60 protein-coding genes, 2 tRNA genes, 1 pseudogene and 3 riboswitches are annotated in these 55,029 nt (G+C 39.8%); of the genes and pseudogenes, 54 read left to right on the forward strand and 9 right to left on the reverse strand.

Annotation, left to right across the window (positions count from 1 at the left end; translation table 11 throughout):
• Nucleotides 1–183 precede the first annotated feature (183 nt).
• The 18 genes from V4T18_RS14505 (at nucleotide 184) to thiW (ending at nucleotide 13,577) form a co-directional block, all read left to right on the forward strand.
• The gene (locus V4T18_RS14505) at nucleotides 184–564 is read left to right on the forward strand and encodes a PH domain-containing protein (protein ID WP_332650508.1); all 381 of its coding nucleotides are present in this window, start codon (nucleotides 184–186) and stop codon (nucleotides 562–564) included.
• Between the two features lie 54 nt (nucleotides 565–618).
• Nucleotides 619–718: riboswitch (guanidine-I (ykkC/yxkD leader) on the forward strand.
• 56 nt (nucleotides 719–774) lie between these two features.
• On the forward strand, nucleotides 775–1,110 hold the full coding sequence (locus tag V4T18_RS14510; RefSeq protein ID WP_332650510.1) for a DMT family transporter: 336 nt from the start codon (nucleotides 775–777) through the stop codon (nucleotides 1,108–1,110).
• 1 nt (nucleotide 1,111) lies between these two features.
• The gene (locus tag V4T18_RS14515; protein ID WP_332650512.1) at nucleotides 1,112–1,426 is read left to right on the forward strand and encodes a DMT family transporter; all 315 of its coding nucleotides are present in this window, start codon (nucleotides 1,112–1,114) and stop codon (nucleotides 1,424–1,426) included.
• Between the two features lie 168 nt (nucleotides 1,427–1,594).
• The gene (locus tag V4T18_RS14520; RefSeq protein ID WP_332650514.1) at nucleotides 1,595–3,019 is read left to right on the forward strand and encodes an aminotransferase class I/II-fold pyridoxal phosphate-dependent enzyme; all 1,425 of its coding nucleotides are present in this window, start codon (nucleotides 1,595–1,597) and stop codon (nucleotides 3,017–3,019) included.
• Between the two features lie 17 nt (nucleotides 3,020–3,036).
• Nucleotides 3,037–3,666: a dTMP kinase gene (gene tmk / locus V4T18_RS14525; protein ID WP_332650516.1), complete on the forward strand. Its 630-nt coding sequence runs from the start codon at nucleotides 3,037–3,039 to the stop codon at nucleotides 3,664–3,666.
• A 70-nt stretch (nucleotides 3,667–3,736) separates the two neighbouring features.
• On the forward strand, nucleotides 3,737–4,066 hold the full coding sequence (locus V4T18_RS14530; protein ID WP_332650518.1) for a cyclic-di-AMP receptor: 330 nt from the start codon (nucleotides 3,737–3,739) through the stop codon (nucleotides 4,064–4,066).
• An 18-nt stretch (nucleotides 4,067–4,084) separates the two neighbouring features.
• Nucleotides 4,085–4,522, forward strand: coding sequence for a YaaR family protein (locus V4T18_RS14535; protein ID WP_332650521.1), 438 nt, complete (start codon nucleotides 4,085–4,087; stop codon nucleotides 4,520–4,522).
• A 225-nt stretch (nucleotides 4,523–4,747) separates the two neighbouring features.
• On the forward strand, nucleotides 4,748–5,752 hold the full coding sequence (holB, locus tag V4T18_RS14540; RefSeq protein ID WP_332650523.1) for a DNA polymerase III subunit delta': 1,005 nt from the start codon (nucleotides 4,748–4,750) through the stop codon (nucleotides 5,750–5,752).
• The gene (locus V4T18_RS14545; RefSeq protein ID WP_332650526.1) at nucleotides 5,745–6,560 is read left to right on the forward strand and encodes a PSP1 domain-containing protein; all 816 of its coding nucleotides are present in this window, start codon (nucleotides 5,745–5,747) and stop codon (nucleotides 6,558–6,560) included. Before holB ends, V4T18_RS14545 begins: the two co-directional genes overlap by 8 nt.
• 25 nt (nucleotides 6,561–6,585) lie before the next feature.
• Nucleotides 6,586–6,948, forward strand: coding sequence for a DNA replication initiation control protein YabA (yabA, locus tag V4T18_RS14550; protein WP_332650528.1), 363 nt, complete (start codon nucleotides 6,586–6,588; stop codon nucleotides 6,946–6,948).
• Nucleotides 6,949–7,107: 159 nt separating this feature from the next.
• Nucleotides 7,108–7,851, forward strand: coding sequence for a tRNA1(Val) (adenine(37)-N6)-methyltransferase (locus V4T18_RS14555; protein ID WP_332650530.1), 744 nt, complete (start codon nucleotides 7,108–7,110; stop codon nucleotides 7,849–7,851).
• Nucleotides 7,838–8,113, forward strand: a complete 276-nt coding sequence (locus V4T18_RS14560) for a GIY-YIG nuclease family protein (RefSeq protein WP_332650532.1) — start codon at nucleotides 7,838–7,840, stop codon at nucleotides 8,111–8,113. The genes V4T18_RS14555 and V4T18_RS14560 overlap by 14 nt, the downstream gene beginning before the upstream one ends.
• Nucleotides 8,094–8,972, forward strand: a complete 879-nt coding sequence (gene rsmI / locus V4T18_RS14565; protein WP_332650534.1) for a 16S rRNA (cytidine(1402)-2'-O)-methyltransferase — start codon at nucleotides 8,094–8,096, stop codon at nucleotides 8,970–8,972. The genes V4T18_RS14560 and rsmI overlap by 20 nt, the downstream gene beginning before the upstream one ends.
• Nucleotides 8,973–9,061: 89 nt before the next feature.
• Nucleotides 9,062–9,149: riboswitch (TPP riboswitch) on the forward strand.
• Between the two features lie 401 nt (nucleotides 9,150–9,550).
• A riboswitch (TPP riboswitch) is annotated at nucleotides 9,551–9,638 on the forward strand.
• 184 nt (nucleotides 9,639–9,822) lie between these two features.
• A complete protein-coding gene (gene tenA / locus V4T18_RS14570) occupies nucleotides 9,823–10,509 on the forward strand; it encodes a thiaminase II (protein WP_332650535.1) in 687 nt (228 codons plus the stop codon).
• A gap of 24 nt (nucleotides 10,510–10,533) precedes the next feature.
• Nucleotides 10,534–11,271: an ABC transporter ATP-binding protein gene (locus V4T18_RS14575; protein WP_332650537.1), complete on the forward strand. Its 738-nt coding sequence runs from the start codon at nucleotides 10,534–10,536 to the stop codon at nucleotides 11,269–11,271.
• Nucleotides 11,258–12,028 (forward strand): ABC transporter permease, encoded by a 771-nt coding sequence (locus tag V4T18_RS14580; RefSeq protein ID WP_332650538.1) that lies wholly within the window; start codon nucleotides 11,258–11,260, stop codon nucleotides 12,026–12,028. Before V4T18_RS14575 ends, V4T18_RS14580 begins: the two co-directional genes overlap by 14 nt.
• Nucleotides 12,029–12,042: 14 nt before the next feature.
• Nucleotides 12,043–13,047 (forward strand): ABC transporter substrate-binding protein, encoded by a 1,005-nt coding sequence (locus tag V4T18_RS14585; RefSeq protein ID WP_332650540.1) that lies wholly within the window; start codon nucleotides 12,043–12,045, stop codon nucleotides 13,045–13,047.
• A 23-nt stretch (nucleotides 13,048–13,070) separates the two neighbouring features.
• Entirely contained in the window at nucleotides 13,071–13,577 is a 507-nt protein-coding gene (gene thiW / locus V4T18_RS14590) for an energy coupling factor transporter S component ThiW (protein ID WP_332650542.1), read from the forward strand.
• A gap of 123 nt (nucleotides 13,578–13,700) precedes the next feature.
• On the opposite strand, the gene V4T18_RS14595 is transcribed toward thiW, so the two are convergent.
• Nucleotides 13,701–13,985, reverse strand: coding sequence for an AbrB/MazE/SpoVT family DNA-binding domain-containing protein (locus V4T18_RS14595; protein ID WP_332650619.1), 285 nt, complete (start codon nucleotides 13,983–13,985; stop codon nucleotides 13,701–13,703).
• A gap of 337 nt (nucleotides 13,986–14,322) precedes the next feature.
• Here V4T18_RS14595 and metG point away from each other — a divergent pair, with 337 nt between their 5' ends.
• The 19 genes from metG to mfd all read left to right on the forward strand — a co-directional run bounded on the left by metG (nucleotide 14,323) and on the right by mfd (nucleotide 33,442).
• Nucleotides 14,323–16,287, forward strand: coding sequence for a methionine--tRNA ligase (metG, locus tag V4T18_RS14600; protein WP_332650544.1), 1,965 nt, complete (start codon nucleotides 14,323–14,325; stop codon nucleotides 16,285–16,287).
• A 263-nt stretch (nucleotides 16,288–16,550) separates the two neighbouring features.
• Nucleotides 16,551–17,327, forward strand: coding sequence for a TatD family hydrolase (locus V4T18_RS14605; protein ID WP_332650547.1), 777 nt, complete (start codon nucleotides 16,551–16,553; stop codon nucleotides 17,325–17,327).
• Nucleotides 17,328–17,461: 134 nt separating this feature from the next.
• Entirely contained in the window at nucleotides 17,462–18,667 is a 1,206-nt protein-coding gene (locus tag V4T18_RS14610) for a ubiquitin-like domain-containing protein (RefSeq protein WP_332650549.1), read from the forward strand.
• 181 nt (nucleotides 18,668–18,848) lie between these two features.
• Nucleotides 18,849–19,412 carry a ribonuclease M5 gene (gene rnmV, locus V4T18_RS14615; protein WP_332650551.1) on the forward strand — a complete coding sequence of 188 codons (564 nt, stop codon included), beginning with the start codon at nucleotides 18,849–18,851 and terminating at the stop codon, nucleotides 19,410–19,412.
• The gene (gene rsmA / locus V4T18_RS14620) at nucleotides 19,405–20,289 is read left to right on the forward strand and encodes a 16S rRNA (adenine(1518)-N(6)/adenine(1519)-N(6))-dimethyltransferase RsmA (protein ID WP_332650553.1); all 885 of its coding nucleotides are present in this window, start codon (nucleotides 19,405–19,407) and stop codon (nucleotides 20,287–20,289) included. The genes rnmV and rsmA overlap by 8 nt, the downstream gene beginning before the upstream one ends.
• Before the next feature lie 151 nt (nucleotides 20,290–20,440).
• The gene (gene veg, locus V4T18_RS14625) at nucleotides 20,441–20,698 is read left to right on the forward strand and encodes a biofilm formation stimulator Veg (RefSeq protein WP_332650555.1); all 258 of its coding nucleotides are present in this window, start codon (nucleotides 20,441–20,443) and stop codon (nucleotides 20,696–20,698) included.
• A gap of 111 nt (nucleotides 20,699–20,809) precedes the next feature.
• A complete protein-coding gene (locus V4T18_RS14630; RefSeq protein ID WP_332650557.1) occupies nucleotides 20,810–21,388 on the forward strand; it encodes a DNA-3-methyladenine glycosylase I in 579 nt (192 codons plus the stop codon).
• A 91-nt stretch (nucleotides 21,389–21,479) separates the two neighbouring features.
• On the forward strand, nucleotides 21,480–21,668 hold the full coding sequence (locus V4T18_RS14635) for a small, acid-soluble spore protein, alpha/beta type (RefSeq protein WP_332650559.1): 189 nt from the start codon (nucleotides 21,480–21,482) through the stop codon (nucleotides 21,666–21,668).
• Between the two features lie 278 nt (nucleotides 21,669–21,946).
• Nucleotides 21,947–22,813 carry a 4-(cytidine 5'-diphospho)-2-C-methyl-D-erythritol kinase gene (gene ispE, locus V4T18_RS14640; protein ID WP_332650560.1) on the forward strand — a complete coding sequence of 289 codons (867 nt, stop codon included), beginning with the start codon at nucleotides 21,947–21,949 and terminating at the stop codon, nucleotides 22,811–22,813.
• Nucleotides 22,814–22,918: 105 nt separating this feature from the next.
• Nucleotides 22,919–23,743 (forward strand): pur operon repressor, encoded by an 825-nt coding sequence (purR, locus tag V4T18_RS14645; RefSeq protein ID WP_332650561.1) that lies wholly within the window; start codon nucleotides 22,919–22,921, stop codon nucleotides 23,741–23,743.
• Nucleotides 23,744–23,747: 4 nt separating this feature from the next.
• Nucleotides 23,748–24,122, forward strand: a complete 375-nt coding sequence (locus V4T18_RS14650; RefSeq protein ID WP_332650563.1) for a RidA family protein — start codon at nucleotides 23,748–23,750, stop codon at nucleotides 24,120–24,122.
• 360 nt (nucleotides 24,123–24,482) lie between these two features.
• Entirely contained in the window at nucleotides 24,483–24,773 is a 291-nt protein-coding gene (gene spoVG / locus V4T18_RS14655; RefSeq protein ID WP_332650564.1) for a septation regulator SpoVG, read from the forward strand.
• Nucleotides 24,774–24,989: 216 nt separating this feature from the next.
• Entirely contained in the window at nucleotides 24,990–26,360 is a 1,371-nt protein-coding gene (glmU, locus tag V4T18_RS14660; RefSeq protein ID WP_332650566.1) for a bifunctional UDP-N-acetylglucosamine diphosphorylase/glucosamine-1-phosphate N-acetyltransferase GlmU, read from the forward strand.
• A 27-nt stretch (nucleotides 26,361–26,387) separates the two neighbouring features.
• Nucleotides 26,388–27,347, forward strand: coding sequence for a ribose-phosphate diphosphokinase (locus tag V4T18_RS14665; protein ID WP_332650568.1), 960 nt, complete (start codon nucleotides 26,388–26,390; stop codon nucleotides 27,345–27,347).
• A gap of 283 nt (nucleotides 27,348–27,630) precedes the next feature.
• The gene (locus V4T18_RS14670; protein WP_332650570.1) at nucleotides 27,631–28,041 is read left to right on the forward strand and encodes a hypothetical protein; all 411 of its coding nucleotides are present in this window, start codon (nucleotides 27,631–27,633) and stop codon (nucleotides 28,039–28,041) included.
• A 148-nt stretch (nucleotides 28,042–28,189) separates the two neighbouring features.
• Nucleotides 28,190–28,828 carry a 50S ribosomal protein L25/general stress protein Ctc gene (locus V4T18_RS14675; RefSeq protein ID WP_332650572.1) on the forward strand — a complete coding sequence of 213 codons (639 nt, stop codon included), beginning with the start codon at nucleotides 28,190–28,192 and terminating at the stop codon, nucleotides 28,826–28,828.
• Nucleotides 28,829–29,005: 177 nt separating this feature from the next.
• The gene (gene pth, locus V4T18_RS14680; protein WP_332650573.1) at nucleotides 29,006–29,569 is read left to right on the forward strand and encodes an aminoacyl-tRNA hydrolase; all 564 of its coding nucleotides are present in this window, start codon (nucleotides 29,006–29,008) and stop codon (nucleotides 29,567–29,569) included.
• A gap of 59 nt (nucleotides 29,570–29,628) precedes the next feature.
• Nucleotides 29,629–29,856, forward strand: coding sequence for an anti-sigma-F factor Fin (locus tag V4T18_RS14685; protein ID WP_332650575.1), 228 nt, complete (start codon nucleotides 29,629–29,631; stop codon nucleotides 29,854–29,856).
• Nucleotides 29,857–29,935: 79 nt separating this feature from the next.
• Nucleotides 29,936–33,442 carry a transcription-repair coupling factor gene (mfd, locus tag V4T18_RS14690; RefSeq protein WP_332650578.1) on the forward strand — a complete coding sequence of 1,169 codons (3,507 nt, stop codon included), beginning with the start codon at nucleotides 29,936–29,938 and terminating at the stop codon, nucleotides 33,440–33,442.
• Nucleotides 33,443–33,477: 35 nt separating this feature from the next.
• On the opposite strand, the gene V4T18_RS14695 is transcribed toward mfd, so the two are convergent.
• A complete protein-coding gene (locus tag V4T18_RS14695) occupies nucleotides 33,478–33,807 on the reverse strand; it encodes a hypothetical protein (RefSeq protein ID WP_332650580.1) in 330 nt (109 codons plus the stop codon).
• Nucleotides 33,808–33,993: 186 nt separating this feature from the next.
• On the opposite strand from V4T18_RS14695, the gene spoVT reads away from it, so the two are divergent.
• The 8 genes from spoVT (at nucleotide 33,994) to V4T18_RS14735 (ending at nucleotide 40,125) form a co-directional block, all read left to right on the forward strand.
• Complete coding sequence (spoVT, locus tag V4T18_RS14700) at nucleotides 33,994–34,530, forward strand: stage V sporulation protein T (RefSeq protein ID WP_332650581.1); 537 nt, start codon at nucleotides 33,994–33,996, stop codon at nucleotides 34,528–34,530.
• 94 nt (nucleotides 34,531–34,624) lie between these two features.
• Nucleotides 34,625–36,217 carry a putative polysaccharide biosynthesis protein gene (locus V4T18_RS14705; protein ID WP_332650582.1) on the forward strand — a complete coding sequence of 531 codons (1,593 nt, stop codon included), beginning with the start codon at nucleotides 34,625–34,627 and terminating at the stop codon, nucleotides 36,215–36,217.
• Nucleotides 36,218–36,225: 8 nt separating this feature from the next.
• Nucleotides 36,226–37,689 (forward strand): nucleoside triphosphate pyrophosphohydrolase, encoded by a 1,464-nt coding sequence (mazG, locus tag V4T18_RS14710; RefSeq protein ID WP_332650584.1) that lies wholly within the window; start codon nucleotides 36,226–36,228, stop codon nucleotides 37,687–37,689.
• 2 nt (nucleotides 37,690–37,691) lie between these two features.
• On the forward strand, nucleotides 37,692–37,982 hold the full coding sequence (locus V4T18_RS14715) for an RNA-binding S4 domain-containing protein (RefSeq protein WP_332650586.1): 291 nt from the start codon (nucleotides 37,692–37,694) through the stop codon (nucleotides 37,980–37,982).
• Nucleotides 37,983–38,265: 283 nt separating this feature from the next.
• Entirely contained in the window at nucleotides 38,266–38,562 is a 297-nt protein-coding gene (gene yabP, locus V4T18_RS14720; RefSeq protein ID WP_442916948.1) for a sporulation protein YabP, read from the forward strand.
• Nucleotides 38,559–39,020: a spore cortex biosynthesis protein YabQ gene (gene yabQ, locus V4T18_RS14725; RefSeq protein WP_332650588.1), complete on the forward strand. Its 462-nt coding sequence runs from the start codon at nucleotides 38,559–38,561 to the stop codon at nucleotides 39,018–39,020. The genes yabP and yabQ overlap by 4 nt, the downstream gene beginning before the upstream one ends.
• Before the next feature lie 48 nt (nucleotides 39,021–39,068).
• Complete coding sequence (locus tag V4T18_RS14730) at nucleotides 39,069–39,488, forward strand: FtsB family cell division protein (RefSeq protein ID WP_332650590.1); 420 nt, start codon at nucleotides 39,069–39,071, stop codon at nucleotides 39,486–39,488.
• Nucleotides 39,489–39,699: 211 nt separating this feature from the next.
• Nucleotides 39,700–40,125 carry a S1 domain-containing RNA-binding protein gene (locus V4T18_RS14735; RefSeq protein ID WP_332650591.1) on the forward strand — a complete coding sequence of 142 codons (426 nt, stop codon included), beginning with the start codon at nucleotides 39,700–39,702 and terminating at the stop codon, nucleotides 40,123–40,125.
• 88 nt (nucleotides 40,126–40,213) lie between these two features.
• Here V4T18_RS14735 and V4T18_RS14740 read toward each other — a convergent pair whose 3' ends face one another.
• Nucleotides 40,214–40,414 carry a hypothetical protein gene (locus V4T18_RS14740; RefSeq protein WP_332650593.1) on the reverse strand — a complete coding sequence of 67 codons (201 nt, stop codon included), beginning with the start codon at nucleotides 40,412–40,414 and terminating at the stop codon, nucleotides 40,214–40,216.
• Nucleotides 40,415–40,653: 239 nt separating this feature from the next.
• Here V4T18_RS14740 and V4T18_RS14745 point away from each other — a divergent pair.
• Together V4T18_RS14745 and V4T18_RS14750 are read left to right on the forward strand one after the other, a co-directional pair.
• Nucleotides 40,654–40,773: pseudogene (locus tag V4T18_RS14745) on the forward strand (polysaccharide deacetylase family protein); the annotation flags it as partial.
• Between the two features lie 200 nt (nucleotides 40,774–40,973).
• The gene (locus V4T18_RS14750; RefSeq protein ID WP_332650595.1) at nucleotides 40,974–41,132 is read left to right on the forward strand and encodes a hypothetical protein; all 159 of its coding nucleotides are present in this window, start codon (nucleotides 40,974–40,976) and stop codon (nucleotides 41,130–41,132) included.
• A gap of 73 nt (nucleotides 41,133–41,205) precedes the next feature.
• Here V4T18_RS14750 and V4T18_RS14755 read toward each other — a convergent pair.
• Together V4T18_RS14755 and V4T18_RS14760 are read right to left on the reverse strand one after the other, a co-directional pair.
• Nucleotides 41,206–41,277 (reverse strand) — tRNA-Glu (locus V4T18_RS14755).
• Between the two features lie 2 nt (nucleotides 41,278–41,279).
• A tRNA-Met gene (locus V4T18_RS14760) sits at nucleotides 41,280–41,356 on the reverse strand.
• A gap of 257 nt (nucleotides 41,357–41,613) precedes the next feature.
• Here V4T18_RS14760 and V4T18_RS14765 point away from each other — a divergent pair.
• The 7 genes from V4T18_RS14765 (at nucleotide 41,614) to V4T18_RS14795 (ending at nucleotide 51,079) form a co-directional block, all read left to right on the forward strand.
• Nucleotides 41,614–43,983, forward strand: coding sequence for a SpoIIE family protein phosphatase (locus V4T18_RS14765; protein WP_332650596.1), 2,370 nt, complete (start codon nucleotides 41,614–41,616; stop codon nucleotides 43,981–43,983).
• Nucleotides 43,984–44,138: 155 nt separating this feature from the next.
• Nucleotides 44,139–45,539 carry a tRNA lysidine(34) synthetase TilS gene (gene tilS, locus V4T18_RS14770; RefSeq protein ID WP_332650599.1) on the forward strand — a complete coding sequence of 467 codons (1,401 nt, stop codon included), beginning with the start codon at nucleotides 44,139–44,141 and terminating at the stop codon, nucleotides 45,537–45,539.
• 31 nt (nucleotides 45,540–45,570) lie between these two features.
• Nucleotides 45,571–46,113 (forward strand): hypoxanthine phosphoribosyltransferase, encoded by a 543-nt coding sequence (gene hpt / locus V4T18_RS14775; protein WP_332650601.1) that lies wholly within the window; start codon nucleotides 45,571–45,573, stop codon nucleotides 46,111–46,113.
• A 135-nt stretch (nucleotides 46,114–46,248) separates the two neighbouring features.
• The gene (ftsH, locus tag V4T18_RS14780; protein WP_332650603.1) at nucleotides 46,249–48,270 is read left to right on the forward strand and encodes an ATP-dependent zinc metalloprotease FtsH; all 2,022 of its coding nucleotides are present in this window, start codon (nucleotides 46,249–46,251) and stop codon (nucleotides 48,268–48,270) included.
• Nucleotides 48,271–48,462: 192 nt separating this feature from the next.
• Nucleotides 48,463–49,230 (forward strand): type III pantothenate kinase, encoded by a 768-nt coding sequence (locus tag V4T18_RS14785; RefSeq protein ID WP_332650606.1) that lies wholly within the window; start codon nucleotides 48,463–48,465, stop codon nucleotides 49,228–49,230.
• 18 nt (nucleotides 49,231–49,248) lie between these two features.
• Nucleotides 49,249–50,136: an Hsp33 family molecular chaperone HslO gene (hslO, locus tag V4T18_RS14790; RefSeq protein WP_332650609.1), complete on the forward strand. Its 888-nt coding sequence runs from the start codon at nucleotides 49,249–49,251 to the stop codon at nucleotides 50,134–50,136.
• On the forward strand, nucleotides 50,114–51,079 hold the full coding sequence (locus V4T18_RS14795) for a peptidyl-prolyl cis-trans isomerase (protein WP_332650611.1): 966 nt from the start codon (nucleotides 50,114–50,116) through the stop codon (nucleotides 51,077–51,079). Before hslO ends, V4T18_RS14795 begins: the two co-directional genes overlap by 23 nt.
• Before the next feature lie 188 nt (nucleotides 51,080–51,267).
• Here V4T18_RS14795 and V4T18_RS14800 read toward each other — a convergent pair whose 3' ends face one another.
• From V4T18_RS14800 to V4T18_RS14815, 4 genes are all read right to left on the reverse strand, one after another.
• Nucleotides 51,268–51,600 (reverse strand): hypothetical protein, encoded by a 333-nt coding sequence (locus V4T18_RS14800; RefSeq protein ID WP_332650613.1) that lies wholly within the window; start codon nucleotides 51,598–51,600, stop codon nucleotides 51,268–51,270.
• Nucleotides 51,601–51,603: 3 nt separating this feature from the next.
• A complete protein-coding gene (locus V4T18_RS14805; RefSeq protein WP_332650615.1) occupies nucleotides 51,604–53,493 on the reverse strand; it encodes a DUF6792 domain-containing protein in 1,890 nt (629 codons plus the stop codon).
• A gap of 18 nt (nucleotides 53,494–53,511) precedes the next feature.
• Nucleotides 53,512–54,183, reverse strand: coding sequence for a hypothetical protein (locus V4T18_RS14810; protein WP_332650617.1), 672 nt, complete (start codon nucleotides 54,181–54,183; stop codon nucleotides 53,512–53,514).
• Nucleotides 54,184–54,622: 439 nt separating this feature from the next.
• On the reverse strand, nucleotides 54,623–54,913 hold the full coding sequence (locus V4T18_RS14815) for a DUF6792 domain-containing protein (protein ID WP_332650618.1): 291 nt from the start codon (nucleotides 54,911–54,913) through the stop codon (nucleotides 54,623–54,625).
• Between the last annotated feature and the right edge of the window lie 116 nt (nucleotides 54,914–55,029).

A 55,029-nucleotide genomic window follows, 5' to 3' on the forward strand; every position in this document is an offset into this window, starting at 1 on the left:
GTTAAGCTCTTTAGCGCCGATGGTAGTTGGGGGCTTCCCCCTGTGAGAGTAGGACGTCGCTAGGCACAAACAAAAGTTTGAGAATTTTCTCAGGCTTTTTTCTTTTTAACTAAACAGCTTGAAAACTAATGATGAATGATAGGAGTTAGAATTATGATATTTCCATCGAAAAGAGATTGGTGGTTGGGTATTCTAATTTGGTCTTTAGTTGGGGTATTATTGTGGGTATTCTGTTTGTCAGTAGTGATTCAAATCGATGTTATAGGACTAATTGTTTCAGTGATAATCATTTGTTTTGTAGTATGGATTTGGTTTGATACAGGCTATAGTATTGAAAATAATCAGCTGAAAACTTCATATGGCCCAATCAAAAGGACTATAAGCATTCAGCATATACAATCAATTCGTTATACTACGAATCCATTTGTAGCACCAGCACTTTCTATGAAAAGAATTGAAATTAATTATAATACATACGAAACAATACAAGTATCGCCAAAGGATAGAAGGCATTTTATCGAAGCGTTATTGTTAGAAAATCCACTAATTAAAATAAACTCATAAAATGAAATCAATTGAGTTTTCATGTGATATTGATTATAATTTCACTAAATATATAAGAAGGTTTTCTAGGGTTCCGTGGCGATAAGCGCTAGTCTGGTCCGAGAGAGAGCCCGCAGCAATCGTTGTGACACGGAAGGATAAAAGCCTGGGAGATACTGTATAACAGTATACTTCTAGGCTTTTTTAGTGGAAGAAAAGGAGAGTACGGATATGAATAGAAATTGGGTGATTGTATTTATTGCTTCATTTTTCGAGGTAATATGGGTAATAGGGCTAAAGCATGCTACTTCGGTATGGGAATGGATTGTTACGTTAATTGCAATCATTATTAGTTTTACGTTTATGATCGGTGCTAGTGCTAAATTGCCAGTAGGCACTGTTTATGCGGTCTTTGTAGGATTAGGCACAGCCGGTACAATACTTGCTGAAATACTATTCTTTGGGGAGCCAATTCGCTTTATGAAGTTGATGCTAGTAAGTACATTGCTAATCGGTGTAATTGGTTTAAAGCTTGTAACAAATGAAGTGAAAGTAGAGGAAGATTAATATGGCTTGGATTGCACTAATACTAGCTGGGCTTTGTGAAATGTACGGTGTGATGATGATGAATAAGCTAAACGCAAAAAGAAGCTGGCAAAATCTATTACAATTAATTATTGGTTTTACTGCTAGTTTTTTATTACTTGCTTTTGCGATGAAAACTTTACCTATGGGTGTGGCATATGCCATTTGGACAGGAATTGGTGCTTCTGGAGGTGCCATTATGGGCATGCTATTGTATGGAGAATCGAAGGAATGGAAACGAATTTTATTTATCGCAATTATTTTAAGTAGTGCAATTGGCTTGAAATTAGTTGCATAACATCAGTCTAATAGAGCATCGCAAGGGTGAAACTGCTTGCGATGCTTTTTAATTTACTCCAGCAATGAGCAATAATCGATGCTAAAGTATGAACACTATCAGCAAATAGCGCGCAATCATTAGTTCATGTCGTATAATGAAGGAAGTTTAATGAACGGAGTGGAAAACATGAAAAAGGAAAGACCTTTAGTGGAGGCGCTCTATCAATTTGTTGAAAAGCAGCCGCTATCATTACATGTACCTGGACATAAGAATGGTCGTATTTCATCTTTACCAAATGAAATAAAAAAGGCGCTTTCATATGATGTGACAGAGCTTACAGGACTAGATGACTTTCACCATCCTGAAGAGGCCATTGCGGAGGCGGAGCAACTATTAGCGAATACATATGGAGCAGATAAAAGCTACTTCCTCGTAAACGGCTCAACCGTTGGGAATTTAGCGATGATTTATGCTACTTGTAAGCGAGGCGACACGATACTTGTGCAGCGAAATGCTCATAAATCGGTATTTCATGCAATAGAGCTCGTTGGTGCGAAGGCAGTATATTTAACACCAAATTGGGATATAAGAACAAAGACAGCAACAACTGTGTCAGCTCCTGTATTAAGTGAGGCACTAGCTTTACATCCAGAAGCAAAGGCGGCTGTGTTAACATATCCAACTTATTATGGGATAATTGCAGAAGACTTAAAGGAACAAATTAAATTATGTCATGCTCAACGGATTCCCGTGTTAGTTGATGAGGCACATGGCGCACATTTTACAGCTAGTGCCAAGTTTCCAGCTTCAGCGCTTGAGTTAGGGGCAGATGTTGTTGTGCAATCGGCCCACAAAACCTTACCGGCAATGACAATGGCATCATTTTTACACGTGAAATCAGAGCTTGTATCAACAACAAAAATAAATCACTATTTGAGGATGCTTCAATCAAGCAGCCCTTCCTATTTATTACTCGCATCATTGGATGATGCAAGGCATTATATAAGTACATATATGGAAAGTGATGCAGTATATTGCTTAGAAAAGCGTGAACAATGGGTAGAAGCATTGCAGTCGATTCGGGGCCTAGAGGTAATTCAAGTTGATGATCCTTTAAAGCTCTTGCTCCGATTACCGGGGTATACAGGTATAGAGTTAAAGGATGCATTAGAATCAAAGAATTTGTATGTGGAGCTTGCGGATGCAGCGCAGGTTCTGTTCATATTACCACTATTAAAGCATGGTGAAAGCTATCCTTTTGCAGACATGCGTATTCGAATAAAGGAAGCTGTAGCAGAGCTCAAAAAGCAGCCAGGCACTGCAGGCAGTTATATAGAAGAGCCGTATGAGATGAAGGCCATAACGACACCAGAAGTAACATCGGATGAGCTGTTAGCGATGGAGAAGGAATGGGTCCCATATATGCGAGCAATTGGACGAATATCAGCAAGTATGCTAATTCCGTACCCACCAGGAATTCCATTGTTTGTCCCTGGAGAAAAAATAACAGTGGCAAATTTGAGTAGACTTGAGGAGCTACTAGTCAGCCGTGCAGCATTTCAAGGAGAGCACCGGTTAACTGAAAAGCTCATCAGAGTCATAAAGCAATAGTTGGAGGAATATAAACAATGGTAAGAAATTTATTTATTACGTTTGAAGGGCCAGATGGGGCAGGGAAAACGTCAGTGCTAAAGCAAGTGGTAGAACAATTACAGCAGCATAATATAGAAGTAATGGCTACTCGTGAGCCTGGTGGTATTGAAATTGCCGAGAAAATTCGAGAAATCATTTTAAATCCAGCTCATACAACGATGGACAATCATACAGAGGCACTTCTATATGCTGCTGCACGTAGTCAGCATTATTTCGAAAAAGTAAAGCCAGCACTAGAGGCAGGAAAAACAGTTTTATGTGATCGCTTTATTGATTCTTCACTTGTTTATCAGGGAATCGCCCGTGGGTTAGGTGTGGAGGAAGTACTTGCGATTAATGAATTTGCCATTGGAAAACGGCTGCCGGATGCAACGATTTTATTCGATTTGGAGCCATCTATCGGTCTTGCCCGGATAGCAGCGAATCGTTCAGATGAGATCAATCGTTTAGATGCGGAAAGCTTGGCCTTTCATGAACAAGTAAGGGCCGGTTATTTACAAATTGCTAAGCAGAATCAGAAGAGAATCCATATTATCAACGCCGATCAACAGATTGAGTCGGTCGTAAATGATGTGTGGAAGATTTTATATAAGTTACTAGGGTAAAAGTAAATGAAGTGAGCTACCAAATTATGATATAATGGTAGCACCTATTCAGGCGAAAGGGTGAGTGCGAATGAAATTAGTCATTGCAGTTGTTCAGGATCAAGATAGTAATCGCTTGTCGAATGCGCTAACTAAAAATAATTTTCGCGCTACAAAATTAGCGAGTACAGGCGGTTTTTTACGTTCAGGTAATACAACGTTTTTAATTGGTGTCGAGGATGAGCGTATTCCGAAATTGCTAGACATTATTAGAGATAATTGTCGTGCACGCGAACAATTGGTAGCCCCTGTATCACCGATGGGTGGTAATGCAGATTCCTACATCCCATATCCTGTAGAAGTGGAAGTTGGCGGAGCGACAGTATTCGTATTACCGATTGAACAGTTCCACCATTTTTAACTTGGAGGTGGATAGCCGTTGAAAATTAATCAAGATTTACGAGTCGGCTTTCAAAACCGGAATGAATTAAAACCAGCCAACCAAAATGGCAATCGTTTTGGAGATATGGTTGTGAAGCAAGGCTCAAAAATGCAAACAGAGCAGTTAACTCGATTATTAGGGGATATTTCAGCAGCAGGAGATCGAGTTGCAAGAAATCGAAGTCTTCGGGAGTTAACCCGTTTTAAAATGCTTGTGAAACGTTTTTTACAAGAAGCAGTTGAGCATGGTTTAGAAATGAAGCAATCTCATACATGGAATCGTTTTGGTGAAGGTAGACGACTAAAAATTGTCGATACAATCGATGAACGCCTTGTTGAATTAGCTCAAGATATTCTAGATGAAGAAAAAGAAACAATTGATTTATTAGATAAAATAGGTGAAATAAAAGGCTTATTAATTAACCTATATATGTAAAGCCCGTGTCTTATATCGTGTGTTGGACACGGGTTTTTTCTAAAAAGAAAATAATAATTTTTAGAGTGCGAGCAATGTCTAGCTCCAGCGCCCAGTTCCTCGGTCGAGAGCGGAAAATATGCTTTCGATTCGGGTCTGCAAGCAGCTGTCGGGGCTAAGCAGGGCGCTAGCGCTTTTCTAAGGAAGCGTTCCTAATTAGGACGTCAAAATAAAAAGGTGGAACAAATGGTACGACAAGTGGACGAGCTGAACATGCTACAGCCTACAGTCATTAAGCAGCTTCAAACAATTTATGAAAAAAATAGAATGGCACATGCCTATATATTTGAGGGTGAAAAGGGGACAGGCAAGCGAGAGGTTATGACGTTTTTTGTGAAGCTTTTGTTATGCGAAAATTCGACAAAAAATGTTCCATGTGAAACATGTCGAAATTGCAGACGAGTTGAATCGGGAAATCATCCTAATATTCAACAAGTAGAGCCTGACGGACAATTCATTAAAATCGATCAAATACGTGACCTTATATCTGAAATGGCTATGACAGGTGTAGAGAGCGGGCGGAAAATTTATGTGCTTCATCACGCAGATAAATTAAATACCGCTTCTGCTAATATGCTACTAAAATTTTTGGAGGAGCCTGACGGTGAAGTAACAGCCATACTTCTAACAGAGCAAATTCAAGGAATCTTACCCACAATTCGCTCACGCTGTCAGCATATAAAATTTTCAACAATACCTAAAAATATTTTGATGCAACGTTTAATAGAGAATGGCGTGACACATTCAATGGCGTCAACAGTAAGTATGATGACAAACGATTTGGAAACGGCCATTTCATTAGCAGGTGAAGAGCGGTTTGTACATGCAAGAAAAACAGTGTTAAAATTAGTAGAGATTGTGAGAAAGAATGTACATGAAGCATTACTCATTGTACATGAAGATTGGCTTCCCTCATTTAAAGAAAAAAGTGAAATGGAGCAAGCATTAGATTTACTGCTATTTGCTTATCGTGATATTGTTGCGATAAAAGCCAATCCCGAAGCTGCTTGTACTTATCCGGATATGCTTCAGATGTTTAAGGAAATTGCACTGCAAACGACGTATGAGCGTTTATCAACGCAAATGCAAGCTGTTTTACAGGCCAGAGCAAACCTGCAGCGCAATATGAACCGGGCGTTATTAATGGAGCAGCTAATGCTTAATTTGCAGGAGGGGTATACAATTGTATAATGTAGTCGGAGTCCGCTTTAAACGAGCGGGTAAAATATATTATTTTGATCCAGCCGCGTACATACTCGATGTTGATCAGTATGTTATTGTTGAAACAGCACGCGGTATCGAGTATGGAAAAGTTGTTGTACCGATTCGACAGGTGGAGGAAAACGATGTTGTGTTACCACTTAAGCAAGTCGTTCGTCCGGCTGATGAGCGAGATCGGATGCAGGTTGATGAAAATTTAAAGGAATCCAGACGTGCCTATGAGCTTGCGAATACTAAAATTATTGAGCATAGCTTAGATATGAAGCTAGTGGACGTAGAATATACGTTTGATCGCAATAAAATTATTTTCTATTTTACAGCGGAGGGTCGTGTCGATTTCAGGGAGCTTGTAAAGGATTTAGCCTCTGTTTTTCGTACGCGAATTGAACTACGCCAAATCGGTGTACGCGACGAGGCGAAGCTACTAGGTGGTATTGGTCCTTGTGGCCGAATGCTTTGTTGCTCTACGTTTTTAGGTGATTTTGATCCCGTATCTATTAAAATGGCAAAAGACCAAAATTTATCGTTAAATCCGACGAAAATTTCGGGTCTCTGTGGTCGATTAATGTGCTGTTTAAAATATGAAAATGATGATTACGAAATTGCAAAAGAGGGCATGCCTGATATCGGTGATTTAACAAGGACACCAGATGGTAATGGGAAAGTAGTTGGGTTAAATGTATTAGAGCGTTTAATTCAGGTTTATTTACAGGAGCAGGAGCGCACGGTGGAATATTCGTTGGAAGAACTATTACAATGCGAAAAAAATCTTATATAGATAGAAACTTAATGGGGTGGCTTGAGTGAAGGACCGTAATTTTTTAGATACTGTTATGGAGTTCGAACAGCAACTCGAATCGATGCAGCAACAGTTTGTCGCTTTAAAAAAGTTTGTTGCGCATATGATGGAGGAACATCAGACACTTCAAACGGAAAACCTTCATCTGAGAACGCGTTTAGAAGCGCTTTTGTCTAATGAAACTGCCACACATTCAGTGGATTTTGAACAAAAGAAGGAAGATACGTTAGATATCGGCGAAGGCTATGATAATCTGGCTCGCCTTTATCATGAAGGGTTCCATGTATGTCATGTTCATTTTGGAAGCTCACGTAAAGGTGAGGATTGCTTGTTCTGTCTATCGTTTTTAAATAAACAAAATGGTTAAGATAAAGGCTGCTTCCGTAGAGGAGGTCAGTCTTTTCTTTACGAAATAAAGAGATAAAATTAGTCTGAGTAGGAAGCCCGAGAAATAGACAGCAAGGGCCAGAAGATAGGGCTAAAATTACACATAATGGAATGCGTGTTTTTGTAGTAGGAGGTATTTATGAGTGAGTGGTTAAAGGACGATGAACGTCTGGATTATTTATTAGCAGAGGATTTGCGTATTATTCAGAGTCCATCAGTCTTTTCTTTTTCGTTAGATGCAGTGCTGCTTTCTCGCTTTGTGAGTGTGCCAAAGCGTGGGAGTGTTGTCGATTTATGTTCGGGGAATGGAGTTATCCCTCTTTTCCTCAGTGCACGCACTAAGGCTAAAATTATCGGTGTCGAAATCCAGCCTCGCCTTTATGATATGGCGTGTCGAAGTGTTGCTTATAATAAACTAACTGAGAGAATCGAAATGAAGCTCGGGGATGTAAAGGCTGCACCGGATACATTAGGTATAGAAAAATATGATGCTGTGACATGCAACCCACCTTATTTTTTAGCACATGAACTAAGTGATAAAAATGTAAGTGAGCACTATGCGATTGCTCGGCACGAAATCCATTTAACACTAGACGAAGCAATTTATTCAACAAGTCGTCTATTAAAGCAAGGTGGAAAGGCTGCATTTGTCCATCGTCCGGAGCGACTACTTGATATCGTAACAGCAATGCGTGCTAATCGTTTAGAGCCAAAGCGTATGAGGCTAATTTATCCGAAGCATGGAAAAGAAGCAAATACCTTACTTATTGAAGGAATTAAGGATGGAAAGCCAGGTTTGAAAATATTGCCGCCTTTATTTGTATACGATGAGCATAATGAATATACGGCAGAAGTGAGCGCTATGCTTTATGGAAAAGAGTAAGCATTATTTTTATGTAGTAGAGTGTCGAGACGACTCGTTTTATGCTGGATATACAAATAATTTGGAAAAACGATTAGCTGCACATAATGCCGGAAAAGGCGCAAAGTATACGCGTGCTCGGCTGCCTGTAACGTGCATCCATTATGAAATATTCGAATCAAAACAAGAAGCGATGCGTATGGAATATGCATTTAAACAATTTACACGTGAAAAAAAAGAGCAGTATATAGGGAGGGCTAGCTGTGAAAGCACAAAAGAGTAGCCAGCATGAAGCGGGGGCGTGTCTGTATTTAGTTGCGACACCGATAGGCAATTTAGAGGATATGACCGTACGAGCATTACGTATATTGAAGGAAGTTGATGTGATTGCTGCAGAGGATACACGTAATACAAAAAAGCTTTGCAATTACTTTGAGATTCAAACACAGCTTGTTAGCTATCATGAGCATAATATTGAAGTTGGTGGGGAAAAGCTACTCGGTTATTTACGAGAAGGGAAATCGGTAGCACTTGTTAGCGATGCAGGGCTACCTTGTATTTCTGATCCGGGAGCGGATATTGTTCAAAAGGCAATTGAAGAGGATTTTGCAGTTGTACCAATTCCAGGTGCTAATGCTGCACTAACTGCATTAATTGCCTCGGGGATCGTTCCCCAGCCATTTTATTTCTTTGGGTTTTTAAACCGTCAAAAAAAGGAACGTCGTGCACAGCTAGAAAAGGTAGCAAAACGAGAGGAGACGCTGTTATTTTATGAGGCGCCTCACCGTTTGAAGGATACACTAAAGGATATCGAATTAGTACTTGGGAATCGACGAATCACCTTAGCGCGGGAATTAACAAAGAAATTTGAAGAGTTTTTACGCGGGACAGTGGAAGAGGCGATAGTTTGGGCATCGGAAAATGAAATTCGTGGCGAATTTTGTATTGTACTGGAAGGCAATCTGTCCGGTGAGGTAGAAGAAGAAGCCCATGATTGGTCTTCGATGACGCTACAGCAGCATGTGGACTATATAATAGAAGAAACGAATGTTAATTCAAAGGATGCGATTAAGGAAGTAGCAAAATTGCGCGGCCTATCAAAACGAGATGTATATAATGACTATCACCGTGAGCAAGAATAGAGACATGGAATAATTGGAGGGGAAAATATCTTTTCCATAAAATCACTTGCACAAATTGTAAGTCATGTTATGATAAAAATAAATACAAATAATAGCACTAGGGGCGCCATTGGCTGAGAAGAACCCTTTGAACCTGATCTAGTTAAGGCTAGCGTAGGGAAGTGAGGTATGTTGATTGTTACGTGTACATTCCCCACTCTCTAAAAAGAGTGGGTTTTTTATTTGTAAGGAACTTGTTAGTAAGGGTTTAATCATGTGACTTCAGTTTCCTTGGCCCAACACGATGTTGGTCACGAAGGCATTATGACTGCCGTTTCGTTTTCGTCTCAGACAATATTTTCCATTCCAACGGGAAGCTATGCTCTGTTGATCACATGATGAATAAAGCGTTTGTTGATTGGAGTGGAGCCAGCGTGACTCCTTGGGGATTAGCTTAGCGTCACAGATGAGACCCTGGAGCGAGCGAAGTGAGTGAAGCGGCTCATCGGACGCCCCCAGGAAAGCACGCTGGCGCAACGGAAATCAATACCAAGTTATAGTGAATGACCATTTATTAGTTAAAAAAACCGAATATTTTGTAGGACTGCTAGGGGCGCCATTGGCTGAGAAGAACCCTTCGAACCTGATCTAGTTAACGCTAGCGTAGGGAAGTAGTTTCGAGCGTATCATTATACGACTATGCCACGAAACCACTTCCGATTATTAGGGAGTGGTTTTTATTTAAGAGTAAGAAAGTATAAAATCTTGGAGATGGAGCAGTGTCTAGCTCCAGCGCTTGTTGTGGCTAAATAGGGCGCTTGAGCTTTTCTGAATCAGGGAAGTGCTTGTTAGTAAAAAGGAGGAAGCAGGGATGAATGTGACAACAGAAAAATTTACAGATCGACTCTTTAGAAATGTGCAGCCTATTTGGGAGGCGAATCATACCCATCCATTTGTGCAGGAACTAGGAAATGGGACACTCGATAAGGATAAATTTATCCAATATATGAAGCAGGATTATGTGTATTTAATTGATTATGCAAAGCTATTTGCGATTGCATCTGTCAAATCTACAGATTTAGACATGATGGGGAAATTTGCAGCTATTTTAAATGACACGCTACATTTTGAAATGGATCTGCATCGTCAATTCGCCGCTGAATTCGGTATTACCTCAGAGGAGCTCGAGGCGACAAAGCCGACGCCTGTGAATTTAGCTTATACGAATTATATGTTAAATGCTGCGCAAAGTGGTAGCTTAGCTGAAGTAGTGGCCTGCTTATTGCCTTGTGCGTGGGATTATTGGGAAATTGGCAAGCTGTTAAGAGCACAATACGGTCATAATCTAGAAAATAATCCGTATGCCAAGTGGATAGAAACATACGATTCAGAGGAGTTTGGCAATGGAGCCAAGTGGCTGATCGATGTAATGAACGAATTAGCAGATGGAAAGCCAGAACGGGAGCTCGCTCAATTAGAAAAGCATTTCCAAATTACTTCAAAGTACGAGTATTTATTCTGGGACATGAACTATCATAAACAGGATTGGCCGATTTAGTTCATTTGAGAAGGTGAGAAAGAAATGGTAGTTAGCCTACAAAATGTGACCTATGCTTTTGAACGTCATGCTTCTCCTGTTATCTCTAATTTAAATATGGAAATTAAGCAGGGGGAATTTGTTTCAATCATCGGTAGAAGCGGTACAGGAAAAAGCACAATTTTTAAACTGATGACGGGTCTTCTGACACCGGATGATGGGCATATAATCATTCACAATCGCCAAGCAGCTCCAGGTGATGTGGGTTTTATGCCACAAAAGGATTTATTGCTACCTTGGCGTACGATCCTACAAAATGTCATGATCGCAGCAGAAATTCAAAAGGATGTAACGTTAACAAAAGAGGAAGCCCTAGCCTGGATCGAACGGGTTGGCTTAAAGGACTATGTACATGCGTATCCAAAGGAATTATCAGGCGGAATGAGACAACGCGCGGCTTTTTTAAGAGCGCTCCTCACTGGTAAAGATGTGCTATTACTCGACGAACCTTTTGGCGCACTAGACGCTTTTACAAAAAAAGAAATGCAAGCCTGGTTATTGTCCATGTGGCAGCAATTAAAGAAAACCGTCCTCTTTATTACCCATGATTTAGAGGAAGCCATTGTATTAAGTGATCGCATATTAATATTGCATCAAAATAACACCGTAGAAGAAGTGATCGTCGATTTGCCACGACCACGTGCCAACGAAATGATCTATTCGGATGAGGTTATAGCTTTAAGAAGAACACTAGAAAGGAAGATTTCTAGTGAAACGTATTAAAAGTTGGTTACAACAATACTATTTATTCCTACTGTTTTTTGCAACAGCACTTGTTGTGCTAGAAGTGCTAGTGAGGCAAGGAATGGTGCCAAGCTTTATTATTCCTGCACCAACAGGGGTGTTGCAAACGATTATCGACAACTGGAGAGTCCTCTTTTTGGAGCATTTAAAGGCAACTGGAATCGAGTTTTTCGTTGGCTTTTCGATAACGGTCATTTTAGGAGTGTCACTCGCTATAGGGATGTTCTGCTTTAAACCTATAGAAAAAGTAATGTACCCAGCTGTCATCATTTCACAAATGATTCCGATCATTGCACTATCGCCCATTTTTGTGCTGTGGTTTGGTTATTCTATTTGGAGTAAGGTGGCGGTGACGGTTCTCATCTCATTTTTCCCTATTGTGGTGAGCACCTATGATGGTTTAAGAGCCTGTGATAAAGATTATATAGAACTATTTCGTTCAATGGGGGCATCCCGCAAGCAAATATTTCTAAAGCTACATATTCCAATGGCACTACCCTCATTTTTCTCAGGCTTTAAAATGGCCATCGTATTTGCATTAGTCGGTGCGACCATTGGGGAATGGTTAGGTGCAAGTGAGGGATTAGGTTATTATAGCCGGAGAATGTCTGGGAATTTGAATGCAGAAGGTGTATTTGCGGCGATTACGATATTAACCCTTGTAGGGATCCTACTGTTTGCGCTCGCCGCATGGATTGAGCGAATCGTTCTTCGAAAATGGAAATATGAAAATTAGAGGTGGAAGATAACATGAAAAATTGGAAAATTACCGTTGTATTCCTGCTACTTGCCGTAATGCTGGTGGGCTGTAGTGATGAAAAAAAGTCATCCGAAAAAGGGGAAGCGGAATTAGAAAAAATCACGATCATGCTTGATTGGTATCCAAACGCAGTACATTCTGCATTATATGTAGCGAAAGAAAAAGGCTATTTTGAGGAGCAAGGCTTAGATGTTGAAATTCAAATGCCTGCAGATACAAATGACCCGCTAAAGCTTGCGGCGACAGGGAAGGTCGATTTAGCGATTAGCTACCAAAGTCAGGTTGTACAATCAAGAGCAGAGGGAATCCCGGTCGTGTCGGTTGCAGCCTACGTTCGCCATTCTCTTGACTCTATTATGATGAAAAAAGAAGCAGGAATCGATTCACCAAAGGATTTAGAAGGTAAAAGTGTGGGCTATCCATCTACCATAATAACAGAAGCGGTCATAAAGACGATGGTCGAGCATGATGGTGGAGATTTTAGCAAAGTGAAGATGACGGATGTAGGATGGGATTTAATTCCTGCGGTTGCAACGGATAAGGTAGATGCAATCGGTGGCGGCTATATTAACCACGAATTAGTGCTACTAAATAAAGAAGGCTACGAAATGGAAGCTTTCAAATTAGATGATTACGGTGTACCGGATAATTACGAGCTTGTTATCGTGACTGGTGAAGATACATTGGATAAGAAAAAAGCTTCGATTGAGAACTTTTGGAAGGCTGTTACAAAGGGGCAAGAGTTTGTAAAGGAAAATCCGGAAGAAGGATTGCAAATCTTATTAGCGAATGAAAATGGGGACTCGGCATTAGATAAAGAAGTGGAGACAGAGAGCTTAAAAATTCTTCTACCATTAATGGAGGATGAAGGGGTTCCATTTGGGCATCAAGAGGAAGAGAGCTGGAAGAAAGTGGCGGATTGGCTATATGAAGCTGGCGTAATCGAGACGAAGGTTGATCCGGAACAGTTTGTACAAAATGTTGTTTCGGAATAACGATGGGAAGAGGAGTACGTAATATGAATCAAACAAGAAAGCTAACGTATACAGCCATTCTTGCAGCGATTACCACTGCATCAAGCAGTGCAGTCTATATTCCGGTAGGCTTTGCAAAAATCTTTCCTATACAGCATTTTGTGAATGTACTGTCTGCGGTTTTGCTTGGACCTTGGTATGCAGTGATGGGGGCATTTCTTACTTCAACGATGCGAAACCTGTTAGGAACAGGTTCCATCTTTGCCTACCCGGGTAGCATGCTCGGTGCCTTCCTTGCAGCCGTTCTTTATCAAAAAACAAAGAAGCTAGGCTATGCCGCTGTTGGTGAAGTAGTTGGAACAGGTATTTTAGGTGCATTGGCAGCTTATCCAATTGCAACATTGCTATTAGGACAGAAGGCTACATTATTTGGCTTTATCCCAGCATTTATGATGAGTTCTTTTGCTGGCGCCATTTTAGGATTCTTTTTATTAAAGGTAATGGTCCAAAATAAAGCATTTAGTGGCATGCTGCACACGAAAATAAAATAATACAACAAAAAGGGCAATCAAAAGTCTACAGTAGATTTTTGACTGCCCTTTATTAAATCAAGAGTGCATGTTGTAGGCATTCTTGATTTTTTATTTTTGATCGTACTTTAAAGAGTGAACAACTTATTTTTTTAAGTTGTTTTGAATTTCATTTACTAAAATTTCCGCACCTTCTGGGCTTAAAATTAATTTGCCCCCAGCAAGACGGAAGTTATCATCAGAAACTTCACCTGTTACAGCACAAGTCATGTTTGGCATATATTTCTTCAGAATGATTTTATCATCATCAACGTAAATTTCTAATGCATCTTTTTCTGCAATGCCTAGTGTACGACGAAGCTCGATAGGGATAACTACACGACCTAATTCATCGACTTTACGAACGATACCTGTTGATTTCATGACAATGGTTCCTCCTAATATTTTGTTATTATAATTCGTCAAAATTCGACATCAAATCCTTGTCTAATATGAATCATACCAAGTAATGCCATAAACGTCAATAAATTAGCACTGTTAATTCTCAAATAAAGCGAATTTTTTTGTTAAAATCCGTGAGTATAGTCTGATATAGTTTAGATTTTTATCATTTAAAATAATTAGTAGCCTAAAAGGTTTAAAGAATTCTCAATTATTGACGTGGTTATTATTCGACAAAATTGTCAGAGAATAATCTTTCGTTGAAACGAAATTCGTACTTCGTTAGAATAGGTACTATACTGTGAAACAATTGGAGGCAGTTCTAGTGAGCGAACAAAAAACATTCTATATAACGACACCTATTTATTACCCGAGTGGTAAGTTCCATATCGGGACAGCGTATACAACAGTGGCATCGGATGCAATTGCACGATACAAACGTCTTCGTGGCTTTGATGTACGTTTTTTAACGGGTATGGATGAACACGGGCAAAAAATTCAAGAAAAAGCAGCGGAAGTAGAAAAGCATCCACAGGATTACGTAAATGAAATTGCCGATGCAGCGAAAAAATTATGGTCTTTGATGGACATATCTTATGATGATTTTATCCAAACTACCCAAGAACGACATAAGCAAAGTGTGGAGAAGATCTTCAAAAAATTCCTAGACAATGGCGATATTTATAAAGGCGAATACGAGGGTCTTTATTGCGTACCATGTGAGTCTTATTATACTGAGACACAACTAGTTGATGGAAAGTGCCCAGATTGTAATCGAGCTGTGCAAACTGTAAAAGAAGAGTCCTACTTCTTTAATATGAAAAAATATGCGGATCGATTACTACAATATTACGAAGAAAATGTAGAGTTTATTGAGCCTGAGTCACGCAAAAATGAGATGATTAATAACTTCATTAAGCCGGGCTTAGAGGATTTATCAGTTTCACGTACTTCATTCGATTGGGGAATTAAAGTACCAGGTGATCCAAAGCATGTTATTTATGTATGGGTAGATGCATTATCAAACTATATTACAGCACTAGGCTACGGCACGGACAACGAGGAGCTATTTAATAAATTCTGGCCGGCGGATGTTCATGTTGTAGGAAAGGATATTGTGCGCTTCCATACAATTTATTGGCCGATTTTCTTAATGGCATTAGATTTACCGTTACCGAAAAAAGTATTTGCACATGGCTTCATTATGATGAAGGACGGAAAAATGTCCAAGTCAAAGGGCAATGTTGTGTATCCAGAAATGCTTGTAGAGCGTTACGGGTTAGACGCAACTCGATATTTCCTACTTCGTGAGCTACCATTTGGATCGGATGGCGTGTTCTCGCCAGAGTCTTTTGTAGAGCGTACAAATTTTGATTTGGCAAATGATTTAGGGAATCTTTTAAATCGTACAGTGTCGATGATGAATAAATATTTCGACGGCGTTATTCCGACAGAAAATTTACAAAAAACGGATTTTGACGATGCGTTAAAAGCACATGCCGAGCAAACACGTATTAAATATGAAGAAAGTATGGAAAAAATGCAATTTAGTATCGTGTTAGCTGAGCTATGGTCACTGATTTCTCGAACAAATAAATATATTGATGAGACTTCTCCATGGGTTTTAGCGAAAGAGGAGGAGGATCGTCCGAAATTGGCATCGGTTATGGCGAATTTAGCCGAAAGCTTACGTCATATTGCAGTTATGTTACAACCATTTATGACTTCAACACCAAAACGTATTGTGGAACAACTAGGTTTAGGTGAAGATTTATTAGCATGGGAAACTATTACAGCCTTCGGAAATGTTATCCCGCAAAACATAAAAGTAGTTGAAAAAGGAGTTCCGATCTTCCCGAGACTAGAATCGGAGTTGGAAATTGACTATATTCGCGATCAAATGAGAGCTTCTGTACAAACTTCACAGCAAGAATCGGTTAAAGAAGCCGTTGAAGCACCAGATACAGAGGAGATTTCTATCGATGATTTCATGAAGGTCGATCTTCGTGTTGCAACCGTTACAGCGTGTGAGCCAGTACCAAAAGCAAACAAGCTTCTGAAGCTACAAGTGGATTTAGGCTATGAGCAACGACAAGTAGTATCAGGAATTGCGGAACATTATAAGCCCGAGGAGCTTGTTGGCCAAAAGGTAATTGTTGTGGCAAATTTAAAGCCAGTGAAGCTACGCGGAGAATTATCACAAGGGATGATTTTAGCAGGTTCCCACGATGGTGTACTAACTCTAGCGACAGTAGATCCAAAGCTTGCAAACGGTGCGCAAGTAAAATAAATGATGGAAAGGAGCCTGTTTGAACAATTGGAAGTTCAACAGGCTCTTTATTTTGAAACCAATATTAATTATTATTGCCAATAAAATATATTACAATAATATAAATGTCCATATTATGTAATTATGAGAAGGAAAAAGGACTAGTGACCTATACATAGCTAAATAATATGTCATATATCTTTGGTTTATGTAATGAAATTGAAATCTTTCTGAAAACTAAGACATAAAAGAATCGAATACAATAAGCGTTAGGAGAATCTCAGATGATAACTTTTATCGATACACATGTGCATTTAAATGCAGATCAGTACGATGAAGACTTACAACAAGTAATTGATCGCGCTTTAGCCGCGAATGTAGAAAAGATGGTTGTGATTGGCTTTGATCGAAAAACGATTCAACGTGCCATGCAGCTAGTGGATCAGTACGAATTTATTTATGCAGTCATCGGTTGGCATCCAGTTGATGCAATCGATTGTACCGAAGCAGAATTACAGTGGATTGAACAGCTCGCAGCACATCCAAAAGTAGTCGGGATTGGTGAAACAGGATTAGACTATTATTGGGATAAATCACCAAAGGATGTGCAGGAATACTGGTTCCGTCAGCAAATTAGGCTAGCGCAAAAATTAAATTTACCAATCATTATTCATAATCGTGATGCAACAGGTGATGTTGTACGCATTTTGCGTGAAGAAAATGCAGCTTCTGTAGGCGGTATTATGCATTGCTTCGGTGGAAGTGTAGAAACAGCCCGTGAATGTATCGCGATGAATTTTATGATTAGTCTTGGTGGACCGGTAACATTTAAAAATGCCAAGCAGCCAAAGGAAGTAGCAAAAGAAATTCCGCTCTCACATTTATTAATCGAAACAGACGCGCCATATTTAGCTCCCCATCCTTATAGGGGAAAGAGAAATGAGCCGTCGCTCGTACCGTTAGTCGCGGAAGAAATTGCTCGCTTGAAGGAAATTCCACTAGATGAAGTAGCGAAGGTAACAACACAAAATGCAAAACGATTTTTTAAATTGGATGTATAGTTAGCAAAACGCCTCCAGCACTAGGATTAGGTCTATTTGCATACTTGAACCAATTTTTTTCGGGAAAGCATTAGGGTTGACAGTATGAAATATAGTCCGTATAATCCAACTTTGTATTAAGGAGGCGTTTTTTCATGTCAAATGACACCATGAAAAATCTGTTCTTTGGTCCATTGAGGAGTAAGCAAACAGCAATAAGAATTATTTCACTAGTGCTGTTTGTTTCAGTAATTTCGTTCGTTCTTTATCAGGGAACGAAAACATCAGTTGTTATCGATGCAAATGGTGAGCAACTAAAAATAGCAACACATGCAAACACGGTAGAAGAAGTATTAGCACTTCAAGATATAACCGTATCAGAATTTGATAAAGTATCACCCTCACTGGATACCAAAATCGTTAGTGGAATGACGATTTCATGGGAACAGGCAAATGAAGTTTTTATTTCAGTTGATGGAAAACAGTCAAGTATTTGGACAACTGAAAAACTAGTGAAGAACATTTTGGAAGAAGCAAATATTGAAGTAGCAGAGCATGATGCATTATCAATAAGCTTAGATACAGAGGTAGGAGCAGATAACAAAATCGATATTCAAAAAGCGTTTCAGTTAACGCTTGTCGATGGCTTAGAAGAGAGACAAGTATGGTCCACTTCGACTACGGTCGCTAACTTTTTAAAACAACAAGAGATAAATATAGGCGAATTTGATCGTGTCGATAAACCAATGGAGGACGTTATCACTCCAAACGATAAAATTGCAGTTGTTCGCGTAGAAAAGGTTACCGATGTAGTGGAAGAATCAGTGGATTTCGCAGTTGAAAAGAAAAAAGATTCTTCGTTGTTAAAAGGAAAAGAGAAGGTTGTAACAGAAGGTAAAAAAGGTACGGTAGAACGTACGTATGAAGTAATAAAAGAGAATGGTAAAGTTATTTCGAAGACAGTACAGTCTGAAAAAGTAATGACGAAACCAACAACAAAAGTAGTAGCTGTAGGTACAAAAGTGCTGACAGCGAGTGTATCACGTGATAATAACTCATCCCTTTCTGGTGGAAAAGAGTTTTACGTAACAGCGACAGCCTATACGCCATATTGTAATGGTTGCTCAGGCAAATCTGCAACAGGTATTGATTTACGCTCTAATCCTAATTTAAAATTAATCGCAGTAGACCCAAACGTGATTCCCCTTGGCTCCAAGGTTTGGGTTGAAGGGTATGGCTATGCCATTGCCGGCGATACAGGTGGTTCAATAAAAGGGAACAAAATCGATATTCTAGTACAAACAAAGTCTCAAGCCTACAGCTGGGGACGTAAAAAAGTACGCATTAAAGTATTAAACTAAAAGCTTATTAGTTCACATATATTTTCCAAAATGAATTGCTTTCCCGTTTTGACTGGCGGGAAGGCTTTTTTATGTTCGAACGATCATGCTCATAAGAATCAGAAAATTCTTTGTAGCAGGCTGAAAGAAGTCCTTTATGGTAAAATGGTCTAATAGAAGTTGACGGAAAAGAGGAGCGTTTTTGGATATAAAAGAAATCATTGTTGTAGAAGGCAAGGATGATACAACGGCAATTAAACGTGCAGTACGAGCAGATACAATCGAAACGAACGGGTCAGCTATATCAGAGGAAACGCTACGTCGAATCGCCCATGCGCAAAACAAGCGCGGTGTTATAGTATTTACCGATCCAGATTACCCCGGTCGCCGTATTCGAGCTATTATCGAAGAAAGGGTGCCAGGGGTAAAGCATGCGTTTTTAGCAAAGGAAAAAACCATTGCCAAAAACGGTAAAGGCTTAGGAATCGAGCATGCTTGTGATGAAGACGTTCGTGAAGCTTTAAAAAATGTTTATACGCCGAATAATTTGGAGACAGTGGAACAAATTACTTTAGAGGATTTAATACTTGCCAAGCTTATTGGACATCCGCAATCGAAGGAGCGCCGCAACCGCTTAGGTGATTATTTAAATATTGGAATGACGAACGGAAAGCAGCTACATAAGCGTCTAATGATGTTTCAAATTACAGTGGAGCAATTTGGCGAGGCCGTAGCGTGGTTAGATCAGGAGGACGCACATGTATAAAGATATCGCAACACCAATTCGAACAAAGGAAATTTTAAATAAGTACGGCTTTTCATTTAAAAAAAGCCTAGGGCAAAATTTTTTAATTGACCCGAATATTTTACGAAATATTGTTAGCCATGCAAATTTGACTGCTGAGAGTGGAGCTATTGAAGTAGGCCCTGGTATTGGCGCGTTAACAGAGCATTTAGCACGTGCTGCCAAAAAGGTTGTGTCATTTGAAATTGACCAGCGCTTATTGCCCGTGCTAGAGGATACGCTAAGTCCGTATGATAATGTAAAAATTGTTCATTCAGATATACTAAAGGCAGATGTGGAAAAGGTCATAGAGGAAGAAATGCCTGGCATAAAGGATATTATGGTAGTGGCCAATCTCCCATATTACGTGACAACACCAATTCTAATGAAATTATTAAATGACCGTCTACCAATACGTGGGTTTGTCGTGATGATGCAGAAGGAAGTAGCCGATCGTATTACGGCAAAGCCTGGTACGAAGGAATATGGCTCATTATCGATTGCGATACAATATTATGTCTCAGCTGAGATAGCAATGATAGTACCCAAGACGGTATTTATGCCGCAGCCAAATGTGGACTCGGCCGTTATTCGCCTAATCAAACATGAAACGCCACCAGTAGAGGTCATCGATGAAGACTTCTTATTTGAAGTCACACGTGCTTCGTTTGCACAGCGTCGTAAAACGATCCTGAATAATTTGCAGGCGGGGCTTCCCGACGGCAAGAAAAACAAAGCATTTATTTTAGAGGCATTAGAAAACAGCGGGATTGAGCCAACACGCCGTGGTGAAACCTTAACGATTCAAGAGTTTGGAAAGCTTGCAGATGCACTTTACCCGCACTTTTACAAGGGTTAAGAATTTGAACGGTTTATGTATAAATTAAAAAAAATAATTTTTTTTGCGAAAAATAAGTTGACGAAAATATTTAGTTGGTGATAAAATATTCTATTTTGTTGACTGATAACTATTTATATGGTACACTTCTTTATAGTGAGGTGTATGCGAAATGCCAAAAACGTTAGCTGACATTAAAAAGTCGTTAGAGTGTCATTTGGGTAAACGTTTGCAATTACGAGCAAACGGAGGTCGCAAGAAAATGGTGGAGTGCGAAGGCGTACTAAGCGAAACTTATCGTGCGGTATTTGTTATCGAACTTAATCAAGAGGAAAATACGTGCAAGCGTGTTTCTTACAGCTACACAGATATTTTGACAGAAGCAGTAGAGATTACTTTTTTAGACGACACAGTTGCTGTCGCGAAATAGTTTCTAGTACTTATTTATATTTTTTGAAAGGCACTCATCTCTGGTGGGTGCTTTTTCATTCTCATTTTCCTGTTATAACATACAATAGGTCTTCCTTAAGAGGTGAGGGTTTTGCAAAGATGTGCATGGGTTAAGTTAAATGAGCCCTTATATGTTCAGTATCATGATGATGAGTGGGGCGTACCTATCTATGATGATCAACGATTATTTGAAATGCTATGCTTAGAAGGCGCACAAGCTGGATTAAGCTGGTGGACAATCCTACAAAAAAGAGAAGGCTACCGACAAGCGTTCGATGGCTTTGACCCATCCCAAATCGTATTGTATACCGAAGACAAGCTAATAGAGCTAAGTCAGGACGCCCGTATTGTACGAAATAAATTAAAGATTGCTAGTGTTAGAACGAATGCACAAGCATTCCTACGTGTTCAAGAACAATACGGCTCGTTTTCTCATTATCTTTGGCGCTTTGTTGATCATCACCCCATTATGAATCAGTGGTCGACTATAGAGGGTGTACCTACTACTACAGTGATTAGTGATAATATGAGCAAGCAGCTGAAGAAAGATGGGTTTAAATTTGTTGGTAGCACAATTCTCTATTCATTTATGCAGGCTGTTGGGATGGTTAATGATCATACACAAGATTGCTTTTGCTATAGGGAACAGATGACACCTAGTATTGAATAGAATAAAAGATGGAAAAATTCGCATGACATGAGTATGAATCCTTTGCGCATACTATCTTCGTCAGCCAGACTTTTCTAAGGAGGCTATTTGCATGGCAAGAAAAGGGATCATGTCGAGTCGTCTAAAGGAAGAGATTGCAAAGGAGCTCGGATTTTATGATGTTGTCGAGAAAGAAGGCTGGGGCGGTATAAAATCCCGCGATGCCGGAAATATGGTCAAGCGTGCAATTGAAATGGCTGAAAGAGACTTGATGCAACGCGATAACACAAAATCAAAGTAGCGTAAACTCAATAACGAGGGCAGCGCTAATTTGAGTATCGTCCTAAGTGGGCGAATATTGTGTGGTTCACGAGATTTAAGTTAATAACAGCAAGCAAACCGAAAAACAACAAAAGCTGGTTGACAACACGGCAGTCACGAGTAATCGTGGCTGCTATTTTTGGTTTCATTAATTTAATCCGAAAGTTTGTAGAGTTTACATACATCGTGCCAACATTACTATGGTAAAATAAATGACAATGATATTCGCGACTAGCGCAGTTGAGGGAGGATTACGGCATGCTTTATGTAAAGGCGCCCGCAAAAATTAATTTAACATTAGATGTACTATACAAACGTCAGGATAATTTTCATGAAGTAGAAATGATAATGACTACAGTAGATTTAGCAGATCGTATTGGTCTTGAACCTCGCGGGGACGGGTTGATTAAAATTATTTCAGCAGATCGCTTTGTACCAGACGACGAGCGCAATTTTGCTTATCAGGCAGCGCAATTACTCAAGGATACATATGGTATCAAGGAAGGTGTCTCCATAAAGATCGATAAAGAGATTCCGATTGCAGCAGGGTTAGCAGGTGGAAGCAGTGATGCAGCAGCGACGTTACGTGGCTTAAATGAAATGTGGAACTTAAATTTATCCCTCGATGAATTGGCCGAGCTCGGTGCGAAAATTGGTTCGGATGTATCCTTCTGTGTTTACGGGGGAACAGCGCTTGCTACAGGTCGGGGTGAGAAGATTCAGGAATTACCTCCACCGCCAACATGCTGGGTCGTATTAGCGAAGCCAAAAATAGGTGTATCAACTGCTGACGTTTATGGTGGTTTGAAACTGGATGGCCTTGAGCACCCTAATACAAAGCAAATGGTACAAGCTATCGAAAATGAGGATTATGAGCTACTTTGTCAATCGCTGGGGAATGTTCTTGAATCTGTAACATTTAAATTGCATCCAGAAGTGGTGATGATAAAAGAACATATGCAGCGATTTGGCGCAGATGCAGTGCTTATGAGTGGCAGTGGTCCAACCGTATTCGGATTAGTGGATACAGAAACACGTACAACACGTATTTATAACGGATTACGCGGTTTTTGCGAGGAAGTATATGTTGTACGCCTATTAGGAGAGCGAAATCCACTTGCTTAAATACGTAAATTTATGGTACTTTACGTTATAAAAGTTCGTGTTTAACTTCATTATACAATTATGCCTCGGTGTAATTGATTACAAACAGATTTGGGAGAGGGTTTTATGAAATGGAAGCGCAGTGAACGCCTTGTTGATATGACTTACTATTTAATTGAGCATCCACATCAACTGATCCCGTTAACTTATTTTTCAGATCTATACAATTCTGCAAAATCATCAATTAGTGAGGATTTAACGATTGTAAAAGAAACTTTTGAGGAAAAAGGAATCGGGTTGCTAATGACAGTTCCTGGTGCGGCAGGTGGGGTAAAATATATCCCGAAAATGTCGGAGCAGGAAGTCAAAGAAATTATTAAAGAGCTTATTAAAGAGCTTGGCCAGTCCGATCGTTTACTGCCCGGTGGCTATTTATTTATGACAGATTTACTTGGGAATCCAGAATTAATGAATCGTGTCGGGAAAGTGTTTGCAAGTGTTTTTGCAGAGCAGCAAATTGACGTCATTATGACGGTTGCTACTAAAGGGATCACGATTGCTCATGCAATTGCAAGACATCTAAATGTACCAGTCGTTGTCGTTCGTCGTGATAGTAAAGTAACGGAAGGCTCTACCGTAAGTATTAATTATGTGTCAGGCTCTTCACGTCGTATTCAGACGATGGTGTTATCAAAGCGTAGCATGAAAAGTGGACAGCGCGTATTAATTACAGATGACTTTATGAAGGTTGGCGGAACTATGAACGGTATGAAAAACTTGCTAGAGGAATTTGAATGTGAGCTAGCAGGTATTGCCGTTTTAGTTGAGGCAGAGCATGCAGATGAAACGTTAGTAGACGATTACTATTCATTAATCAAGCTTCATGAAGTCAACGAGAAGGATCGTACTATTGCATTAAGCGAAGGTAACTATTTTTCAAAGGAGAGATAATAATATGAAGGCAGTTTCAACTACAAATGCACCAGCAGCAATTGGACCATATGCACAGGGGATTATTGTGAATAATATGTTTTACTCATCCGGTCAAATCCCATTAACAGCAGCAGGGGAATTAGTGGAAGGTGATATCGACGTACAAACGAATCAAGTATTTGAAAATTTGAAGGCTGTCCTTGCAGCAGCAGGCACATCCCTAAATCATGTTGTGAAAACGACAGTGTTTATGAAAGATATGAATGATTTTGCCGCAATGAATGAAGTCTATGCATCCCACTTTGGAGATCATAAACCAGCTCGTTCAGCGGTGGAGGTAGCACGTTTACCGAAGGATGTAAAAGTAGAAATCGAAGTTATTGCTCTCGTAAAATAATGTATGAAGCGCTATCTATTAAGATGGCGCTTTTATTTATTAAAAGTAGTCAATTTCCTATATAGCTAGAAGAATCACAAAAATTGGAGTGGAAGGCGGCGACTCTTGGTGCTTGCCATCTGAACGGTTTCTTCATTTCATAAAAAGTTGACATATATTATTGATTTTAAGAATTATGAAATTCATTCAAATAATAAATAATATATTAATAAATAAGAGATTTTTATTTATTGATATAGGTAAATACTATCAAATAATAAAAATATTTAAAATTTATAGAATATATAGAAGGAGATTCTGTAGTTTTGTTGAATTTAAACTCTCATGAAGAGGACATCTTAGATGAGAGGTGGTGAAAGAATGGAAGTAACAGATGTACGATTACGCCGTGTACAAACGGACGGTCGAATGCGCGCAATCGCTTCCATCACACTAGACGATGAATTCGTTGTTCATGATATTCGAGTGATTGATGGGAACACAGGATTGTTTGTTGCTATGCCTAGCAAACGAACACCAGATGGAGAATTCCGTGATATTGCTCACCCAATTAACTCGGGTACGCGTAACAAAATTCAAGAAATCGTTTTAGCTGCTTACCATGCAACAAGTGAAGAAGACGTGCTAGAGTTAGAGGAAGCACAAGTTTAATTGTAAAAGAACAAGAGTCAATCCTTACACTAAGGTTGGCTCTTTTTTATGTGCTCTTAGAATTATATAAGGGTTACGAGAGTTTTTTGTGCGTAAGCGAGTGGGAATAATAAACACAGATGTGTCAATGATTTGTCAAGTCTGAATACCTTGAAAATCACGTGAATTTACTATATAGTCATAAGAGAAAATGAGCTGAATTGGAGGACTTAAAAGATGACTAACATTTTTGCGGTAGTTTTGGCTGCAGGTCAAGGAACACGCATGAAGTCCAAATTATATAAAGTGCTCCATCCCGTATGTGGAAAGCCAATGGTCGAACATGTAATCGATAACATTCAATCGTTAAATATTGAAAAGATCGTTACAGTTGTTGGACATGGAGCCCAGATGGTAAAGGAAAAGCTAGGAGATAAGAGTGAATATGTGTTACAAGCAGAACAGTTAGGTACTGCACACGCTGTTCAACAAGCTGAGCCTATTTTATCCTCACTAGAAGGGACGACATTAGTCGTTTGTGGTGACACACCTTTAATTCGTCCTGAAACAATGCAAGCTCTATTTGACTACCACACTTCACAAAACGCAAAAGCGACAATCTTAACAGCAGTGGCAGGGGATCCGACTGGTTATGGTCGTATTTTACGTGACGCAGAAGGCAACGTAGCCCAAATTGTTGAGCAAAAAGATGCAACTGAGGAGCAAAAGCTCGTTACTGAGATTAACACAGGCACATATTGCTTCGACAATAAAGCGTTATTCCAAGCTTTAAAGCTCGTAAATAATAATAACGCTCAAGGTGAATACTACTTACCAGATGTGATCGAAATTCTACAAAAGCAAGGGGAAATTGTATCTGCTTTTGTGACAGATCATTTCGACGAAACATTAGGGGTTAATGATCGTTTTGCGCTTTCACAGGCAGAACAGCTTATGCGCGCTCAAATTAATGAGAAGCATATGCGTAACGGTGTAACTATTATCAATCCTGCCACAACGCATATTAGCGCGGATGCAGTCATTGGTGCCGATACCGTTTTACAGCCAGGCTGTATCATTGAAGGGAAAACTAGAATCGGAGAGGACTGTGTCATTGGACCGAACAGCCATATTGTTGATAGTCTTATTGGCAATGCAACAACGATTCATAGCTCGGTTATATTAAATAGCTCAGTAGGTGATGCTACAGCTGTTGGGCCATTTGCACATTTACGTCCAGATTCATCACTTGGCAATCATGTGAAAATCGGTAACTTTGTAGAAGTAAAGAAAAGCAAGCTCGGTGACCATTCAAAGGTTTCCCACTTAAGCTATATTGGCGATGCAGAGGTTGGGGAAAATGTAAACATCGGCTGCGGTTCAATTACTGTGAATTATGATGGCAAAAATAAGTTTAAAACAGTGATTGAAGATGACGTATTTGTAGGATGTAATTCAAATTTAGTTGCGCCGGTGACATTAGGGGAGGGTTCATTTATTGCCGCAGGTTCTACGGTAACAAAGGACGTTCCAAGTGATGCTCTAGCGATAGCAAGAGCACGACAAGAAAATAAATTAGGCTATGTTAGCAAATTAAACTTAAAATAATCTATTATAAAATTTCAGGAGGGCATCATGCCGTATCATTACGCTGACTCAAAATTAAAAATCTTCTCACTAAATTCAAATAATCCACTAGCACAAGAAATCGCAGATGAAATGGGCGTAGAGCTTGGTAAATCATCTGTTAAACATTTCAGTGATGGAGAAGTTCAAATTAGTATCGAAGAAAGTATTCGTGGTTGTGACGTATTTATCGTTCAATCAACTTCTGCACCAGTAAACGAACATTTAATGGAACTACTAATTATGGTTGATGCTGTAAAGCGTGCTTCTGCGCGTACAGTAAACGTAGTGATGCCGTACTATGGCTATGCACGTCAAGACCGTAAAGCAAAAGCACGTGAGCCAATCACTGCAAAATTAGTAGCAAACCTTTTAGAAACTGCTGGGGCAACTCGTGTAATCGTATTAGACTTACATGCTCCTCAAATTCAAGGGTTCTTCGATATTTTAATCGACCATTTAGTTGCTGTACCATTATTATCTGATTACTTTAAATCAAAAGGCTTCAACGCAGAGGATGTTGTTATCGTATCACCAGACCATGGTGGTGTAACACGTGCGCGTAAAATGGCAGAGCGCCTAAAAGCTCCAATCGCGATTATTGATAAACGTCGTCCGAAGCCGAATGTTGCAGAAGTAATGAACATTGTTGGTAACGTAGAAGGAAAAGTATGTATTTTAATTGATGATATCATTGATACAGCTGGTACAATTACAATTGGTGCCAACGCGTTATTAGAATCAGGTGCGAAAGAAGTATATGCTTGCTGTTCTCACCCAGTTCTATCAGGTCCTGCAATCGAGCGCATTGAAAACTCAGCAATTAAAGAGTTAGTTGTGACAAACACAATTCAACTAGCTGAAGAGAAAAAATCACCGAAAATCAAAGAGCTTTCTGTAGCAAAATTAATGGCAGATGCGATTTCTCGTGTGTATGAAAATAAATCAGTAAGTACATTATTTGATTAATTAATACCCGTATAAAAACCATCATTTAGAATTCATAAATGGTGGTTTTTTTTATATAAGTGTGTCCATAAATGTACGCTACAGGAGGACTGGTTCCGCGGGCAAGCCCCGATGTTTATAGAAACTCGAGCCACTTTAATAGACAATTCTTTGTCGATAATAGAAGGTTTGGGCGGGGTAATAGAAACTTTCCTCCGATTAATCGAAAAACCCTTTTTAGCATATTCATTTATAATTTCTATTCATAAAATAAAATATATGTCATACCCGTAAGGAGGAAGGTATGTACTATTATAGAAATCCATATTCTGCAACTGCCAATCTTTATCGGTGGCCATTTATGTGGACGGCTATTCACCCGTCTACGCCATTATCAAAACAGGCGATGCCAACTAATCTGCCAAGCAATAATCCCTTTCCACCAGTCGATACGCACAAATTGAAAGCTTCTGCAACTAGGATTCAGAAGGTCATGGAACAAGCTCAACTGCTTATTAATAAAATTTCTACATCAGATCCTTTTGCGCATAATCTAATGGATGCTGCCCAACAATCGGATAGAAAAACGGTCGAGCAATTAATTGCAACAGCAGGTGTTACGGTACATTACGAGATGAAATATACGCCGGATGGTATTCGGATTTTATTTAAGGAAAAGAATTGCTGCAGCATGGGAATTGTTTTGAATTGGTGAAAAGTAAGGGTGCACGTGTAAGAGGATGAGCATTTGAACGTGTACTCTTAATTTTCTATAGGCTAAATTCTCTTATTTACATAGCACTTGTTTAAAACGCCCGAAATAGAAGCATAATAAAATATGTTATTATTTTCGGAAGGGGACGATGAACATTAATACGGTTTTACAAGCAACGAAACGGAATACGGGTGGACGGTCAACATTATCAAAGCTACGACAGGGAGGTAAGCTACCTGCTGTTGTGTATGGCTATAATGTAGAGTCTATCCCAATTGTGCTCGATTATAAGCAAATGGCAAAAGCGGTTGGAGCACATGGGCAGAATAGTATTTTTCAGCTCGATATCGAAGGTAAGCAAGTAAATGCAGTTATTAGTGAAATTCAACGCTGTGCGTTAAAAGGACATGTGAAGCATTTGGACTTGCTTTCAATTAATATGGCCGAGGAGTTAGAAGTGGATGTACCGATTACTGTAATCGGAGAGTCCATCGGCGTTCGTGAGGGCGGAGTATTAACTCAACCGATACGGGAGCTGAAAATTAAGGTGAAGCCATCGAATATGCCTGATACAATTGACATTGATGTAACCTATTTAGCTATTGGTGATACGCTATCTGTTGCTGATTTACGTAGTAAAATACATTTTGAAATAGTAAACATCGACGAGGATACGCTCGTAACCGTAACCCCTCCAGCAGCTGAGCCTGATGATGCAATTGACCCAACCGCAAACCTCGCAGAGAAAACGCCAATCGCTACTGAATCACCAGAGGCACAGGCTTAAATGGATAGTAAAATAAAAAATTGCATGGCGTGTTGCTATGCGATTTTTTCTAGTTCAATAAACATAATGAGTATGTGTGAAAGCGTACTATCCATAGTTTTTAGAAAACTAGTTTATACTTTCCGATGAAGCATATGTTAAAATAAGCTCGTATTAGAGGAAAAGGATGAGAAAACAATGAAACTAATAATTGGTTTAGGAAATCCCGGAAAGCAATATGAGCATACTCGTCATAATATAGGCTTTGATGTAATTGATGCATTAGCACATCAATGGAATGCGCCGCTTAATCAGACAAAATTTAATGGCATGTACTCAACCGTACATCGTCCAGAAGGAAAAGTCATGTTATTAAAGCCGCTTACATATATGAATTTATCGGGAGAATGTGTACGACCGATGATGGACTATTTTGATATCGGCATTGAGGATATTATTGTTATTTACGACGACTTAGATTTAGAAACAGGGAAGCTACGTCTCCGCCAAAAAGGCAGTGCAGGTGGTCATAACGGGATTAAATCACTGATTCAGCATTTAGGCACACAGGAATTTAATCGTATCCGTGTCGGTGTGAGCCGCCCTCCAGCTGGAATGAAGGTAGCAGACTATGTATTAGCAAAGTTTTCTACAGAAGATGGAACAGTCGTCCAGGATGCGATAAAAAAATCCTGCGAGGCGATTGAGGCATCCCTTTCAAAAAAGTTTTTAGATGTGATGAACACATTTAACGGCGCATAAAAAGACCGTTCTAAGTCTATACTTTGAATACAGAACTTTGTATTTAGAGGAGGACTATAATGCCGGTTCGATATCGCTGTAGACATTGTGAAACAGAAATTGGTACATTACCATTTGATGCAGATGAAACAATTAGAAAGCTGCATCAGTTTGAAGTCGGGGAAGTGGATGATTATATCGAAAAAGATGAGCGTGGTCAAACGACAGTGCATTGTATTTGCGAGCATTGTGAGGATTCGTTGCGGCAGTTCCCTGATTATTATTCATTAAAAAATTGGCTACAATAACGGTAGTTGCTTTGGAGCTCCCTTGTGAGTCCAAAGCTTTTTCCGTTTAAAATTAATAGACTTAAAAAGGAGGGTTTTTATGGAGGTCTTCCATCAATTATTCTCGCAAGATAAACATATAAAATCATTGCTCCAGGGGCTAATGGAAAAGGGCACAGAGCAACAGCTAATAACAGGCTTAACAGGCAGCGCAAGACCTGCATTATTACAATCCATCTATTTAGAAACAAAAAAACCAGTGTACGTTTTATCTCCCAATCTATTGCAGGCGCAAAAATTAGTAGATGATCTCGTGGCACTTGTTGGAGAAGAGACGGTACATTATTATCCGGCTGATGAATTTATCGCGGCCGATATGACCATTGCTTCCCCAGAGCTTCGTGCACAGCGTATTGCGACGCTAGATCATTTAGCTAAAGGAGATAAAGGTATTTATGTATTACCTATTGCAGGGATGCGTAAACCGATGACACCTTTAGCTCAGTGGCAATCGAATTTTTTAGAAACAGCAGTAGGGCAGGACATTAATCTGCAAGCATGGCTTGAGCAGCTTGTGGCGATGGGCTACATACGAAATGGTATGGTAACAGCGCCGGGTGAGTTTGCAACACGTGGAGGAATACTCGATATTTATCCACCGTATGCGGAGTCACCTATTCGTCTTGAACTTTTTGATACAGAGGTTGATTCCATTCGGACGTTTGATGCGGATAGTCAGCGTTCTATAGAAAAGCTAGAATCCGTACGGCTATTGCCTGCTACAGAAATCATTTTATCGGAAGCACAGCGCCTTCAAGTGGCGGAACGGTTAGAGGTGGCGTTAGCTAATAGTTTAAAAAAGGTGAGAAAGCCTGAACTACAAGAGTTACTCCTATCAAATATTCAATATGATATTGAGATGCTGAAGGAAGGGAACTTACCCGATCATGTGAATAAATACGGCTCGTTATTATTTGAGGAGCAGACGTATTTAGGGGACTATTTTGCGCAAGATGGCCTTGTGTTATTTGATGAGCTTGGGCGTATCCAAGAGGTAATGGAGGCATGGGAGCGAGAGGAAAACGAATGGTTCCTTTCATTAATTGAAGAAGGTAAAATGCTCCATGATGTAAAGCCATCCTTTTCATTTAAAGAAATACTTGCGATGACAAAGCAGCAAAAACTATTCCTTGCGCTATTTGCCCGTACCTTTGCAGGGATCCGTTTTCAAAAGACAACGAATTTTTCTTGTAAGCCAATGCAGCAATTCCACGGACAAATTGCACTCCTCCAAAATGAAATTGAACGCTGGAGGCTCGAGAAATTTACGGTACTTTTTACGGCAGAAGGTCAGGCTCGTTTGCAGGCCATGCAGCGGATGTTAGAGGATTATGGTATAGAAGTCAGTCTAGGCATGCCAAATGGTGCAGGCATTTTCCTAGTAGATGCAGCTCTTTCTGCTGGCTATGAATTACCTCTACAAAAAATAGCCGTAGTAACGGACGATGAGCTATTTAAGCAGCAGAAGAAGAAAAAGTCACGTCCGCAAAAAATGACGAATGCTGAACGAATTAAAAGCTATACAGAAATAAAACCCGGTGATTATGTCGTGCATGTGCACCACGGGATCGGGAAATATATCGGGATTGAAACGCTCGTTGTAAATGGTCATCATAAGGACTATTTGCATGTACGCTACCGTGCCGATGATAAGTTATATGTGCCGGTTGACCAAATTGATTTAATTCAAAAATATGTTGCCTCAGAGGAAAAAGAGCCAAAGCTACATAAGCTAGGTGGAGCTGAGTGGAAAAAGGCGAAGGCGAAGGTATCGTCCGCTGTACAGGATATTGCGGATGATTTAATTAAACTATACGCGAAACGAGAGGCAGAAAAAGGCTTCGCATTTACACCAGATTCCGATGAGATTCGAGCATTTGAAGCGGCATTCCCTTTTGAGGAAACGGAGGATCAGCTACGTACCATTATTGAAGTAAAGCGAGATATGGAGCAAGAACGCCCGATGGATCGTCTAGTTTGTGGTGATGTTGGGTATGGTAAAACAGAGGTAGCCATTCGCGCTGCCTTTAAGGCAATCCAAGATGGCAAGCAGGTTGCATTCCTTGTGCCAACGACGATTTTAGCACAGCAGCATTTTGAAACGATACAAGCGAGATTTGAGGACCATGCAATTAATGTCGGCTTACTCAGTCGCTTCCGTACGAAAAAGCAGCAAACCGAAACGTTGAAGGGCTTACGGGAAGGTACTGTTGATATTGTTATTGGAACACATCGTATTTTATCGAAGGATGTAGCGTATCACGACTTGGGGCTACTCATTGTCGATGAGGAACAGCGCTTTGGTGTTTCACATAAAGAAAAAATAAAGCAGTTAAAAACAAATGTAGACGTGCTCACGTTAACGGCAACACCGATTCCGCGTACACTGCATATGTCGATGGTTGGGGTTCGTGATCTGTCAGTTATCGAAACACCACCACAAAACCGATTCCCCGTACAAACATATGTTATGGAGCATAGCGGCGCATTAGTTCGCGAGGCGATTGAGCGTGAAATGGCCCGCGGCGGACAAACGTTTTACTTGTATAACCGTGTAGAAGATATGGCGCGACGAGTAGAGGAAATACAAGCACTTGTACCAGATGCTCGTGTCGGATATGCACATGGAAAAATGACCGAATCAGAGCTAGAATCTGTAATTCTCGCATTTTTAGAGGGAGATTACGATGTGCTTGTAACGACGACGATTATTGAAACCGGTGTCGATATTCCGAATGTGAATACGTTAATTGTGCATGATGCCGATCGTATGGGCTTATCTCAACTGTATCAGCTGAGAGGTCGTGTAGGGCGCTCGAATCGTGTTGCTTATGCCTATTTCATGTACCAGCGTGACAAAGTACTAACAGATGTAGCTGAACATCGTTTACAGGCGATAAAAGAGTTTACGGAGCTTGGCTCGGGCTTTAAAATTGCGATGCGAGATTTATCAATTCGAGGTGCAGGGAACTTACTAGGTGCCCAGCAGCACGGCTTTATTGATACGGTCGGATTTGACTTGTACTCACAAATGCTAGAAGAGGCAATTGAGGAACGTCGAACGGGCATTAAAACCGAAGAAAAGCCTGAAGTAGAAATCTTGCTCCAAATCGATGCCTATATTCCTGATGCCTACATCCCTGACGGCTATCAAAAAATTCAAATGTACAAGCGAATTAAAGGGATGGAGCGTGAGGACGATTACCTGGAAATCATTGATGAGCTGCAAGACCGCTTTGGTGATTTACCTGTAGAAACTGAAAGGCTCATGCGCATCGCACGTATGAAAACTTGGGCATTAGAAGCAGGTATTACAGCGATAAAAGAGAAGCAAAGCATTATCTCTATTTATTTATCGGAGGAAGGTACGGCGAAGGTAGACGGTGCGAAAATCGTTTCAGAATCCATGCAGTTCGAGCGGGCTGTAGGCTTTAGCATGGAAGGCACAAAATTAATTTTAACTATTGATATGAAGCGCTGCGGCAATCATTTACCATTTGATGTATTAGAACGAATGGTTAATATTATCGTCGAAGCGAAAAAATAATAGAAAGGCGGACGAAAAATATATATCGTCCGCCTTTACGTATGCATTTGAAGATAAATTTTATTGGCGGCACTATAGTGAACGCCATTTTTATAATTTAAACGCTGCATTAATTCCTCTCGCTCAGCATGCGCAATACGTTTTTCTAAAAACATTTTTTCCTTCGTGGAGGAGGTTGTCAGCATGTCTCGCTGACCGTTCTCTTTTTCTAAATAACGAGTGAAAATCCCGCATTCTACTTCTGTATCTACTCGCGCACGAGGACGATTGGCTGTAGGGTTATAATAATAAGCTAAATGTGTACCAGCGTAGTATTGTTGCTGTTTGTAAGCATCCGGCGTTGTCGTTACTCGATCAACTTTCATCTTTTATACCTCCATAAAATGTAGAATGTTAATAAATATAAAAGTCAGTAATCTGAGAAGTAATTGAAAAAAACTAAAAAAATTTGAAAGTTTTATTGTAGTGAAAGCTTTTACTTGCATAGTTTAAATCGTAGTTATCCATACTAATTGGGAACTCAGTTGAATATGTGGAAAGAGAGGTAGCATATGAAAGCAACAGGTATTGTACGTCGTATAGATGATCTAGGTCGCGTTGTTATTCCCAAAGAAATTCGTCGCACGATGCGTATTCGTGAAGGTGATCCACTTGAAATTTTTACTGACCGTGAAGGTGAGGTCATTTTAAAAAAATATTCGCCAATTAGTGACTTAAGCGAGTTTGCAACTGAGTATGTTGAATCACTGTATGAGGCACTTGGAACGCCAACCTTTATAAGCGATCGTGATGAAATGATTGCAATAGCGGGTGTACCGAAAAAGGAATATGCGAATCGTCGCATTTCTGTTTTTGCGGAAGATAGCATGAAGCAAAGACAGACCGTTGTAGAGAAGCTAGAAACAACGATAGAATTAGTGCCAGGGCAATATGAACAAGTAAAGTCATATTGTATTGTGCCCATTATTGTAAGCGGTGATGTAATTGGAGCCGTTTATTTGCTGTCTAAAGTTCACTTTATCGGTGAAATGGAACAAAAGAGTGCGGAAGTTGCAGCACTGTTTTTAGCTAAACAAATGGAAAGCTAACTCAATTTTGAAACGTCCTATTGATTAGGGCGTTTTTTTCGTTTCAAAAATACATGGTATACTGTTGCTATTGAATGAATGAGGAAGGATTCTTATGTCTTCGCAATTTAGTATGAAAAGTTATATGAAAGGGGCGCTACTACTAACGGTCGCTGCACTGATCGTGAAAGTACTGAGTGCTGTTTATCGTGTACCCTTTCAAAATTTAGTCGGTGATCAAGGCTTTTACGTGTATCAGCAGGTATATCCGTTTATTGCTCTTTTTGTCGTTTGGACCTCTGGAGGCTTTGCCGTCGCCATTTCCAAAATGTTAGCAGGGACAGATGATGAATTAAGGCGGAGTGGCATTATTAGGACGATATTTATTTACCTAACTGGGCTATCGCTATTATTTTTTATGCTACTATTTTTTGGTGCAAATCTGCTGGCGGAACTTATGGGCGATAGTGCCCTCGCACCGTTGCTACGGACAGGTGCATTCGTGACACTGTGTATGCCGTCGCTTGCTGTTATGAAAGGTGCGTTTCAATCACGTGGTAGGATGGAGCCCGTTGCCTATGCACAAGTATTTGAGCAGGGCGTTCGAGTTATCTTTATTCTAGCGGGCACAGTTATCGTCATGTCGATGGCATCAAAATCAGTCTATACTGCAGGTAACATTGCTATGTTAGGTACGGTCATTGGTCAGCTTGCCGGTGTAGTATTGCTCATAATTTATATGAGAAAGCACGGACAATTATGCATAAGTAGCCGTTTTCCACTCGAATCCTGGGCTATGATTAAGGAAGTGACCGTTTATAGTTTAAGCGTGAGCATGAGTAGCCTCCTCCTGCTTACACTACAATTGGTCGATTCGTTTACCGTATTTTCGCTACTTGAGGGAACAGGTATAGCTAAGCTTGAGGCGATGGAGCTAAAGGGAATTTATGATCGCGGGCAGCCGCTGGTTCAGCTTGGGATCGTGATTGCCTCCTCCTTTGCCCTAGCCATCGTACCACTCATTGCACATAGAGCAAAGGGTGGTGGTCGTGGAGAGGTACCGTTTATACAATTAACATATCGAGCCTCGTTACTATTCGGTGTGGCGGCCTCGCTTGGCTTAATCATTGTAATGCCCTATGTAAACACGCTACTATTTAAGACGGATGCTTTATCCAATGTACTAATAGTTTATGTCGTTCAAATTGTACCGTTGTCGATTATCCTAACGTTTACAGCAATTTTACAAGGCTACGGAAAATTAAAAGTACCGACGAGTTTACTATTGGGTGCAGTTTTACTAAAGTATATCGCCAATTCCATACTGATCCCGGTGATTGGTGTCATTGGGGCGGCATATGCCAGTAATCTCGGCTTACTCGTATGTGCGGTCAGCCTAATGGCGTATTTTAAAAAAGTAAAATCTATTAGGCTTGCACCACCCCATTTTTACATGAAGCTTTCTGTAGCAAGCATCTCGATGGTGTTTGCTGTAAAGACTGGAGAGTGGGTGCTCGCTGGGCTTCTAAGCTTGTCGAGCAGTAGACTAGAGGCATTTATATATAGTGCTATATTAATTCCAATTGGCGCTATCGTATTTATTTGGTGTATAGCAAGACTTCGTTTACTAGGGACAAAGGAATGGTTTATCCTACCATTTGGACGGAGAATGGCTTTATATCAATTATGGCTAAATAGAAAGAAGTAGGTGGCAATATGCATAAATTAACAGTTATCGGCCTAGGCGCGGCAGATTTTGATCAGCTGCAGCTAGGCGTTTATAAAAAAATAAAAGCTGCACAAACGCTTTATGTACGAACAGAGGATCACCCAGTTCTTCACGATTTAAAGAAGGAGGGGGTAGCATTTTCGAGCTTTGATTATGTATATGAAAAGCACGATACATTTGCCCCGGTTTATAAAGAAATAGCCGAAGCATTAATCGAAGCGGCAGCAAAAGAGCCGGTGATGTATGCGGTACCCGGGCATCCACTAGTAGCAGAGCAAACGGTTCAGCATTTAATCGAGGCGGAGCGTGCAGGACGTGTCCAGTTAAGCATAGAGGGCGGGCAAAGCTTCCTTGATCCGATTTTTGGTGCACTAAAAATCGACCCAATCGAAGGGTTTCAGCTACTAGACGGTACAAGCCTATCGATGCATGAGCTCAATATGCGTCAGCACATTTTAATTGCACAAGTTTATGATGCGTTTAGTGCATCAGAGGTAAAGCTCACACTAATGGAAAAATACCGTGACGATTATCCGGTAACGATTGTCACAGCGGCAGGCTCCTCGCAGGAATGCATACGAACGGTGCCCCTATACGAGCTTGACCACGTGGCAGAACTTAACAATTTAACGACGGTTTATGTACCACCTGTCGACAATGATGAGGATGCACTACGCGATTGGACAACGTTCCGCAAAATTATTGCGACACTGCGCGGTCCAAACGGTTGTCCGTGGGATCAAAAGCAAACGCATGAATCGTTAAAAAAATATTTACTAGAAGAGACGCACGAATTCCTGGCAGCAGTTGACGCAGAGGATGATTTTGCGATGATTGAAGAGCTGGGCGATGTGCTGCTGCAAGTATTCCTTCATGCCCAAATCGGTGAGGACAACGGCTATTTCAATTTAGAGGAAGTGCTAGCGTCGATTAGCGAAAAAATGATTCGACGTCATCCCCATGTGTTTGGAGATGTAGCAGTTGAAGATGCGGATGAAGTCGTAGCCAACTGGGAGACCATTAAACAAGCGGAAAAAGGCGAGACGCAAGGAAAGCTACTAGAGAGCGAGTACCGTCCAGCCTCCTCGCTGCAAACGTCATTTAACTATCAAAAAAGAGCGGCAAAAGTAGGGTTTGATTGGGAGAATGCGGACGATGCATGGGATAAGTTTGCAGAGGAATGGCAGGAATTCCGCGATGAAGTTCAACGTGGTACAGCCTCATCGAGATTAGACGAGTTTGGGGATGTATTGTTCACACTCGTAAATATTGCACGCTTCTATAAAATTTCGCCAGAAGAGGCTATGCTCCATGCAAACGAAAAATTTGCCCGTCGTTTCGGTTATATCGAGGAGCAGGTAAAGCAGAGTGGCAAAGATTTCAGCGACTTTACGTTAGAGGAGCTCGATGGATTCTGGAATGAAGCAAAACGGAAGGAAAAGGGGGAATAACAATGAGAATCGATAAATTTTTAAAGGTGTCACGCCTAATTAAACGCCGTACACTGGCAAAGGAAGTAGCTGTGCAAGGTCGTATTACAATTAACGGGAAAGTGGCAAAGGCAAGCAGCACCGTCAAAGTAGGGGACGAATTGGCCATTCGCTTCGGTCAAAAAATTGTCACGGCTAGTGTCGAAGAAATTCGTGAAAATGTCCGCAAAGAAGAAGCAACAAATATGTTCAAAATCATCAAAGAGGAGCGACTAGAAAAAATCGAGCCTGAATTTATTGATGATGAGGACTAAGTAGTTCGCAAGGGGAAATTATAAGAAATAGCTTAAAGAAAACCTTTTTAATTTTGTAAGTCAAAGTTAAAAAGGTTTTTTTATTCTAACAAAGCAGTGTGTGAAAATAAAATACTTGTATGTGCCTCTAGAAACCTAACTAAAAATCTCTCTATGCAAGGAACCTAGAATACATCACTATATTTTTCCCTCCAAAGAAAAGATAACTATCTATTTTTGTTGTCATGCTTTTTTCTATTGCTGCATACAGTGAACAAAGTGGACAAGGAAAGGGGAAAAAATTATGATGCAAACAGAAAGTACACGCTATACAATTCCGTCTGGAGATCATTTAGTTACACTTCGCAATCGAAAAAGAATGGACATGACTTCTGTAAAATCTATCGAACGCTTCGATCAGGAAGAATTTTTTATTAAAACATCACAGGGACATTTACTTATTCGAGGTGAGGAGTTACGAATCGTCCATTTAGATGTGGAAAAGGGGTTATTAACACTAGAGGGCGAAATTAAGATGATGCAATACGATGATGAAGAGAACGGATTATCAAAAAGCTTCTTGCATAAATTATTTGGATGATTTCCGCACAGCTCCTTAGTACGATTGTCATGTTTGTATCTGGAATCGCGGTCGGGGCTATTATCGATTGCGTCCGGATTACACTCGGTCGACTACCACCAAAATCCGTTTCCTATAAATTATCGAACTACATTGAAGTAGTCGTATGGGCGTTGCTAGGTGCCGGTACGTTTTATCTATTATTCTTAGTAAAAGGCGGCGAGTGGCGCATCATCGACCCACTAGCGCAAATTGCAGGTATTCTTTCGTACAACTTGTTTTTTCAGCGCATGCTCCGTTTTTTCGGAAGAATATTTGTGATTCTATTTATAAAACCAGTTTTATTTATTGTGCGTATGATAATGGTCATCATTCGCAATATCCTTTTATTCATCCTTCGAATTCTGACTGTGCTATTTATACCATTTTCCAAAATATATAAGAAACTTCACAGAATCACCTTTAAAAAGAGAGCGTAAATTCGTATAATTAAATGTACATCATAAAGGAATGTGGAGGTGAACGGCGTGGCGAAGCGTCAGCAACGAGAGATACATAAAGGTTCTGTCAAAACGTTGGATAATGACTATGTCCGTTCTAACACAGACTTTGCAAAATCACAGTATGAGAAGAAGCAAAAAGTTCTTCGCAGTAGAAGAATGCTCGTATTTTTTGTCTTTGCAGCCATCGTTCTTGCAATTTTAGCAAATGCAGCAAGCAATCAAAAAGAACGATTAGCAGAAAAGGAAGAAAAAAAAGCTGAAGTATTAGCTGAGCTTGAAGCTGTAAAAGAACAGCAGGCTATGTTAAACCTACAAATTACAAAACTAGAAGATGACGAATATATTGCTAAACTAGCACGTAAGGAATACTTTTTATCGGAGGAAGGCGAAATAATTTTTACGATCCCAACTGAAGATAAGGAACAACAGGATGAAAAGCAATAAATTGGAAGGCGAACACGAAAAATAGTAGTGTTTGCCTTTTTCAAATGACTAGACAAAGGTCATTTTCGGGGTTTTTGTCGTATTATGACGAGAGTGTGTTGTTGACAGTGTTACCATGTTAGCTATAATAGAAGAGAACTTGTAGTTAAGTTTGATGATTTTATATTAGACTGATACAGTCGCTTAAAAATTAAGGAGGAGCATTTTTTTTATGTCAATTGAAGTAGGCAGCAAAGTACAAGGTAAAGTAACAGGAATCACTAATTTCGGAGCATTCGTTGAGCTGCCAGATGGCAAAACGGGCTTAGTTCACATTAGTGAAGTGGCAGACAACTATGTGAAGGACATCAACGAGCATCTTAAAGTCGGGGATGAGGTTGAAGTTAAAGTGATGAATGTTGAAGCGGATGGGAAGATTGGTCTTTCAATTCGTAAAGCAAAGCCTCAAGCTGAGCGACCAGAGCGTCCTCAACGTCCACGTCGCGATAACCGTCAAAACGAGCGTAACGATCGTCAACCGAAAGAAAACTTTGAACAAAAAATGGCACGTTTCCTAAAGGATAGTGATGAGCGACTTGCTACATTAAAACGTGCAACAGAATCTAAACGCGGCGGCCGTGGAGCAAGAAGAGGGTAGTTTGCTGGCTGTTTTAATTTATAGAAAAAGTGTCATATAAATTGAAAAGGGATTAAGTACTTTGAATACATAGTACTTAATCTCTTTTTTATTGTCCAAATTTATCTTCCTTGACCTGTTTAATAAATAAAGCAATTAAGCAAACAAAAGTATAAATTCCTAATCCCAGCCCTATAAGAAGAATGAGAATTTGTGCTAGAATGGGTATTTTTGTTAAGAAGAATCCAAGTATAATAAAAATAGCACTCAATGAACATAACAAGGATAACATTCGAAAATCAGTAATCATTTATAAAAACCTCCTCTACTTATCATAATCGACACAACGTTCGAAAAAAAGGATAACGTATGACAGGCATGTGAAAGGTTGCAACCATATGCAAAGTGTATACGTATAGAGAGGAACGACATTCTAGGGAGGTGCACATTGAAAAAATCGACAGTGTTTTTATCAGGGCTATCACTCTATCTCGGATATTCAGTAGGGGCAACGGCCATTTTACGACGACATCCTACTGTGCAGAGGCATTGCTCGGGGGGATTGCATTGACATTTGATGATGGACCGCACCCTTACTATATGCCTCAATTACTTGATCTATTAAAGCACTATGGAATAAAAGCTACCTTTGTTATAGTAGGAATGCGCTAGGGGTTTCAACAATTAGGAGTAGCTGAGGATAAAATGATTGTAACAGGCATTCCGATTCATTCTACAATGATGGGTGACGCGTTTAATAAAGTAAATCAACGTATGTACTACCAGGCCAGGAGGAAAAGAATTTCGAATATTTACTACAGAATAGTTTAGCGTTTGCCATTGATAGTCAAGATTCGATTGAGCAACAATTGGTATCCGTTTTACATGATAAAGCAAAAATGCAGCAAAACAGGCAGGCGCTAACTCATTATTTATTAAGCTTAAAAATACAATCAGTAGCGGATTGGTATCCAATACTTGAAGAAATTATCAGTCGAAATATGAAGCTAGATGAGAATGTTATTTAACGTTTAATAAAACATCTATCTATAAATAAAAAAGTCCAAGACGATCGTAACAATCGTCTTGGACTTTTTATTATGACCCGTACGGGATTCGAACCCGTGTTACCGCCGTGAAAGGGCGGTGTCTTAACCACTTGACCAACGGGCCGTTGGTGGCTGCCGAGGGAGTCGAACCCACGACCTTTCGGGTATGAACCGAATGCTCTAGCCAGCTGAGCTAGGCAGCCAAAATTAACAACAAAACTAATAATACTAGCGATGTATCAATGTGTCAAGTAATCTTTCAATAAAATTTAATAAAAATAATAGTTATTTATGGTTAACTAGTTTATACCGAATGCACTACTAGAGAAATACTAGTCAGAAAAACACAGATTATTATATTTTTCGTCGAACAATTTTTTTAACCACCCTTTATAAACAGACAAAATTTACTTCTATTTTTTTATATAATTATGGCTCTAAGCACAAGGGGGTTGAAATTATGGTCAATATTGGAACGTTACGCCATTTAGCAGTTTTAAAGCAAAAGGATCAAGAAGTAGATGGAAAAAAATCAATGCGCATATTACAAGTAAGCTTTTTCCTAATGGCATTCTTTTTAGCACAAACTATATTTTTTGAAGCAACCGTGCCATTTTTAGTTCCACTCTGGGCAATTGTGCGACTGCGTTATGACAATCTAAAGGCCCCAACATTAATAGGGGGGCTACTAGGGGCATTACTATTAAATTTTGGTCAGCTTGTGATAGTTTGCTTGCAGCTTATCGTGTTTGAGCTCGTCAAAAGATTTCGTTTTTATAAATTGCCGACAACGCTTGCTGTAGCAACAGCGATATTGATTGTCCAGGCTATGTGGCAAACGATTTCCTATAGTGGCCTACCACCCATACTTATCCAGCTGTATGTGTTTTATGAAGTGGCACTAGCCTTTTTAATGACATTATTTCTCCAAGTCTTTTTATTACCTGCCCACCGTTTTTTTACTACAGAATGGACATACGAACGAATTGGGGCAGGATTTGTCGTTTTGGCCGCAGTTATTGCAGGCATGCAATCTGTTACGATTTCCTATATAGGCTTAGCGCCGTTATTTTTACATTTTCTTATTCTTGTAGCGGCCCTTGTAGGCGGCGTACCGTTAGCTACAATGACAGCCACGATTACAGGGGCGATTGTTGGTGTGGCTAAACTATCGTTCACAGGGATGGTAGCGCTTTATGCTTTAACAGGGGTTGCGGCGGGAAGCTGTATGAAGCTTGGTCGCGTAGGCGTAGCGGTTGGTAGTGTCGTACCGAGCATCTTTTTCTTTTTTTATGATGCTACTTTGCCGCTAGATGTTGTGTATTTTGTTTCGATTGGTATCGCCATTGTCCTTTTTACCCTGCTTAAAAAGCAATATGTAATGGATTTACGGGCAATTCTATACCCAAAGCGAGATGAAGTACTGATGAAGCGCCAGCAATGGCTAACAGACCATACGGCACAAACAGTAGAGCAATTTCAACAGTTTGTTGGCTTTATGAAGGAGCTGGTCTATGATCGTTTTACGTTGAAGGATACTGTATCTCGAAAGGTTGAACCTTTTGCTACATGTAGTGGCTGCTTCCGTTATGAGCGATGCTGGGGAGAGCAAAATAATGACATCTCTAACCATATTGCAGAATATTATCGCGCGAAAACAATGCCGAAGCAGCATGCAATCGTCAAGGCGGAGGAGCTCATTAAATTAAAGTGTGTGAAGTCCTCTAAGCTGCTCGATGAATTGCATATGCAGCTTTATCAGGAACAAATGAATAATCAGCTTTATCATGGTAAGAAGATGATTGCCCTGCAGCTGCGTGATGTAAGTAATCATTTACATGAGCTGCTAGAGCAAATGAAGGAACAGACGATATCGTTTGAAACGCAGGAAGCAGAGCTTGCGCAAGCCTTGCAGCGAGCGAATGTAAATTGCTTTCAAATCGATATTTTAAATAATCAGGCAGGAGAGCGTTTAATTGTATGTTCACTGCTATTAAAAAATTATCAGGAATACGAAACGATCCAATTATGTGAACGAATTATTATGCCGATATTTTATGAGCTATATCATGAGCCGTTCCGTATCGAAAAAATTTCTCATAAAACAAAGCCATTCAGTTATGTCGAGGTGCGCCTTCAGTCGGCAGTTCGCTATGAAGTGGAGTATGATATATATAGTCAGGCAAAAACGAAGAACGTATCAGGCGATGCGCACGCCCTATTTCCTCTACATGACGGGCTAATGGCGATGATCCTGTCAGATGGAATGGGGCATAATAAAAAAGCACAACGAGAAAGCAAGCAGCTGATTAGATTGCTTAGAGAGTGCTTAAGCTATAAATTGGACCCTGAAACGGCCATGCATACGATGCATTATATAATGTCATTAAAGCGTGATGCCGATATGTATGCAACCATTGATTTTGCTCTACTTGATCTACAGGATGGTGCGATGTGGTCGTGGAAGGCGGGCGGTGTAGCAACGTATATTTTACGGGGGGAAACAGTATTAAAGATTGAGGGAGGAACGGCGCCTGTAGGGTTTATGCCGGCATTTTCAATCGAAACAGATAAAATTAAGCTATTAGCGGACGACATCATCGTAATGGTATCAGACGGTCTTTTTACAAGTACACACGACTGGCAGGAGCAGGAGCAATATTTCCTCGGGCAGCTGCAGCAAAAAAGTAAACAAAAAATGCCGATGGATGTATTATTATACGATGTAATGGAGCATTATAAACAGTTTTATGAAATTGAGGATGACTGTACCGTAATAACATGTAAAATAAAGCATATAAACCCTGAATGGTCTGTCCTTCAGCTATAGAAGCCGGAAATGGGTAAACGTATAAACATTATGTCAATATTATGATGTAGTCGTTGTCGCTCGTCCTTAGAGCGGTACGAATATTCGCATTGAATGATGAAATTGATTCAATTAGAAATTAAAACAGTGTTCATAATAAGAAGGTGATGAAGAGGATGAATTTTGAACAAAAGGTTTTGCAGTTCATAATGGACGAAGGATTGATACAACAGAAGGATCGTCTTCTCATTGCCTGCTCGGGGGGCGTCGATTCAATGGCGCTTCTCACTTTTTTTGAAAGAATGAAGCATCATTTAGAGATTGAATTTATGGTAGCTCATGTCGATCATATGCTGCGCGGTGAAGAGTCTGCACAGGACCGCATCTTCGTGGAAGCCTTTTGTGAGGAACGGGGTATAGCGTGCATAAGCACCGCCATTCCGATTCCGGAAATATTAGCAGCACAAGGTGGTAATTCGCAGGCGGTTTGCAGAGAACATCGCTACCGCTTTTTCAATGAAATGCTTCAAAAGCATTCGCTAAATAAACTAGTGACGGCTCATCATGCAGATGATCAGCTTGAATCTATACTGATGGCTCTAGCCAAGGCTGGAACCGTAAATGGCTTGCAAGGCATTCAAGTGAAGCGCCCATTTGCAAAACATTTTGTTATTCGCCCATTTTTAATGGTTACAAAAGAAGAAATAAGGACATATTTACAACAAAAAGACGGTTCTTTTCGTGAAGATGCTAGCAATGCAAAGGATGATTACACAAGAAATCGATTTCGACATCGAATTGTCCCACTGTTAAAGCAGGAAAATGAAAATGTTGCCCAGCATGCTGTCCAATTTTCACTTCAGCTTGCACAGGACGATGCCTATTTACAGGAGCTAACACAGCAGGCTTTCGACCGAATAGTTATTAAAAATGGGGAGCATTCATACAAGGTTGCAATCAACTCATTTCAAAAAGAGCCACTTGCTTTACAAAGGAGACTCATTTTAATACTATTAAACTATCTTTATAACGATAAAAACCTGTTTCAAAGTCAGACATTATGTACAGCCATTTTGAACTTCTTTAAAAATCAAAATGGAAGTGCCATGATGAACTTACCCGAACACTTTGTTGTTAGACGAGAGTATGGCAATATGTTCTTTGAAAAAGAGCAGCCGAACATGCCAATACCCCAACAGCAGCTTGTTTTAAATGATTGGAATGAATTGATTGGTGTTCGTGTTTACATAGGAGAAACCTCTCAGATGGCCGCACCACAAAGCGATCAAGCACAAGTGTATTATTTTAGTGCACAAACTGTATCTTTCCCAATTAGTATAAGAGCTCGCAAGCAAGGGGATCGTATGCTCTTGCCAGGCATGGAAAGGCCAAAGCGAGTTTCGCGGATTTTTATAGACGAAAAAATCCCTTTAGCAAAGCGAGATGAATGCCCACTACTCGTCGATGTTCAACAAGATGTTTTGGCCATACTAGGTGTTCGTGTAAGCAATAAATTTTCGAAACATAGGCGAGCGAATGATGATTATGTGTTAATTATCGAGCAGATAGCGGAATAGAGCGTTTGAACAATCTCGAGGAGGAATCAATATGATTCAAAATGATATTGAAAAAGTAATAATTTCAGAAGAGCAAATACAGGAGCGTATTAAGGAGTTAGGTGCAGAGCTAACAGACATGTATAAGGATGAATTTCCACTTGCTGTCGGTGTTTTAAAAGGGGCTATGCCTTTTATGACAGACTTAATGAAGCGCTTTGATTCTTATATCGAAGTGGACTTTATGGACGTTTCAAGCTACGGCAATGCAACGGTTTCTTCTGGAGAAGTGAAAATTTTAAAGGATTTAAACACAAGTGTCGAAGGTCGTGATGTCATGATCATCGAGGATATTATCGATAGTGGCTTAACATTAAGCTATCTCGTTGATTTATTTAAATATCGTAAAGCAAAATCAATTAAAATTATCACGCTTTTAGATAAACCATCGGGTCGTAAAGTAGATTTAAAGGCAGATTTAGTTGGCTTTGAGGTGCCTGATGGCTTTGTTGTAGGCTATGGATTAGATTACTCAGAAAAATATCGTAACTTACCGTACATTGGTATTCTAAAACGAGAAGTATACTCATTTTAAAAAGAAATTTATGTAACTATTTCGACAAAAATCGAGTAATTCGCAATTTACTTAGTGCTTTTCGTTGTATGAAGAAATAATCGTATGTTAAGATTTTACTTATAGTTTTTCTGTTATGTTGTGAGGAGGCTGGGGATGAATCGAATATTTCGATACACCATATTTTATTTATTAATATTTCTTGTAATAATTGGTATTTTTGGCACTTTCAATAGTGGCAATAAACCAACGGAAGATTTAACGTATTATGAGTTTTTAGAAGCCTTAGATTCTAAAAAAATCGAAAAGGTAACGCTGCAACCTGATGGTGGCGTATTAGTTGCAAGAGGCGAAATGAAAGGTGCAAAAGAGGGCGAAGAGTTTACAGTTAACTTACCTCTAAATAGCCAAAGCTTAATGGACCGCTTTAATAATTTTAAAACGGATTATCCAGATGTTAAATGGGAAAAAATGAAAGAAACAAGTGGGTGGGTACAATTCTTCACGGGGATTATTCCATTCATTATTATTATCATTTTATTCTTCTTCCTAATGAGCCAATCTCAAGGTGGCGGTAATAAAGTGATGAACTTCGGTAAAAGTAAAGCTAAGCTTTATGATACGGAGAAAAAGAAAGTACGCTTTAACGACGTAGCGGGCGCGGATGAAGAAAAGGCCGAGCTTGTGGAAGTTGTAGAGTTTTTAAAGGATCACCGCAAATTTACGGAAATTGGCGCACGTATTCCAAAAGGTATTTTACTTGTTGGTCCTCCAGGTACTGGTAAAACATTACTTGCGCGTGCGGTTGCTGGTGAAGCTGGCGTTCCGTTCTTCTCGATTTCAGGTTCTGACTTCGTAGAGATGTTTGTCGGTGTCGGTGCATCGCGTGTACGTGATCTATTCGAAAACGCAAAGAAAAATGCACCATGTATTATCTTTATCGATGAAATTGATGCAGTAGGTCGTCAACGTGGAGCAGGTCTTGGTGGTGGTCACGATGAGCGTGAGCAAACGCTAAACCAATTACTAGTTGAAATGGATGGCTTCGGTGCAAACGAAGGGATTATTATCGTTGCCGCTACGAACCGTCCGGATATTTTAGACCCTGCGTTATTACGTCCAGGTCGTTTTGACCGTCAAATTACAGTAGGTCGTCCAGATGTGAAGGGGCGTGAGTCGGTACTTAAAGTACATGCCCGTAACAAGCCATTACGTGAGGATGTCGACTTAAAAGCAATTGCACAGCGTACACCAGGCTTCTCTGGTGCCGATTTAGAAAACTTATTAAACGAGGCAGCACTTGTTGCAGCGCGTGAAAATAAGAAGAAAATCGATATGAAGGATATTGATGAAGCAACAGACCGCGTAATTGCGGGTCCAGCTAAATCAAGCCGAGTTATTTCTAAAAAAGAACGTAACATTGTGGCATTCCATGAGGCTGGTCACGTAGTTGTTGGGTTAACATTAGACCAAGCCGAGAAAGTGCATAAAGTAACGATCGTACCTCGTGGGCAAGCGGGTGGCTATGCAGTAATGCTTCCAAAAGAAGACCGTTACTTCATGACAAAGCCTGAATTACTAGACAAAATCGCAGGACTGCTTGGCGGTCGTGTAGCAGAGGATATCGTCTTTGGCGAAGTATCAACTGGTGCACATAATGACTTCCAGCGTGCGACAGGTATTGCCCGTTCAATGGTAACAGAGTATGGTATGAGTGATAAGCTAGGGCCAATGCAATTCGGTTCATCTCAAGGTGGCAACGTATTCTTAGGTCGTGACTTTAACTCAGAGCAAAACTACTCTGATCAAATTGCCTATGAAATTGATAAAGAAATGCAAACAATTATCGTAGAACAATACGAGCGTACGAAGCAAATCTTAACGGAAAATCGTGATTTATTAAATTTAATTGCTACAACATTACTTGAAGTAGAAACGTTAGATGCAGAACAAATTCAACATTTAAAAGAGCACGGTACATTACCGGAGCGTAAAGATTACTCAAAAGAGGATGCTGAAGCAGCAAATACAGCAGAATCAGCTGATGTAGTAGTTGAAACGGCAGGAACGCCTTCTGTTGAAAAGCAAGTTGTAGGTGAAAAAGATCCAACTGTTGCTGAGTTACCGACTGAAGACGGCACAGACCGTCCTACAGGCTTTGACGAGCGACATAAATAAACATAAAAGGAGCTGATTGTCCTCGGGCAGTCAGCTTTTTTATAGCTTTATAAGAAAGTATAGGGCACATCATCTCGCTCTTAATTTGGGGCGAGATGTGTTTTTCTAATTAGGTTAGAGGTATCGACTGTTAATTATTGTTCTTTCTATGGTATGATTTTTATCAAATGAACTTGGTAGGTGTGAGAAGCGATGATTTTAGTATTAGATGCAGGCAACACTAATATCGTACTAGGCGTGTATAACCATGACGACCTAGCGTTTCACTGGCGAATGAGTACGGATCGCCATAAAACAGAGGATGAGTATGCGATGCAAATTCAGGCATTTTTTCTGAACGCAAATATTGCATTTGATCAAATTACAGGTATTATTATTTCCTCTGTAGTACCGCCTATAATGTTCGCACTAGAGGCGATGTGTAACAAATACTTTCATGTAAAGCCTCTAATTGTCGGACCAGGTGTGAAAACAGGCTTAAACATTAAGTATGAAAATCCGCGTGAGGTAGGAGCGGATCGCATTGTGAATGCGATTGCAGCGATCTCACAGTACGGGGGTCAGCCGCTTATTATCGTTGATTTTGGCACAGCTAATACATATTGTTATATTAACGAAAACGGTGAGTATATGGGGGGCGCCATCGCACCAGGTATATCGATTTCTACCGAGGCTTTATATACAAAAGCAGCGAAACTACCACGTATTGAAATTGCACGACCGACAAATGTTGTTGGTAAAAATACCGTAGCCGCTATGCAGGCAGGCATCTTCTACGGATTTATTGGACAAGTAGAGGGTATTGTTAGCTCCATGAAGGCACAAAGTAAAAAAGAGCCTCTTGTAATTGCAACAGGTGGGCTAGCACGATTAATTGCCAATGAAACAACACACATCGATATTGTAGAGCCTTTCTTAACACTAAAAGGACTTTATATCATTTACAAAAGAAATCAATAAGAAACGAGGAATCACAACATGGGAGACTATTTAGTAAGAGCGATTGGATATAACGGACATGTACGTGCGTTTGCAGTACGTACAACAGACACAGTTGGCGAGGCACAGCGTCGTCATAATACGTGGCCAATCGTATCGGCAGCACTTGGCCGTTCCATGACTGCAAGTGTCATGATGGGAGCCATGCTTAAAGGTGACGACAAAATAACGGTAAAAATTGAAGGTAACGGTCCAATTGGGCCAATGATTATCGATGCAGATGCAAAGGGAGATGTACGTGGTTACGTAACGAATGGTCAGGTACACTTTGATTTAAATGAGCAAGGGAAGCTAGATGTCCGCCGTGCAGTGGGGACAGAAGGCTTTATTACAGTCGTAAAGGATTTAGGTATGCGCGATATGTTCTCTGGTCAAACGCCGATTGTCTCGGGTGAAATTGCAGAGGACTTTACGTATTATTTTGTAACGAGTGAACAAGTACCTTCATCAGTAGGACTGGGTGTACTAGTGAATCCCGACAATACGATTTTAGCGGCTGGTGGCTTTATTCTTCAGCTAATGCCTGGCTGTGAGGACGAAACAATTGATGCGATTGAGGCACAGTTAGCAAGTATTGAGCCAGTTTCAAAAATGATTGAAAAAGGCTTTACACCAGAGCAGATTTTAGAGGCTGTTTTAGGTGAAGGAAATGTACAAATTTTAAATTCAATGCCAGTGAAGTTCCAATGTCAATGTTCAAAAGAGCGATTCGGTGCGGCGATTATCGGTTTAGGTGTACAGGAAATTCAAGACATGATCGACGAGGTTGGTCAAATTGAAACACAATGTCACTTCTGCTTAGAGACATATGATTTCTCTAAAACAGAGCTTGAAGGACTCATTGATGAAATCAATGCGCAACAATAATCGAGGATTAACACCTCAATCTACGCCCACGAAAATACCGTTATCGCAAAGACGTTTAAAAACTAAGCCCGCCTTAACCCTACTAGGCATTTTACTGCTAGGGAATATTTTTTGGTTTGTGCTATGGCTGTTACCGTCGGGAGAAAAGGATAGTAGCAACGAGCCAGTTGCTACTATCGACGGTGATAAAATAACGAGACAGCAATGGCTCTCAGAGATGGAAAGCCGGTATGGTAAGGAAACCCTACAGGATTTAGTGAATGAAGCTGTTATGGAAAAAGCCTCGGAAAAATACGATATTAACGTATCAAAAGAGGAAATTGAGCTTGAGATTGCACTAATGCATTCAGCTCAAGATACTACGGATACATCGATGGAAAATTTAACGAAAGAACAATTACATCAAAAGATTCGAGCGCAGCTTATTTTAGAAAAAGTGCTAGCAAAGGATATTGTCATTAAAGACAAACAAACCGCTGCATACTATAAGGAAAATAAATCGCTTTATAATATACCGACCTCCTATCGCACGAGCATTATCATGTTAAAGTCAAAGAATGATGCAGAAAATGTTCAAAAAGAATTAAAAAGTGGATCGGAATTTTCGGTGCTAGCGAGAGAACATTCTCTTGATACGGCTTCTGCTAGCTTAGGTGGCGATATCGGCTATGTAACGGCAGACCAAGACGGCGTCGATCGCAGCATTTCCTCAGCTGTCCAAAAGCTGAAAAAAGGCGAGGTAAGTGGTCCAGTCTCACTAAGCGATGGCAGATATGCACTTTTACAAGTGTTAGAGGTGAATAAAGGACAAGAGTTTACATATGAAGAGGTACAGGGACATATAGCCCGCGAGCTGGCGATGGAACAGCTTCCATCTACTATCGCGCCTGAAGTGTTCTGGTCTGAATTTAAAGCAAAATGGTATTATGGGGAAGCGCAATAATAGGGGAGTACTTTAAGCACGTTTCGTGAACCCTTTTAAAAAGTGCAATTCGAGCTTGATTATCGGATTGCGCTTTTTTGCAGCTTTTTTTTTTTAAAAAAAGACCAACTTTTCCACTTATGCAGAAAAAACGGTCAATGCTTGAACTTCATTTAGTTACTTTCCCTTCAATATAGTGAAGACTACCTTCATGGTTGTTTTTTAGTAATAATCACTTCATAATACAGTGTTATATTCTGTCCATTTATGTCATGGATATGTTGTGAATAGTCACTCGCCATGTTTTTCATAATGGTTTCATATGCATCATGTAATGTATGATTCATTTTCTCTTGAGTTTGAATAGACTCATTAATCGCTTCAATGATTTCGCCCGTTTGTTCGGATGTTTCCTGTTGAATGAAACCTTGCAGCTCCCCGCCTAACTGACGTAGCTCCTGTATCGTTGTAATAAATGAGTTTGCTTTATATGATAAATCTTCATACTTAAAAAACTGGTGTAACATATTTTGCTGTGGCAAGCTTCATCCCCCCGCTCCTATAGTGTTTGCAAGATCCTGATCAAATTTGAAATAATCTTCAATGGTCTTTTTTATGTTTGCCATTGCCTGTCGCCCTTTTTGTATCTCATCCTCATAATAAAAAAACATATTTTCAAACGAAGCTGTAAAGAGTAAAGAGAGCGGCGGAATATCTTCATGTACATTTATGCCTGTCAAAACATATCTCATATAGGCATCGTACGTGTAATGCCCGAGCAAGTACTGATACTTAGAATAGTTGGTTTCCATATCTGTAATCTCCGCTATCAACCTCGCTTTTCTCCTTTCAAAGTCCTGCAAATAGTTCATTTCATATGCAGATTTCATACGTCTCAGTACTTCTTCTTTCTGATCATAGATGGCCATTCCTGTAGTATAAATACGCACGGCGGAAGAAAGATTGATCTTCACCTTTTGTCCCTTGCTGGTCACCGTCACAATCAGGTCTTTTCCTTTGTATGCCTTCCCTTTATCAGCTGCGAGTGCTTCCAGCAGATTATAGATTTCATGTCCATGGACACTTTTATTGATGGCTTCCATTAAATCGCTCAGGCTCATCTGAATTGTATCGAGGTGATTCGTAATGCTCTTCCATTTAGTTTTTATTGTTTTATAGGCATCAATAATGTCTTTGATGTAGCCAAAGCCAGTAAGATTAGGTTTTAGTGCTTTATTGATCGCATCCTGTATATCCTTTAAATCCTTTTCGATTCCTTCTACTGCACCAAGAACAGCCTCTTTTTGATTCTGATTGACATAGCCGTGCTTTACCATAGCGGATAAAATAGGATCCAAATTCTTATGGATCACTGATAAATGCTTCTGGAATTCGGGGATTTTTTTCCACGCATTTTGAAGCATAGGAATCGCTTGTTTGATTATGTGCGGTCCATCCTTAATATGATCCCACACGCCATCATTCTCCAGTATCTTGTCAATCAATTTTAGATCAATGCCTATCATTGCCGCGACGGCCCCGTCAAATCCTCCTTTATTGTATTGGGATGCATATTTAGCCATATACATTTGAATCGCCTGGATATCCTTATCCGGAATTTCCCCTAGAATATTACCAATGCCAGCGAAGCCCGCCATCGTATCAATCGGCTCGCCATGCCCAACCTTGATGAAGCCCCGGATATTCTCGCTCACAGCTAACAGCAAATCTTCCTCTGCTACAAGGCGGTAAATATTATCCCCCGCATCCTTGTAGTATTGTTCAGCGAATTTTACGAGAGCTTTTGGGTCGATAGTGTAAAGTTCTATGAAGCTTCTTGTCTTCAAATCAAAGTTTTCATTTAATATTTTTCGAAAACCACTATCAACGTAAGCTAGTTGATATACAGTTGGCTGTGCAGCGTTAATTGTATAAACTTTATCGAATTCCTGATCAATTAATTGCTGCAATTGCTTCGTATTGCCTCCTAATGAGTGACCAAGCCCAATTTTCTCTAATTTAATATTACTTTTTTCGGTTTGTTTCTTGATGAGGTAAGTAACTTCCCGCTCAAACCTTTGGGCATCAAGATATTGGCCTTGATTTTGTCCTACGAAAATACCAAATGTATTATACATCCAGTCCTCAGGGCGCCAGTTTTCTTCTTCTGGCATTTCGCTACCGCGCGCGATGGAATACACTTGATTGATTCCTGCACCATTATCGAAAAAATGGACAATAGTACCATCAAAACCATTTTTACCTATATCTAATTTTTTGCTATAATCCTTTGCATAATATAGCTGAATATCAACCGTTAATTCTTTTCCGGTTTCCTCGAAATATATTCGTTTTATCGCTTCTTCTGTCAATTTGCCATACTCCAAATCTACAATTCGTCCACGCAATTCATCTGAAAATAGAACCTCTTCCACAAAATCACCTCTTTCTTATTAAGGATTAAATCGAATAGAATGGAAGATTTTTTTTGCCCGTTCTCTTTCTTGATCAAGGTTAAGCTTACATTCTTCCGTGTTACTCAAGCATGTAGAGCTATACTCTAAGCTTATTGCTTTTTCGCTAGTCTGGGATTTTATATAACCCAGAAAAGTAAAATAAAATCCATTTTTATCATCATTTATATTTTGTCTAAAATCAGCAAAGTAAATATCATTATCTTCTACTGAATAATTTTCAAAGTCTGCAGGCGTTACTAATTTTTCTGAACCTATCATTAAATCGAGATTGCTATCAATCAGCTGTGTAAATTTCCCTTCTTCAAATCGTCCTGTGACAAAATATCCATAATTTTCATCTTCGCGGTCTTCCCAGAAATAAATAACTTCATAGTCTTGATCTCGGTATTGATAAAACGTTTGATCCATCACTGCATTCACAGGGTATAGCATGGTATAACCACCAACGCCCGATTCAAATGTATAGTATCCTTCTTCAGTTTCTTTTGTAGAAGGAATGAACTCTTTTGTAAACTCATCCTGCAGGGCAGCAGTTTGTACCTCCTTCTCTTTTGAATTAGTACCTGAACTGTCATTTGTATTCATTGACCCACAACCTCCTATTAATAAAGTCGCTGCAAAAAGAAATGGTAAGTAACGCTTTTTCAAAATGTTGCTCCTCTCCTTATTGACTACATATTCTTATTGAAAGCATTATGGAGTTATATCTCAAAGATCCTACTTAAACTAATGTTAAAAAGCCATATAACTATACGAAGGTTACCTTATCAATAATTTACCAGATAATGGGGAGGTAAACGATATGGTACACGTAAATTAATGCTTTTCATCTAGACTTCTCTTTTGAAAAAGGGAAAATTTTCATACCCGCTAATATTACTTATTGAGGAAAAGGTTCATTCATCAAGACCCTTTATAGTTGAGCTCTATTTTAATAGCGGCTATGGACGTTCGATTAATGACAGCGAAGCAAATAAGCAATAAAAAAACCATCAGCTGTTAAGAGTTGATGACGAATTTAAGTTTTGATTTATTGGATGTTGTAAAATGTAATAAAATAGGTTCCTCTGCTACAAGACGGTGAGTATTAACCCCAGCATCCTTGTAGTCGAGGGCTTTTGGATCGATTGTGTAGATTTGGTTGAAGTGCCATGGCTTCATCGATTCTCGTACTTTTATCGAAGAAATGGTCAAACCCATTTTTTCTGATGTCTAGTTTTTTGCTATAATCCTTTGCATGATATAGCTGAATATCAACCGTTAATTCTTTTCCAGTTTCCTCGAAATAAATTCGTTTTATCGCTTCTTCTGTCAATTTACCATACTCCAAATCAACAATTCGTCCACGCAATTCATCTGAAAATAGAACCTCTTTCACAAAATCACCTCTCTCATATTAGGGGTTAAAACGAACAGAATGGAAGATTTTTTTTGCCCTATCTCTTTCTTGATCAAGGTTTAAATTGCATTCTTCTGTTTCGTTTAAGCATTTAG

It is taken from the genome of Lysinibacillus sp. 54212 (genome assembly GCF_036662795.1).
GTDB lineage: Bacteria > Bacillota > Bacilli > Bacillales_A > Planococcaceae > Lysinibacillus_B.

Excerpts from the sequence above, each read along its gene's own strand:
- V4T18_RS14510 (WP_332650510.1), top strand. The coding sequence starts at position 775 with ATGAATAGAAATTGGGTGATTGTATTTATTGCTTCATTTTTCGAGGTA.
- V4T18_RS14515 (WP_332650512.1), top strand. The coding sequence starts at position 1,112 with ATGGCTTGGATTGCACTAATACTAGCTGGGCTTTGTGAAATGTACGGT.
- V4T18_RS14520 (WP_332650514.1), top strand. The coding sequence starts at position 1,595 with ATGAAAAAGGAAAGACCTTTAGTGGAGGCGCTCTATCAATTTGTTGAA.
- tmk (WP_332650516.1), top strand. The coding sequence starts at position 3,037 with ATGGTAAGAAATTTATTTATTACGTTTGAAGGGCCAGATGGGGCAGGG.
- V4T18_RS14530 (WP_332650518.1), top strand. The coding sequence starts at position 3,737 with ATGAAATTAGTCATTGCAGTTGTTCAGGATCAAGATAGTAATCGCTTG.
- holB (WP_332650523.1), top strand. The coding sequence starts at position 4,748 with ATGGTACGACAAGTGGACGAGCTGAACATGCTACAGCCTACAGTCATT.
- V4T18_RS14555 (WP_332650530.1), top strand. The coding sequence starts at position 7,108 with ATGAGTGAGTGGTTAAAGGACGATGAACGTCTGGATTATTTATTAGCA.
- V4T18_RS14560 (WP_332650532.1), top strand. The coding sequence starts at position 7,838 with ATGGAAAAGAGTAAGCATTATTTTTATGTAGTAGAGTGTCGAGACGAC.
- tenA (WP_332650535.1), top strand. The coding sequence starts at position 9,823 with ATGAATGTGACAACAGAAAAATTTACAGATCGACTCTTTAGAAATGTG.
- V4T18_RS14575 (WP_332650537.1), top strand. The coding sequence starts at position 10,534 with ATGGTAGTTAGCCTACAAAATGTGACCTATGCTTTTGAACGTCATGCT.
- V4T18_RS14585 (WP_332650540.1), top strand. The coding sequence starts at position 12,043 with ATGAAAAATTGGAAAATTACCGTTGTATTCCTGCTACTTGCCGTAATG.
- thiW (WP_332650542.1), top strand. The coding sequence starts at position 13,071 with ATGAATCAAACAAGAAAGCTAACGTATACAGCCATTCTTGCAGCGATT.
- V4T18_RS14605 (WP_332650547.1), top strand. The coding sequence starts at position 16,551 with ATGATAACTTTTATCGATACACATGTGCATTTAAATGCAGATCAGTAC.
- V4T18_RS14610 (WP_332650549.1), top strand. The coding sequence starts at position 17,462 with ATGTCAAATGACACCATGAAAAATCTGTTCTTTGGTCCATTGAGGAGT.
- rsmA (WP_332650553.1), top strand. The coding sequence starts at position 19,405 with ATGTATAAAGATATCGCAACACCAATTCGAACAAAGGAAATTTTAAAT.
- veg (WP_332650555.1), top strand. The coding sequence starts at position 20,441 with ATGCCAAAAACGTTAGCTGACATTAAAAAGTCGTTAGAGTGTCATTTG.
- V4T18_RS14635 (WP_332650559.1), top strand. The coding sequence starts at position 21,480 with ATGGCAAGAAAAGGGATCATGTCGAGTCGTCTAAAGGAAGAGATTGCA.
- ispE (WP_332650560.1), top strand. The coding sequence starts at position 21,947 with ATGCTTTATGTAAAGGCGCCCGCAAAAATTAATTTAACATTAGATGTA.
- purR (WP_332650561.1), top strand. The coding sequence starts at position 22,919 with ATGAAATGGAAGCGCAGTGAACGCCTTGTTGATATGACTTACTATTTA.
- V4T18_RS14650 (WP_332650563.1), top strand. The coding sequence starts at position 23,748 with ATGAAGGCAGTTTCAACTACAAATGCACCAGCAGCAATTGGACCATAT.
- spoVG (WP_332650564.1), top strand. The coding sequence starts at position 24,483 with ATGGAAGTAACAGATGTACGATTACGCCGTGTACAAACGGACGGTCGA.
- glmU (WP_332650566.1), top strand. The coding sequence starts at position 24,990 with ATGACTAACATTTTTGCGGTAGTTTTGGCTGCAGGTCAAGGAACACGC.
- V4T18_RS14665 (WP_332650568.1), top strand. The coding sequence starts at position 26,388 with ATGCCGTATCATTACGCTGACTCAAAATTAAAAATCTTCTCACTAAAT.
- V4T18_RS14670 (WP_332650570.1), top strand. The coding sequence starts at position 27,631 with ATGTACTATTATAGAAATCCATATTCTGCAACTGCCAATCTTTATCGG.
- V4T18_RS14675 (WP_332650572.1), top strand. The coding sequence starts at position 28,190 with ATGAACATTAATACGGTTTTACAAGCAACGAAACGGAATACGGGTGGA.
- pth (WP_332650573.1), top strand. The coding sequence starts at position 29,006 with ATGAAACTAATAATTGGTTTAGGAAATCCCGGAAAGCAATATGAGCAT.
- V4T18_RS14685 (WP_332650575.1), top strand. The coding sequence starts at position 29,629 with ATGCCGGTTCGATATCGCTGTAGACATTGTGAAACAGAAATTGGTACA.
- mfd (WP_332650578.1), top strand. The coding sequence starts at position 29,936 with ATGGAGGTCTTCCATCAATTATTCTCGCAAGATAAACATATAAAATCA.
- V4T18_RS14695 (WP_332650580.1), bottom strand. The coding sequence starts at position 33,807 with ATGAAAGTTGATCGAGTAACGACAACGCCGGATGCTTACAAACAGCAA.
- spoVT (WP_332650581.1), top strand. The coding sequence starts at position 33,994 with ATGAAAGCAACAGGTATTGTACGTCGTATAGATGATCTAGGTCGCGTT.
- V4T18_RS14705 (WP_332650582.1), top strand. The coding sequence starts at position 34,625 with ATGTCTTCGCAATTTAGTATGAAAAGTTATATGAAAGGGGCGCTACTA.
- mazG (WP_332650584.1), top strand. The coding sequence starts at position 36,226 with ATGCATAAATTAACAGTTATCGGCCTAGGCGCGGCAGATTTTGATCAG.
- V4T18_RS14715 (WP_332650586.1), top strand. The coding sequence starts at position 37,692 with ATGAGAATCGATAAATTTTTAAAGGTGTCACGCCTAATTAAACGCCGT.
- yabP (WP_442916948.1), top strand. The coding sequence starts at position 38,266 with ATGATGCAAACAGAAAGTACACGCTATACAATTCCGTCTGGAGATCAT.
- yabQ (WP_332650588.1), top strand. The coding sequence starts at position 38,559 with ATGATTTCCGCACAGCTCCTTAGTACGATTGTCATGTTTGTATCTGGA.
- V4T18_RS14735 (WP_332650591.1), top strand. The coding sequence starts at position 39,700 with ATGTCAATTGAAGTAGGCAGCAAAGTACAAGGTAAAGTAACAGGAATC.
- V4T18_RS14740 (WP_332650593.1), bottom strand. The coding sequence starts at position 40,414 with ATGATTACTGATTTTCGAATGTTATCCTTGTTATGTTCATTGAGTGCT.
- V4T18_RS14765 (WP_332650596.1), top strand. The coding sequence starts at position 41,614 with ATGGTCAATATTGGAACGTTACGCCATTTAGCAGTTTTAAAGCAAAAG.
- tilS (WP_332650599.1), top strand. The coding sequence starts at position 44,139 with ATGAATTTTGAACAAAAGGTTTTGCAGTTCATAATGGACGAAGGATTG.
- hpt (WP_332650601.1), top strand. The coding sequence starts at position 45,571 with ATGATTCAAAATGATATTGAAAAAGTAATAATTTCAGAAGAGCAAATA.
- ftsH (WP_332650603.1), top strand. The coding sequence starts at position 46,249 with ATGAATCGAATATTTCGATACACCATATTTTATTTATTAATATTTCTT.
- V4T18_RS14785 (WP_332650606.1), top strand. The coding sequence starts at position 48,463 with ATGATTTTAGTATTAGATGCAGGCAACACTAATATCGTACTAGGCGTG.
- hslO (WP_332650609.1), top strand. The coding sequence starts at position 49,249 with ATGGGAGACTATTTAGTAAGAGCGATTGGATATAACGGACATGTACGT.
- V4T18_RS14795 (WP_332650611.1), top strand. The coding sequence starts at position 50,114 with ATGAAATCAATGCGCAACAATAATCGAGGATTAACACCTCAATCTACG.